Raw genomic sequence first — 56,969 nt, forward strand, 5'->3', positions numbered from 1 at the left:
TCGGCGGCCATAGCGAGAGGGAAACGCCCGGTCACATTCCGAACCCGGAAGCTAAGACTCTCAGCGCCGATGGTACTGCAAGGGGGACCTTGTGGGAGAGTAGGACACCGCCGGACTTAACTTAGAAAAACCAAGAAAGCCACCCTTCGGGGTGGCTTTCTTGCGTTAACCATCGGGATGCGGACATCCGGTGTTCTCGTGCCGTCCATGAACCCGTAGTCTCGTGTGCACGGCCCGAGCCAGATGGGCTCCGCCGGCGAGGAGAACACCATGGCAGATAAGTCACCGAAGAAGACCACCTCGAAGACCGTTGCGTCGAAGTCTCTCAAGGAGAAGCGCGCGGAGAAGAAGACCAAGGCTGCAGGCAAGGCTCGCGACTGATCTTCGCTCCGAGACCCGAGCCGCCGAGACGTCGGACCATCGCAGGATGGACGATCGTCTCGGCGGCTTGTCGGGTTTAAGGGGGTTTCTCCTGACCCTCTCGTTGCCGCGCTTCGAGCGAGCAGAGCGCTGTCGGCTGAATAGACTGGACGGGTGATCGACCCCCAACTTCTTCGCGATAGTCCTGACCTGATCCGTGCGTCCCAAGCCGCCAGGGGGGCATCCGTCGAACTGGTTGACGTGGCCCTCGCCGCCGACGCCAGTAGGCGCAGCGCGATCTCCGAGTCGGAGAATCTGCGCGCGACGCAGAAGGTGCTCGGCAAGGCGGTGGCGCAGGCCACGGGCGAAGACAAGCAGCACCTGCTCGCCGAGGCCCAGAAGTTGGCGGTCGAGGTCAAGGGCCTTGCTCAGCGTGCGGCGGATGCGGAGGCCGAGTTCTCGGCCGCGATGAGCGGCATCCAAAACCCCATCATCGACGGCGTGCCCGCCGGTGGCGAGGAGAACTTCGTCACCCTGCGAGAGGTCGGCCAGAAGCCCGTCTTCGACTTCGAGCCCCGCGATCACCTAGAGCTCGGCGAGAAGCTGCGCGCCATCGACATGACCCGCGGTGCCAAGGTCTCGGGTAGTCGTTTCTACTTCTTGCGTGGTGTCGGTGCGCGCCTCGAGATCGCGTTGATGAACCTCGCCCTCGACAAGGCACTGTCAGAAGACTTCGAGCCGCTGATCACGCCCACGCTGGTGCGCCCGGAGATCATGGCCGGCACCGGATTCCTCGGTGCCCACTCCGACGAGATCTACTACCTCCCCGCAGACGATCTGTATCTCACCGGCACCAGCGAGGTGGCCCTGGCCGGCTTCCACTCCGACGAGATCCTCGACCTGTCCGACGGACCGCTGCGCTACGCCGGCTGGTCGACCTGCTACCGCCGCGAGGCCGGCTCGGGCGGCAAAGACACCCGAGGCATTCTTCGGGTGCACCAGTTCAACAAGCTCGAGATGTTCAGCTACGTGCTGCCGGAGGATGCCGAGGCGGAGCACGAGCGCCTCGTCTCGTTCCAGGAGTCGATGCTGCAGGCCTGTGAGCTGAGTTACCGGGTGATCGACGTGGCCGCCGGCGACCTCGGCTCGAGCGCCGCGCGCAAGTTCGACATCGAGGCGTGGGTGCCCACCCAGGGAACGTATCGGGAGCTCACCTCGACGAGCAACTGCACGACGTATCAGGCGCGCCGGCTCGACATCCGTTATCGCGGGGAGTCGGGCAAGACCACGCCGGTTGCGACCCTGAATGGAACGCTGGCGACGACGCGCTGGTTGGTTGCCATCCTCGAGACCCACCAGCAGGCCGACGGCTCGGTGCGTGTTCCGGTTGCTCTCCAGCCCTATCTCGGCGGTCTCGAAATTCTCGAGCCTGTCGCATGAGCGACCGGCTCCTGATCGCCCTCGACGTCGACGGCACCGTCATGCGCGAAGACGGCGTGATCACGCCCGAGGTGATCGCGGCGGTTCATCACGCCCGCGATCTCGGTCACGAGGTGATGCTCGCGACCGGACGCTCGGTCTCGATGACGCTCCCGGTGCTCGATCGGCTTGGCATCGAGCCGACCTACGTGGTCTGCGCGAACGGCGCCATCACTCTGCAGCGTGACCCAGGTGCGACGACCGGCTACTCCCAGGCCTACGTGGAGACCTTTTCCCCGCGCGAGGTGCTGACTACCATCAGCCAACATCTGACCGACGGACGCTATGCGGTCGAAGACGCCGATGGTCGCTTCCGATACGCGGGCGGCGATTTTCCCGAGGCGGGTATCGAAGCCATCGGGGAGCGAGTCGACTTCGAGGACCTGCTCGACCGGGAGGCGACCCGCGTCGTGGTGCTGTCGCCCGGTCACGACCTTGACGATTTTCTCGCGGTCGTCGAGAAGATGGGGTTGCACAAGGTCAGCTACAACGTGGGCTGGACCGCCTGGCTCGACATCGCGCCCGACGGCGTGAACAAGGCCACGGCACTCGAGCGCGTGCGGGAGCTGCTGGGCTTCGCCCGGACGGATGTCGTGGCGATGGGCGACGGACGCAACGACATCGACATGCTCGAGTGGGCATCCGCGGAGGGGCGCGGTATCGCGATGGGGCAGGCGCCGCTCGAGGTGCTCGACGCGTCGAACGAGACCACCGGCACGGACATCGCCGGTGGCGCGGCGCAGGTGCTCGCCGCGTTGTAACCGGCTGTGGTGGTTGAGCGGCTACGCCTGCCATCTCCGATAGAATCGCCACTGTTCCATGGAGGGCTGTCCGAGCGGCCGATGGAGCCAGTCTTGAAAACTGGTGGGCAGAAATGTCTCGTGGGTTCGAATCCCACGCCCTCCGCAGTAGTTGGTGGCCTGCAGTAGCGAGTCGAGCGCAGGCGGCTAGTTGAGTGCCGGCAGGTCCGCCGGAATCACGCCTGATCCATAGAGATCGGTGGCGAGGTTCTGCAGCGCGAGGAGGGTTGCGCGCTGGATGAACGGCCCGTACGAGATGCGCGCGATGCCGAGATCTTCATACTCGGCGGCCGAGAGCGCACCGGGCAGGCCGATAACGCTGACGGTGTTGCGCCCGAGCTCGGAGACGACGCGCTGCACCGACTCGCGGTCGGTGAGCCCGGGGATGAAGACGAGCGCTGCGCCCTGGTCGAGGAAGGCCCGGCCGCGCGCGATCGCCTCGGTGACGCGCTCATCCAGGGGTCCGGCACCGCGGGCGATAGCGTCCGTGCGCGCGTTCAGCTGAAACGGCACGCCCTCTGCCTCGGCGGCCGCGATGATCGCGCTCACCCGGGCTACCGACTCGTCGAATGGCTTTAGCCGGTCTTCGACGTTCGCACCGACGACGCCGATGGCGATCGCCCGGCGGACGGTCTCGCCCGGCGCCTCATAACCGTCATCGAGATCGGCGGTGACCGGCAGCTCCGTGGCCTTGACGATGAGTTCGATCGCGTCCAGTGAGTCCTGCAGTGGCATGGTGCCGTCGGCATAGCCGTGGCTCGCGGCGATGGAGTGTCCGGCGGTGGCGATGGCCTTGGTGTCCGGCAGGTCGGTGATCACCTTGGTGGAGATCGCGTCCCAGACGTTGACGACGCGGAGGATTTCGGGCGCCTGGTGAAGAGCGCGGAGGACCTCGGCTTTTTCGACGGTAGTCATGCCATAACGCTAGCCCTGGTCGAGGGGAATCCGACAGCTCTTGAGCCTCAACCCCGGGTTCGAGGGCTACCGGGCAATCCCCACAGAGCCCGGATGACCGGCGCACCATTCGCCTCGACCCACTCATCGACCACCGTGGCGACCTCATCGATGCGGCTCGCCACGAAGTAGAGACCGCGGCTCGGCACGCTCGCGCCCAGTTCGACGAGCAGCGGGCGCAACGTCAGCTCCACCGCCAAAGAGTGGGTGAGATCTCCTCCGGTCATCACCGGCACGGCGACGACGCCGTTCAATCCGTTGGTCGGGTAGCGATCGAGGAAGGCCTTGAGCAGGCCGGTATAGGCGGCCTTGTAGGTGGGAGAGGCGACGATAACCAGATCGCTCGTCGCCACGCGCTGGGTCAGGGCTGACACCTCGACCGACGACCAGTCGAAGATCTCGCCGGTGTAGTGCGCAAGATCGATCTCGGTGGCCTCGAACTGCTGCTCGCGCAGCAGCGCCTCGGTGAGAGTGCGCGCGAGGAGCAGGGTCTTGGAGTCGGCCTTGGGGTTGCCGACCAACACGGTCACGGTGAGCATCCGGATCCTCCGATCGGTGACGTCATCACCAGTCTGGGTGATCGGTGGCCACCGGTGATCACCGTGGCGGAGTGTGACGGTGGATTGCGGACGGGGGAGGCGTCTTCCGCGTCAACTCGCGCAGCCGCGACCGTGGCCCTCATGGTGACGGCGTCTAGATTTCGGGGGTGCTGCGGCGTGCATTAGCCTCCCCGAGGAGTGTCTGCAGAGCTGACAAGGGGGCGGGCGATGGGAGCACGAGCCGATCGGCGCGAAGCCGTCACCGGCTACGCCTTCGTGCTACCCAGTTTTGTCGGTTTTCTCGCCTTTCTCGCCGTTCCGATTGCCGTCGTCATCTGGCTGAGCTTTCAGCATTGGGACCTGATCACCCCGGCCCGGTTCGTCGGTCTGCAGAACTGGTTCTCGGTCTTCGCCGACGGGCGCTTCGCTCGCTCGCTCGGTATCACGGCCATCTTCGTCGCTGTCGCCGTGCCGCTGCAGACCTGTTTCGGCCTGCTCGTCGGCGTGCTGCTCAGCCGGAGGGTGCGAGGAAGCGGACTGTTTCGGGTCGCGTTCCTCATCCCGTGGATCTCTGCGCCCATCACCCTCGGTATCGTCTGGAAGTGGATCTTCGCCCCCACCGACGGTCTGCTGAACGCTCTGATCGGCCATCGGGTGGAGTGGCTCGCCAGCCCCCAGCTCGTGCTCGGAACAATCATCTTCGTCGCCGTCTGGTCGAACGTGGGCTACGTGTCGCTGTTCTTCGCGGCGGGCCTCGGCGCGATACCGGAGGAGGTGATCGAGGCAGCGCGCATCGACGGAGCGGGCGGCTGGCAGGCCTTCTGGCGCATCCAGTTGCCGCTACTGCGCCCGACCACCTTCTTCGTGGTGGTGACCGGCCTGATCAGCGCGTTTCAGATCTTCGACACCGTCTACGCGCTCGCCCCCAACGGCGGTCCACAGGGAGCGGCGGATGTCGTTTCCGGCCGGATCTACCACGAGGCCTTCCAGTCGTTCGAGTTCGGTCATGCCTCGGTGATGGCCCTCGTGCTGATGGTCATCCTGGTGATCGCGACAGTCGCCTCGGGCCTGTATTTCAGTAAGCGGACGGTGCACGAGCTGTCATGAGACGACCCTTCCGCCTCGCCGATACGGTCACCTACGTTGTGCTCATCGCCGGTCTGCTGATCACGCTGGCGCCCTTCGTGCAGAGCCTGCTCACGGCCCTGAAGACACCCGAGCAGTTTGCGTCAAGCCCGGTGACGGCGCTGCCGAACCCGGTGACCCTGCAGAACTTCGGAGACCTGCTCGCGCGCTACGGCTTTCTGCGCGCAGCGCTCGTCACACTCGCGGTCGTCGTCACGATCGTGGTGGTGCAGGTCAGCTGCTCCGTGCTCGCCGCATACGCCTTCGCGCGCCTGCGCTTCCCCGGGCGCGACCTGCTGTTCTGGGCCTACCTCGGCACGCTCATGGTGCCGGCCATCGTGACGACGATTCCGCTATACACACTGTTTGCGGGGGCGGGTCTGCGCGACACGTTCTGGGGAATCATCGCCCCGTCTCTGCTCGGCTCGCCGTATGCGGTCTTCCTGCTCCGCCAGCACTTCTTGGCGATTCCGCAGGACCTGCTGAGTGCCGCGACACTGGATGGCGCCGGCGCCCTGCGCACGCTATGGAGCGTGGCCGTGCCGGTGAGCCGGCCCATCATCGCCACCCTGGTCGTGATCACCGCGGTCAGCCACTGGAACAACTTCCTCTGGCCGCTCATCATCACCTCGGGCGGCGACTGGCAGGTGCTCACCGTGGCCACCGCCTCCTTGCAGACCCAGTACAACGGCAACTGGACGCTCGTGATGGCCGCCGCCGTCATCTCGCTCACGCCGCTGCTCGCTCTCTTCCTCGTCTTCCAACGCCAGATCGTGAGATCGCTCGCGATCCGCGGCATCAACTGACAGCCCACCCACCAGCAGGAGAACCCCCCAAATGCGACAGCAATCACGAACACTCGCCCGCGTCCTTGCCGGCGTCGCGGGTCTCGCCGCGCTCGCTGTGGGGGTCAGCGGATGCTCGAGCTCCAGCAGCGCTGACGGCTCGGGCGAGAAGACCACTGTCTCGTTCCGCATCTGGAGTGACGACGCCGTGGCGGCAGCCTACGAGAAGTCCTTCGACTCCTTCACCAAGGCCAACCCCGACATCACCGTGAAGGTGAATCAGATCCCGTGGGCGAACTACTGGGACAAGCTCCGCACCGATCTCTCGTCGGGCGGCGGCGACGACATCTTCTGGACCAACGCCTACAACTTCGCGCCGTACGCCGACAACGCGAAGCTCGTCAACGTGTCGTCGACGCTGAAGAACGAGGTCGTGGCCTGGGAACCCTCGGCCGTGAAGCAGTACACCCGCAAGGGATCGCTCTGGGGTGTGCCGCAGCTGATCGACGGCGGCAAGGTGCTCTACTTCAACAAGGATCTGGTGGAGAAGGCGGGGGTCGACCTTGACGACCTGACCTGGGATCCCGAGCATTCGAACAACGACACTTTCCTGCCCGCGCTGAAGAAGCTCACCATCGACTCGGCCGGACGCACGGCCGACCAGGCGGGCTTCGACGGCTCGAACCTCGCCCAGTACGGCTTCAACGCCTCGAACGACTTCGACGCGATCGTCGGCAATTTCGTCGGGTCGAACGGTGGTCTGTACCAGTCCGGTGGCAAGTACACCTTCGCCAGCAACGCCAAGGCCGAGCAGGCCATCGAATACGTGGTGAACCTGGTCGACAAGTACCACGTCGCCCCGTCTGCGGCAGACACCAACGGCAACGGGGACTTCGCCCGCGACCAGTTTCTGCAGGGCAAGCTCGCCGTCTTCGAGTCGGGCTCGTACAACCTCGCGCTGATCCAGAAGTCGGCGAAGTTCGGCTGGGGGATCGCGCCGATCCCCGCGGGACCGGCAGGCCGCATCCCGGTGACCAACAGCATCATCGCCGCCGGCAATGCCGCCAGCACGCACGCGGATGCCACCCAAAAAGTGCTGCGCTGGATCGGCAGCGAGAAGGGCAGCCTCGCCCTCGGCGCCAGCGGTTCGCTGATCCCCGCGGTCACCGCAGCGCAGGGGTCGTACTTCGACTACTGGAAGAAGCAGGGGGTCGACGCGAAGCCGATCGTCGACGGCGTCGCCGACGGCACGCTGAAGAACGACATCATCCCGAACGCCACGGCCACCTCGGCCGACCTGACCTCGGCTCTCAACGAGATCTTCGCCGGGCGGACCACCGGGTCGATCGCCGCGGCGCTGAAGGCGGCGCAGACCGCCGCCAACGCCGGGCTGACCGAGTAACGCCAGCGGTAGCCACCCCCGGCGGCACAATGACGAACGCCCCTCCCGTCCGCGCGAGCGGAGGGGAGGGGCGTTGACGCCGATGGAATCCGCGTGCTTATGACGTCTGAATATTCGCGGCAGCGACACCGAGCACGATCGACAGAATGATGCCGAGCACGATCAGCACTGCACCGATGACGATTCCCGCCACCGCCGGCGTGTTCTTGTACCCGGCCTTCTTGGACTGGCTGAGGGCGACCGCGCTGATGATCAGGCCGATGAGGTTGAAGAAGATCGCCAGCACGAGGCCGACGATGCCGAGGGTCTTACCCGGGAAGTCGGTTCCCGCTGGTGCTGCTATTGGACTGGTACTGGGCGTGGTCATGAATTCCCCCTTGAGCGAGTGCGGCGATTCCGCTCTCCGGACATGTATAGCGTCGCGCCGACACGGCTGACAACCCCCTCCACTGGTTCATGACTGCTACGTCCCGTTACGGTCACCGAGCAATCGCGAGCCGGAGCGACGATGCTGGACTGATGACGATCGCCCCGGGCTTCTCTCTCGCGGAGGTACGCGCTGGTCGCTCCTCCGTGAAGTGGACCCGCTACGCGCCCGATGTCATCCCGCTTTCCGTGGCCGAGATGGACTACCAGATCGCTCCGGAAATCGCCCAGACCCTGATCGAACGCGTGCGCGCCTCCGACTTCGGATACATCGACGCCCCAGGGCCGCTCTCCGGCGCCTTCGCCACCTTCGCCGACGCTCGGTGGGGCTGGCAGGTCGATCCCGACCGGGTTCGGGTGACCACGGATGTGAGCACGGCCATCGTCGAGACGCTGCGCTATGGCATCCCGCCTGACGGCCGCGTCGTGATCAACCCGCCGGTGTATACGGCCTTCTACGAGCTCATCGATGAGGCACGCGCGAACCGCGTCGAAGTGCCGCTGATTCACCAGGATGCCGCCTGGTCGCTCGACCTGGCAGCCCTCGAGCGGGCCTTCGCCGATGGAGCCGATGCGTATCTGCTCTGTCACCCGCACAACCCGCTCGGTCTGGTGTTCGACGAGCGGGTCCTGGGCGAGATCGCACGGCTCGCGGCGACGTACGACGTGCTTGTTGTCAGCGACGAGGTGCACGCGCCGCTGACCCATCCTGGCGTCGACTTCATCCCGTTTCTCGATGTCGCGGCGGTGCATGGTGCGCGCGCCGTCTGCGTGACCTCGGCCAGCAAGGGATGGAACCTCGCCGGGGTGAAGTGCGCCCTCATGGTGGCAGGCGATGCGCGCACCCTGGCGTTGCTCGACAGCTTTCCCGAGGAGGTCACCTGTCGCACCAGCATCCTCGGACTTCACGCCAACGTCGCCGCCTTCGCCACGACCGGTTGGCTCGACGAGACCCTCGACGCGGTCGTCGCCAACGACCGGCTGCTCGCCGAGCTTCTCGCCGAACTCCTCCCCGCAGCCGTGTACCACCGACCCTCGGCCAGCTATCTGGCCTGGGTCGACCTCCGTGCCTTCGATCTGGGTGAAGACCCGGCGGCCGTGCTCATCGAGACGGCCAGGGTGGCCCTCAATTCTGGCCACAAGTACGGGGCCGCCTACGACGGGTTCGTGCGGATCAACCTGGCCTGCGATCCCGAGATTCTGCGCGAGGCGATCCAGCGGATCGCCGCCAGCATCGCCTGACCCGCGTCAGTCGCGTCCGTCCCGTCAGCTCCGATCGGGGACGACCAGCACGGGGCAGTTGGCACGATCGGCGCACTGGCTGCTCACCGATCCGAGCAGCAGGCCCTGAAAGCCGCCGCGCCCACGCGTGCCCAGCACCAACATGAGGGCGCCAACGGATGACCGCAGCAGAACCTCCTGCGCCCCACCGAAGATTCCGTGTGCCGTGACGTCAACCGAAGGGTGCCGCTCGAGAGCCGGGCGGAGCTGGAGCTCCAGGTCGGCGGAGACCCGCGCGGAGATCTCGGCAAAGGAGGAAACGTATCCCTTGTCCCACACCGATCCCGTCGGCGCCGTGTCGATCGTCCAGGATCGGATGACGGACACTGGAGCGTCGAGATCCTCGGCCAGCCCGAGCGCGATACCGAGCGCGACGTCGGCGTGATGCGAGCCGTCGTGCCCGACGACGATGGTGCCGGCGGCGATCGCCGGAGACGGATCGGCAGGCCCAGCGGGCACCGCGCCAATCACCTGTCGGCCCGAGTCGGGAACCACCAGGACGGGTATTGCGGAGCGGTGGAGACACTCATTGCTCACCGAGCCGAGTAGGAGCCCGGTGAAGCCGCCGCGACCACGCGAGCCGACCACGAGCATCCGTGCATCTGCTGCCGCCGCGCACAAGACGTCGGCCGGTCGCCCAGGGCGAGCCTCGTACTCGAAGACGAGGTCGGGGTGGGTCGACACGACGGAAGCAGTGTCGCTCTCTAGCTCGGCGCGGAAACGCGCGGCAAGCTCCTGGTCGGCCGACGGATAGCCCAGGAGTTCCGTCACCGTGGCCGGGTAGTCATCGATAACGAAGGTTCGAATGATCTCCACGGGCGACCGGAGACGCTCGGCCAGATCGAGCCCGACACTCAGCGCCCGGTCCGCTCCGGACGATCCATCGTGACCGATGAGAACGGATGTCGACGCTTCAGTGCGAGCCATGGGACCGACCATCGCATACCTGACTGTCGTGCACCAGGGCGGCCAGGATTTAAACATTTCTCAGCACCCCGAATTCGCCGATTGTCAAGGCCCCTTCGGGCCGTAGACAGACCTGTAGACGGGTGTTAGAACTTTTCCTAGCAGCCAAGAATGCCCGATTCTCCGCCGCTGACAACGGAGCCAGACTCAACGGAGACAGGGAGCCCATCGTGGCCAGAGTCAAGAATGTGCGCATCGGCGTGATCGTGGTTTCACTCGGCGTTGCGTTGGCTGTGATCGCCCTGCCGTCGGCTGCGACGGCCGCAACGGTGGCTGACGGCCCGATCAATCTCGGCTCGGCAACGCCCTTCGGCGTGCTGGCGGGCAGTGCGGTGACCAATACCGGCCCGACCATAGTGAACGGCGAGCTGGGCGTCAGCCCGGGCACGGCGATATCGGGGTTCCCGCCCGGGACCAGCGGCATCGTGCATCCGACCGATTCCGTGGCCCAGCAAGCGAAGGCCGACCTGTTGACCGCATACAACGTCGCAGCCAGTCTCACCCCCACGACGCAGGGGCTGGGTGACCTGGCCGGATTGTCGCTCACGCCCGGCGTGTATTCGGGCGGCGAGCTGTCGCTGAACGGAACGCTCACGCTGGCCGGCACCGCGACATCCGTCTGGGTGTTCCAGGCGGCGAGTACGCTCATCACCGGCTCGGCAAGTCATGTCGTGCTCACCGGTGGGGCTTCCGCGTGCAACGTGTTCTGGAAGGTCGGCAGCTCAGCAACCCTGGCGAGCGCGACCGACTTCGTCGGCACGGTCATGGCCCAGCAGTCGATCACGGCCGTGACCGGCGCGACCGTGCAGGGGCGGCTGCTCGCCAGTACCGGGGCGGTGACGCTCGACACGAACGTGATCACCACACCGACCGCGTGCGCCGACGCCACCGGCACCCTCATCTCCAGCAGCGACAGCCCGGAGGTCACCTCTGCGGCACCGACCGACGCCACCGTCGGTACCCCGTACTCGTTCACGCTCGTCTCTTCCGGCACCCCGGCGCCGAGCTACGTGATCAGCTCGGGCGCGCTGCCGGCCGGCCTCAGCCTCGACTCGGCGACCGGTGTGATCAGCGGCACCCCGACGACCGCGGGCACGGCGACCTTCACCGTCACTGCTTCGAACGAAGTGGGATCGCCACAGAATTCGATCTACTCGATTGCGACGGCGGCTGCCGCTGCGGCTGCCGCTCCGGCTCCGGCTCCCTCGCCGGTCGTGCTCGACGTACCGGCCGCAACTCTGCCGAACACCGGCACGAACGCCCTGCCGCTCGTTGCCGTCGGTGCGGTGCTGTTCGTCGTCGGATCGGTCATGATCACCCGTCGCCGGGCCCACCGCCACTAGACACAGGCAGAGCGACTCGGGAATGAAATCCGTTGAGAATTGTTATCAATAGTAACAGAAAGGAACCCCATGAAGGTTCGTAACTCCCTCGGTTCTATGAAGTCGGCTCCCGGTTCGCAGATTGTCCGCCGTCGCGGCCGCACGTTCGTGATCAACAAGCTCAACCCGCGCTTCAAGGCCCGCCAGGGCTGATCTAGTCGCAGAAAGAGCGCTCCAGATGGGGCGCTCTTTCTCGTTAACGAGGGTGCTGGCTACCGAAAGCGCCGCAGCCTCAGGCTGTTGGTGACCACGAACACCGACGACAGCGCCATCGCGGCTCCCGCGACCAGCGGGCCGAGCAGCCCGAGCATCGCTAGCGGAATCGCCGCGACGTTGTAGGCGAAGGCCCAGAACAAATTGCCACGGATGACACCGAGCGTGCGCCGTGACAGTCGAACCGCGTCGGCGACGACCAGGAGGTCGCCGCTTACGACGGTGATGTCGCTCGCCGCTATCGCCGCGTCAGTGCCGCCACCCATCGCAATGCCGAGGTCTGCCGCGGCCAGGGCAGCCGCATCGTTGACCCCGTCGCCGACCATCGCCACCACGTGGCCGGCCGCCTGCAGCCCCTGGATCAGCTCCAGCTTTCCCTGGGGGGTCACCGCCGCGTGGAATTCCGCGATCCCGACCTCTGCTGCCACGGCCGATGTCGCGCCGTCGTTGTCGCCAGAGAGCAGCACGGGGCGCAGGCCCAGGGCGCGGAACGCGGTGACTGCTTGCGCGCTGGTCGGCTTGAGGGTATCGCGCACCTCGATGCTGCCGAGGGGGAGCCCGTCACGGCTGACGGCGACGATCGTCGCCGCGCTGTCCACGGCCTCGATTCCGACCCACTCCGGCCGCCCTGCGCGCACGATGCTCCCATCGACGGTCGCCTCCACCCCGTGACCGGGATGCGCGCGGAAGCCCGAGACGACGGCAACCGAGGCCGCGGTGTGCGCCACGATCGCCCGCCCGACCGGATGCTCGGAACCGCGCTCCACGGCAGCGGCGGCGATGAGCAACTCGCGTTCGCTGACGCCGGGGGAGGGATGAACGGCTGCCACAGACATCCGCCCGCTCGTCACCGTGCCGGTCTTGTCGAGCACGATGGTATCGACCACGCGGGTCTGTTCGAGAACTTCCGGCCCGCGGATGATGATGCCGAGCTGCGAGCCGCGCCCGGTGCCGACGAGCAGCGCGGTCGGGGTCGCCAGCCCCAGAGCGCAGGGGCACGCGATGATCAGCGTCGCCACCCCGGCCGTGAAAGCCGCTTCGAGAGAGCCATCGAACAGGAGCCAGCCGACGAACGCGACAAGCGCGAGCCCGATCACGACGGGCACGAAGATCGCCGAGATGCGGTCGGCCAAGCGCTGAGCCTCGGCCTTGCCGCCCTGGGCGGCCTCGACCAGCCGGCCCAGGCGGGCGAGCTCGGTGTCGGCCCCGACACGGGTGACCTCGACCGTGAGCACTCCGCTCGCGTTCACGGTCGCGCCCACGACGCGGTCGCCGACGGTGACCTCCACCGGCACGGACTCTCCGGTGAGCATGCTCTGATCGACGGCAGAGCTGCCGTCGACGACGAGCCCGTCCGCGGCGATCTTTTCACCCGGTCGCACGATGATCACGTCCCCCGGAACGAGGGATGCCGCCGGCACGCCGACCTCGACCCCGTTTCGCAGCAGCGTGGCATTCTTCGCGCCCAACTCGAGGAGCGCCGCGAGCGCCGCCCCCGACTGTTTCTTCGCACGGGTCTCGATGTACCGGCCGCCGAGGATAAAGACAGTGACGGCCGCGGCGACCTCGAAGTAGAGATGCGTGCCCGCGCCCATCCCGACGGACCCGCCGAAGGTCACACCGTAGAGCGACCACAGGTAGGCGGCCAGAACGCCGACACTCACCAGCGTGTCCATCGTGGCGGCACCGTGGCGCAGGTTCAGCGCGGCGGCACGGTGGAACGGCCAGGCGCCCCAGACGACCACCGGGGTGGTGAGCGCCAGGGTCACCCACTGCCAACCGGGAAACTGCAGCGAGGGGATCATCGAGAGCAGCACGACGGGCACCGCGAGGGAGGCGGAGATGATGAGCCGGCGACGCAGGCCGTCTGGCACCGGCGTCCGATCCGCGACCGGCAACTCGGCGGTGTAGCCCGCGGCCTCCACGGTGGCGATGAGGAGCGCAGTATCGACGCCCGGGGCGCGCACCTGCGCTTTCTCGGTGGCGTAGTTCACCGTGGCAGTGACCCCGTCGAGGCGGTTGAGTTTGCGCTCGATGCGATTGGCGCAGGAGGCGCAGGTCATTCCCCCGATATCGAGAGAAAGGGTATCTAGGGAGACGAGCGCGAGCTCGGCCCGGGGAGTGTCAGTCACACCGAGACGAGGTCGTAGCCGGCCTCGGCGACGGCGGCGCGGACATCCGTTTCATCGATCGGAGTGCTGCTGGTCACCGTGACGGTCGAGGCGCCGCCCACGGCGAGCTTGATCGTGACGGCATCGACGCCGTCGACCGCGATCAGTTCTTCGGTGACGCTGGTGACGCAGTGGTTGCAGGTCATTCCGGTGACGAAGTAGTCGGTGCTGATGCTCATTGATGTCTCCCTAGGAACGGACGAGGCGGGCGATGGCCGCCGAGGCTTCGCGGATCTTCTCGTCGGCGACCGGGCCGCCCTCGGCGGCCGCCTCCGCGACGCAATGGCTGAGATGGTCGTCGAGCAGCGACAGGGCGACCGTCTCCAGCGCCTTGGTGGCGGCCGAGATCTGGGTGAGCACGTCGATGCAGTATGTGTCTTCTTCGACCATGCGCTGGATGCCCCGAACCTGGCCCTCCGCGCGCCGCAGCCGCTTCAGGATCTGATCCTTGTTGTCGACGTAACCGACCATGATGTCCCCTTTTTAATACCCTCTCGGGGTATCCACTGTACTCGACGACGGGGAGTGCACGGCAGAATCGAGAGATGTCTGAGATCACCGAAACAGTCGTCACCTTCTCTGTAGGCGACGTCGCCTCGACCGGTCGCATCGTGCACATCGCCGACGGAACGGCCGGGCAGAAGATCGTCGTGCTCGACACGACGGCTGCCCATCCGGTCGACTCGGCCTGGCCCGATCAGGGCGCCGACCGCGGGTCGCTCACGGTCGACGGCAGCACGCTTGCCCTGCTCGATGTCGTGGTCTGCGCGACCGATGGCTCTGGCTTTTTCGCGGGTTCGGACATCCCGGTCAAGAAGGGCGCAGAAGGGTGGACCTTCGTCGTCGGCCATGTAACGGAGACGGATGCCGCGCTCACTCTGGGCACGGAGGTCGCCGTCGAGATCGACCCGGCCTACCGCCGCGCGCTCTCGGCCGGCCACACCGCCTGTCACCTCGCCTCGCTGGCGCTCAACGTCGCTCTGGCCGACGACTGGACCAAGGCGGTCGCCGCCGATGGTCGCGGGGTGGCCAACTTCGATGGAGAGGCGATCGCCAGCTCCCGCATCGAGGAGTTCGGCTCGACCGACGTGTACCGCCTCGGCAAGTCGCTGAAGAAGCGCGGTTTCGACAAGGCCCGCCTGCTGGCGGAGACGGATGCCGTGGCCGCCGCGGTGAACGCGCAGCTGGCCGAGTGGGTCGGCTCCGGTGTCGCCGTCGACATCCGTCGCGAGGGGGACACCCTGATCGCGCGACGCTTCTGGGAGTCTGCACTGCCCGGCGGCGCGGCATCCATCCCGTGCGGCGGCACGCACGTGCGCTCGCTCTCCGAGCTCGCGGCGATCAGCGTCACGCTCGATGCGAGCGAGGATGGCACCGAGCTCACCATGCGCACCACGGCAGTAGCGTCCTGATCTCGAAGGGTCGGGTTCGAGCCGGTCTCTGGTGAGGATCGCCACCGCTCTTTTGGCGGTACAGGTTGTGTACATGTACCATCACGATCATGGACACCGCCTCGTCTGCAACTGAGGTACAGGCCCGTGCAAACCTCAAACGCCACGACGTCGCCGCGGAGCTGCGGCGGGCGATCGTCTCCGGCACCTACGTCTCCGGCGCGCTGCTCCCGGGCGAGAACGAACTCGCCCAGCACTTCTCCGTCAGCCGCGGCACGATCCGCCGGGCACTGGGCCGACTCGCCGCGGACGCCCTGATCGAGACCCGAACCGGCATCGGCTCCTTCGTTATCTTCGACGGGGTCGCTCTCGGTCAAACGCCCAGCTGGGGTCAGGAGCTCGCGGCTTCGGGACTCGAGACGACCACCGAAATCGTCTCGATCGAGCTGGTGACGGATGCTGCCCTCGCCGCGGCGATGAACACCACAGACGAGCGCTTCCTGTCCCTCGTCCGCCGCCGTCGCCTCACGGACGGCACCGCGGTCACGCTGGAGCGCAGCCGTGTGCCCGCGGTCGGCCCGCTCGGAGCCGCACCGACCGACGGACTCATCGACGACTCCCTCACCGCCACGATGGCCGCGGCCGGGCTGTTTCCCCACCACGGCGACCAGTGGATCTCCACCGCGGCGCTCGATCCTGACGACGCTGCTCTGCTCGACCGCTCCGCCGGTGACCTCTTTCTGAAGAGCGCACGCGTGGTGCGCGACGCCGAGGATCGGTTCGTCGAGAACGTCGTGAGCTGGCTGCACCCCGAACATTTCCGCCTGCACACCACCTTCGGAGGACACCGATGACCACCCTCGTCCAGATCGAACACGCGCTCGCCGCGTTCACCGGACTCGCGATCGGCGACGCTCTCGGCATGCCGACCCAATCGATGTCGCGACGGGAGATCGTCGAGGACTATGGCGACATCCGTGGTTTCGTTTCCGCGGGGCCACGCCAGCGGATCGCCGCCGGCATGGCGGCCGGCTCGATCACCGACGACACCGAGCAGGCGATCCTGCTCGGTGAGCTCCTGGTCGACGGCGCAGGCGTCATCGATGTCACCGTGTTCGCCGAGCGCCTGATGAGCTGGGAGGCGAAAATGGCCGCCCGCGGCTCCCTCGACCTCCTCGGTCCCTCCACCAAAGCCGCCCTCGAGCGCCTCGCCGGCGGATCGTCGCCCGCCGAGTCGGGCAGATTCGGTTCGACCAACGGCGCCGCCATGCGCATCACGCCGGTCGGCATCGCGTTCGACGCGTCGAACCTGAGCGCTTTCGTCGACGCGGTCGCCGCCACCAGTGAAGTCACCCACAACACCTCGCTCGGCATCGCCAGCGCGGCCGCCATCGGCGCGGCCGTGAGCGCGGGCGTCGGTGGAGCCAGCGTGCACGAAGCGATCGAGGTCGCCATCGCGGCCGCCGACGAGGGCGCGACCCGCGGCTTCTGGGTGGCCGGCGGCACGATCGCGGCGCGTCTGCGCTGGGCGATCCCGTACCTCAACGAGACCGCGGCCTCGAAGCGGTCGGATGTCCTCACCGACGTGATCGGAACATCCGTGGCATCGCAAGAATCCGTCGTCGCGGCCCTCGCCCTCGTCGCCGTGGCGGAGAGCCCCTGGGATGCGGTCTGCCTCGCGGCCGGACTCGGTGGCGACACCGACACCGTCGCGGCGATGGCCGGCGCTGTCCTCGGGTCGGTAAGCGGGGCATCTGCCTGGCCGGCCGATGCGGTCGAGCAGGTCGCCGCCGTCAACGATCTCGATCTCGCCCCGCTGGTCGATCGCCTGCTCGCGCTGCGCGACTGATCGCCCTATTCATCCAACGACTATCTATCCAACGACGCAGTCTGGAGTCCCCATGTCCACCACCGCGATGCCCACCACCGCGAGAACGCTGAGCGCCGTCGAACAGCGCGGCATCGAGCCGGTTCCCGAGGGCGAGCGCAATGGCAATCCGTTGCAGCTGTTCTGGGTCTGGTTCGCTGCGAACATCTCGATCCTCGGACTGCCGCTCGGTGCTACCCTGATCGCGTTCCAGTTGCTCAACGTCTGGCAGGCGCTGATCGTCGCGCTGATCGGCACGGCCGGATCGTTCGCGCTGGTCGGCGTCGTGTCCATCGCCGGGCGTCGCGGCGGAGCCCCGAGCATGACCCTGTCGCGAGCGGTCTTCGGCCAGCGCGGCAACATCGGGCCGACCATCGTGTCCCTGCTCTCCCGGCTCGGCTGGGAGACGGTGAACACGACCACCGGCGCCTTCGTTCTTCTGTCGCTGTTCGCGCTGCTGTTCGGCACGGCGAGTCAGGCCAAGTCGGTGCCGATCCTCACCCTGGTCGCGATTGCGATCTTCGAGATCTGCACGCTGCTGGTTTCTGGGCTCGGACACGCGGCCATCCTGGTGATCCAGAAATGGGCCACCTGGATCTTCGGGGCACTCAACGTCTTCGTCGCGATCTTCCTGGTCGCCAACGTCGACTGGAACGCGGTCGCCGCCACGCCGGCCGGCCCGATCAGCGCGGTGATCATCGGCATCGGGGTGATCGCCGCCGGCACCGGCATCGGCTGGGCCAACGCCGGAGCAGACATGGCACGGTACCAGCGCACGTCGGTGAAAGCGGCACGACTGGTGGCGTCCAGCGCGGCGGGCGCGGGCATCCCTCTCGTTCTGCTCATCGGGCTGGGTGCGCTGCTCACCACTGGCGACTCGTCGCTGGCCTCCGCGTCCGACCCCGTGGCCGCCATCCGCGATCTGCTTCCGCCCTGGATGGCGGTGCCGTACCTGATCGCCGCGTTCGGTGGTTTGCTGCTCTCTAACCACCTCTCGGTCTACTCGGCCGGGCTCACCACCCTGACCCTCGGGCTGCGGGTCAAGCGCGTCTACGCGGTGGGGGTGGATGTCGTGGTCACCTTCGCCGGATCGATCTACTTCATGCTCGTCGCGGGCAACTTCTACGGGCCGTTCATCTCCTTCATCTCGATCCTCGCCGTGCCGATCACCGCGTGGCTCGGGGTCTTCCTGGTCGACATGATCACGCGGCGCAGCTACGACGCCGATGCCCTGATGGACACCGGCCGTACCAGTCGCTACTGGTACCGGGGCGGCATCGAGTGGCGCGCCTTCGGCAGCTGGGCGATCGCCATCATCATCGGTTTCTCGTTCGCCACGGTCGGTTCGGGCGAGGACGTCTGGTATCGCGGATGGCTGGCGGGCACCTGGCTCGGCCAGAACGGCCTGGCCTGGATCGTCACGATCGTGGTGAGCGGCGGACTGTACTTCCTCTCCGGTGGCGCTCGGGTGTCGAACGAGATCACCGTGGCGCACAAGGAGTCGGCTCATGTCTGATTCGCGGCTCATCTTCACCGGCAACGTGATCGTCGACCTGGTCATGGCGATTGATCGCGTGCCCGAACCCGGCGGCGACACCATCGCCTCGTCGAGCACCCTCACGGCGGGCGGCGGCTATAACGTGATCGTCGCAACACAGCGCGATGGTGTGCCGGTGGTCTTCGCCGGCCAATACGGCACCGGACCGTTCGGGGATGTCGTGCGCACCGCCCTGCGCGACAGCGGCGTCGAGGTGGTGCAGCCCGGTCTCGACTCGATGGACAGCGGCTACTGCGTGGCCCTCGTCGACGCGACCACCGAGCGCACGTTCGTCACCGCGGTCGGAGCTGAGGGGCAGCTCGATCGCGAGCACCTCGACCGGGTCGCCGTCTCGGCCGACGACATCGTCTACGTCTCGGGCTACAGCCTCGCGCATCCGGTCAACGGAGCCGCGTTGCCCGGGTGGCTGGAAGAATTGCCGGCCGAGGCCCGGGTGATGCTCGACCCGTCACCGCTGATCGCGGAGCTCGACCCGCAGCTCTTCACTCGTGTGCTCGCCCGCACCGACATCCTCTCGCTCAACGCCCGCGAGGCCGCGTTGGCGACGGGAACCGATGACCCGGCCGAGTCGCTGCGTCTGCTCGCGTCGAGCATCCGTCGCGGCGGCCTGGTCATGGTCCGCACCGGAGGTGACGGATGCTGGTTGCTGGGCAGCGGCGTCACCGAACCCACCCGAGTGCCCGGTTTCGTCGTCGAGGCTGTAGACACCAACGGTGCGGGAGACGCCCACAGCGGTGTCTTCGTGGCAGCTCTTGCCCGAGGCGAGGAGCCGCTCGCGGCCGCGAGTCGCGCAAACGCCGCTGCGGCGCTCGCGGTGCAGAAGCACGGCCCGGCGACCGCCCCGACTTCCGCCGAGATCGACGCGTTCCTGGAGTCGCGCGGATAGAAGCTTCCTCACTGTTCTCCGGCGGGACGCGATTCGTCGATCTCGCGGATGAGAGTGAGTGCGTCGTATGGCCCGTGGTGTCGTCGGCCGCCGATGAAAAATGTCGGCGTGGAATGCACATCCATCAGGTCGGCGTCGATCTGATCGTCACGTACCCGGTTGGCCACTGCGGCCGAGCGCATGTCCTTCTCGAACCGGTCTGCGTCGAGACCGAGTTCGTTTGCATACGACAGTAGATCGTCGAGTTCCAGAGCGTCTTGGTGGGCGAACATCAGAGGGGCGAACTGGAAGAACTCTCCCTGCAGTGCTGCTGCCTCACTGGCCCTCGCCGCGAGCAGGGCGTGTTGGTGAACGGTAACGAGTGGGAGGTGTCGCCACACGTATTGAAGTTCGTCACCGAAGTGGGCCCGCACCTCGTCGATCGACCCGGTGGCGCGCAGACAGAACGGGCATTCGAAGTCACCGTATTCGACCAGCACGAGCGGGGCATCCGTCAGTCCCCTGATGTGGTCGCGGGTGGGATCGACCGGTCTGGCCAGCACCTGGGTCATCTGGGATGGCGGCTGGAGGCGATCGGCGATGCGGAAGATCGCCCAGCCGAGCAGCAGCGCGATCAGAGAGGCCGCGAGTACTCCCACGCGCGCCTCGTCTTGAAGGCGACGGTCGGGGATAGCGAGGTCGATGATGAACAGGGAGATGGTGAAGCCGATGCCGGAGAGCGCTGCTCCGCCGGCCAGCCGACCGAAGGTGATGCCAGGCGCGAGGCTACCGAGTCTCAAGGCCTTCATGGCCGCGGTCGCTCCGGCGATGCCGACCAGTTTGCCGATGACCAGCCCCGCGACGATTCCCCAGGTGAGCGGCGAGCCCACCGCCGCGGCAACCGTGTCGCCATCTAATTGCACCCCGGCATTGGCCAGCGCGAAAATCGGCAGGATGAGAAAGCTGGTGTACGGCGAGTACAACACCCCTAGCCGTTCATTCACGGACACAGACCCGAGGAGTCCCCGAACGGCGGCCTGGGCGTACGCGGGGTTGGGGGACTGTCGATACGCCCGGCCCAGGGCTGCTGCCCGCTCCACATCCATTCGCCGGGGGGAGTACACCGGGATGAGAAGGGCAATGGCCACGCCCCCGAGGGTGGGCTGCACCCCCGAGGCGTAGAAAGCGAGCCAGACGATCACCGAAATCACCACGTAGGCGGGGCCTTGGCCGAGCGGTAGGTACTTGACCGCCCACACCACCACAAGTCCGAGCACCGCGATGACGAGCGGCACGATATTCACGTGATCCGTATAGAACAAAGCGATGACCGCGAGCGCTCCGATGTCGTCGACCACCGCAAGCGCCAACAGAAAGGTGCGCAAATGGCCGGGCAGCTGCGGTCCGACGATGGCGAGGGCTCCGAGCAGGAACGCCGTGTCGCTCGAGATCACGACGCCCCAGGCGTGAGTGGTGCCGCCGGTGTGGTTGATCGCGAGAAAGATCAGCGCCGGCACGAGCAACCCGGCGACGGCCGCAACCACCGGGACGACCGCACGGGAACGGATACTCAGCTCTCCGAGCGTGAATTCCCGCTTGACCTCGAGCCCGACCACGAAGAAGAACAGCGTCATCAAGCCCTCGTTCACCAGGGAACGGAAGTCGAGGTCGAGCGTCACTCCGCTGATGCGAAGAGCGATCGTCGAGCGCCAGAATTCGTCGTAGGAATTGCTCCCTGGCCAGTTCGCCCAGATCAGTGCCGCAACGGTGGCGAGCAGCAGCAGCGCGGCCGCGGCCTTCTCGCTGTCGCTGAACCCGCGACGCTGATGTAGCACTGCGCGAAGCCGAGGGAAACGCGGCGGACGATCGCCCTCAGTCTGCTGGGCTGCGGGGGCCGCTGTCGTCATGGAGATGTCGCTTTCCTCGAAGGTAGAACCGACTCGGTGTACGCCTAATCTAGAGGCCGCACGCGCCGAACGTCGGGGGTAGAACGGTTACACTCGTCGCTTGGCCTCGGGCTGTCGTGCCCGAGCGTCGCCTACACTTCCACGAAAGCGATCCTCCGTGTCTGACCTCCCGCCCCGCGGCCGCGCCGCCGCGCTCCCCGTGCTCGTACGTCACGGGCGGCTGCCGAAGGCTAACCTCGCGGTGACCATCGTCAAGATCCTGGCCGCCGCTCTGGCCGTCGTGCTGGTGAGCGGAGCATCCGTCGCGGCCATCACGCTCGGCCAGTTTCAGGGACAGATCAAGAAGGTCCACCTGGTGGGCGAGACCCAGGGCCCGCCGCCCAGCCTCGGAGCGTTCGACGGCGGCTTCAACATACTGATCGTCGGCAGCGACACCCGCGAGGGTCAGGGCGCCCAGTTCGGCAAGGATGACAGCACTCTCAACGACGTGACGATGCTCGTGCACGTCTCGGAGGACCAGACCAACGCGGTGGCGGTGAGCATCCCCCGCGACATGGTTGTGCCGATCCCGTCGTGCCCACGCGCGGACGGAAAGGGAAGCTACTCGGCGATGTCTGCGATGCCGATCAACAACACCCTCGCCTATGGCGGCCTGCCCTGCACCGTCTTGACGGTGCAGAAGCTCACCGGGCTGAACATCCCCTTTGCCGCACTCATCACCTTTCAAGGCGTGATCCAGATGTCGGATGCCGTCGGTGGCGTGCCGGTATGCGTCAACGGACCGCTGCAAGACCCATATACGGGTATCGATCTGCCGAAGGCCGGCACATACACCCTGCAGGGCGGAGACGCACTGGCCTTCCTGCGCAGCCGGCACGGCGTGGGCGACGGTAGCGATCTCGGCCGCATCAGTTCACAGCAGGTCTACCTCTCCTCCCTCGTGCGCACGGTGAAAAGCAATAGCACGCTCACCGATTTCGGCAAGCTGTACGCGATCGCGCAGGCAGCAACCAAGAACATGACCCTCTCGGACAGCCTGTCCAATGTGAACACCATGGTGTCGATGGCTCTGGTACTCAAGGGCATTCCACTCGATCACATCACCTTCGTGCAGTACCCGAGCACGACGGGGGTCGGCGGGATCTACTCGGGAAAGGTTGCACCCCTCACCGGGCCCGCTACCGCGCTCTTTGCCAAGATTGCGGACGACAAGCCTTTCACCCTCGACTCCGGAACGGGCCGCGGTTCCGTGACCGATCCCACAGCGCCCACCGCTCCCGCTACACCCTCGGCCGCGGCAACAGCAACGGCAACACCACCTGATTCGGCTGCTCCGCTGTCAGGAGTGCTCGGTCAGACCGCCGCTGACTACACCTGTTCGAAGGTGAATAAGTAGTCGGCCAGGCGAGATCCGGGGAGTGAACGCGCTTCGCGAGTTTTGCTATGCTGGTGAGGTTGCTTGGAGCTGTCGCATAGTTCGGCCTAGTGCACCACCCTGCTAAGGTGGAGTACCCGTAAGGGTACCGTGGGTTCAAATCCCACCGGCTCCGCACAAGAAATACCTGGTCAGAGGCGAATTCTATTTGTCGACTATTTGTCCTTCTCTGCTCCTATTCGAGATCTCAGGAATGCCCCGAGGGTCCTGTGAGGGTCCCGATGCGATCTCATTGAGGCGGCGTAGCGCTTCGATCGTTTGCCGTTCGCCCATAACGTGCGCGTAGACCTTGAGCACCGTCCGAGGGTCATCGCCCAGCCACTCCGCGACCTGATTGATCGGGATGCCCGCGCGCAGCCACTGGGAGGCGCAATAGTGCCGCAGCATGTGTGGGCGCTTGCGCGGCGCTGTGACCGACCACTTGATGAAGTGCCGGTAGAGGTTCATGCTCAGTTGCCGCCCTGCTGGACTCGTGAAGAGGTAGTGTTCGGGCCGCTTGCCTGCTGCCGCCTCGCGTGCGATTTCGCGCGCCCGGTCGGTGAGCGGCACGGCGCGTTCGCCGTTGCTGGTCTTGGGTGCCTTCTCTTCATAGCCTTGCGATTGCGCGCGTCGTACCCACGCTGCGGGGAATGGCACGTCCTGGAGGTCAGACACCCGCAGCGCACGAGTCTCCGACCAACGCAACCCCGTTAGAGACGTCCACTCCGTGATCGCGGCGTAATGGTTGGAGGAGGTGCGTTGTTCTTCAAGGGTTGCGGCGAGGCTCTCGGCCGTGAACCATTCGTCGGCCGGCTTCTGGCTCGCACCCGGCGGCAGCTCGACGCCGCGCACGGGATGCGATGCGACGTACTTCTCACGCATCGCGTAGGTGAAGAGGGCGCTGAGCGACGTGCGTAATCTGGCGACCGTGGACCGCTCTTTAATCTTGAGCTGGTCGGTGAGGAAGCTCAATACGTCGGCCTCGCTCACCGAACCGATGGGGCGCGCCCTGAGCTTCGGCGGGAGTGCAGCCAGGTTGTCGCGGTCGGTGCGCTGCGAGTGGGCGGTGACTTGGGATGTGCGCGCGTCAAGGAACTTGCCGACAACCTCCCCTAATGGTGTCCTTGCCTTCTTCGGCGGCAGGAACGTACCGAGTTGGAGGGCGCGAATCTGCTCGCGTTCCCAAGTCTCGGCGTCGCCCTTGAGCCGGAATGTTTGTTGGGCGACGACCTCGCCGCCACTCTTGATCCGCGCCTTCCAGCGCACCGAGCCATCCCTGAGGGTGCGCCGCTCGATCACCTGCTGCCCCGGGGGTGAGCGAGCGCCTCGATGGCTGCCGCGGGATAGAGGCGGCGACTGCCCGCAGAGACTGGCTCCACTGGAGAACGCCCCGCCTTCACCAGTCGCCCCAGCGTGGACGGGTGCACCCGCAGTGCTGCTGCGGCCTCCGCCTCGGTGAAGAAAAGCCGCTCTTGCCGAGGCGGGTCATCCGCCTTGTGGTCGTCCATTGCGCATCGTCTCCCATCCAACGCATGTATATGCTCTTACACGCGATTAGAGCACAAATTGCGTGTATGTGCAAGACCACGCTCATGGTGAGTTCCCCGATACAATTCGAGCGTGAGCAACTCGAACCCGCCGTCTGCGAATCAGAGCGACGACGGTCTGATTCGACCGGAGGATCTACCGGGCGGTTGGTACCTTCCCACGAGGTTCCCTGGTGAGCGCAGCGACGACGCGAGCGCCCAGATCGACGAGATTCTGGGATACGACGACTGGGCTGCTACCGGCTCCCGCGCTGAAGTCGTACCCGAATCCGAGCAGAACGAGACCGTCGACGGCTGCTGGCGCTATATCGAGCACGCTGCAACCCACACGCGCGTCTTCATTCGGCTGCAACGTCAGACCTACGCAGTGCCGGAGGAGGTGCGCATCACGGGAGTCGTCTATCTACCGTGGCGGCCGGGCGATCCCATCACCAGCAAGCTGTTGCGCGAGTTGCCGACGGCTCAGATCGAAGCTGCAATCAGCAAGCGCCTGTTCGCTATGAACCGCGAGCACACCATCACCGGGGGAAAGATCGTTCTGCCGAGCGGAAGGAAGATCGAGGAACGCGACTTGCTCAAGCCACTCGGGGGCACCGCGAAGCAGGACGCCGAATTCTACGAGCGCGTCGCGCTCCAGCATGGGTGCCTCACACAGCGGGGCGACAAGAACCCCAGCGCGACCATCGCGCAAATCAACGGCGTCGCCCTCACCACCGCACAGGGCTGGGTAGCCAAAGCCCGAGCTCGGGGGCTGCTTCCTCCGGGACGCCGCGGACGTGCCGGCTAGCGTTCCGGGTCGACAACATTCGTGTTCCTGCTTCGCGAGGGTCGGGTCACGGGACGTGGAAGATTGGGCCGCGTCTGTGCCATTTCGCGTGCTTGTTGCCAAGGTCTGTTGCCGCCAGAGAAAGAATGCGGTCGGAAGCACCGAGGTATGACAAGAGCGCAAGGGCCAACATGATCCGGTTGGCGCGTCGCGTCGCGCGCAGCAGCGCATCATCCGTCCAGATTCCCGATTTTCCAGAACCGTGGGCGATGGCATTTCGAATTTCCATGAAGGCGGGAACCCACGTGTCAGCCTCAAGGAACGCGTTGCCAAGGACGATCGGACCCAGCCGACGGACCATCTCGTCGATCTTGGCGCGAAGAGGTGTCGCGTTCAAAGTGCCTTTTACCGCCTGAAGCAACGCTGTCTTTACAACTGGATCGATTGCGGTCGAGTCGATAGCGTCCGCGGCGGCGATCACATCTGCCTTACTGAATCGTCGGGGCAACCTCCTAGACAAGCTGAGCAGGCGGTCCAGAGCAGCAGCGCTCACCGCCAGATCCGCCTCAACCAAACTCGGTGGCGCATAATTCAATGCGGCAGCGATCTCGGTGACGGGTCGCAATTTCTTCCGTGCTTCCCACCAGCGTGCGACCCCTATGGCAGCGCCTGGTCCCGTCAGAGAGATGAACGGCCGACTTTCACGGTGGACGGGCGGCATTGCGCGCGGGAAGCGGACGCGGCCGTGGACAACGGCGACCTCTCCGGAGCAGGTCTTTACGTTCAGGGCACCACGTCCGCTCGGCTCGTCCACAAGGAAGGTGAGAAGGTCCTGAAACGCAGCGAGATGTGTATCAAATTCGTCGAGCGGGGCGCATTCGGCGGAGCTGATCGTCATCGACGTGCCATCGACCGCGATGACGAGAGTCATTGGGCGTGCATGATCCAAGGTAGGGATCGTGAGCGGCCCAACCGCGGTCGGTGCGATCCCTTTCTTCAGCGGTGTGCAAGCGATCGCGAGGTGTTCAAACGTGGCTGATACCTCGGCGACAAGTTCAGGTATATCGTCGACGCCAACCCAGATCTGGTCGACCTGAAAGTCCGTTGGTCCCATCGCTTGACCGCTCAGGACCGCTTGCACTCCGTTCAGTTCTGTTCGCAGCTTCACTCCGGGACTGACGGAGTTGTATGGGAAGCCGCTTGCCTTGCGAAGCATCAGACGATCTTCGACCACGATAGTCTCGGCCAGCTCAGCGTTCGTTCGACCCTCGATGATGATCGTGAGGCTCGGTACCGGCCATGGGAAGTCTGAGGCAAACAGCGTCATGCGGCTTGTTCTACAGTTCCACGGCTACAACCGTGTCAAACAACCCGACCCGCCGCAGCCCCTCGTGCGACTCGATGCCGGTGTACGACAGGGAGGCATCCTCATACCGTCGGAAGGCGAATACGGCCTGGTTCATTTGTGAGGAGTTGAAGACACCGAGGGAGACGAGCATGTCGAAGTCTTCGACGGTAAGTCCCGTGACGGTCTTGAACAGTCCGGGCTCTAACTTGGTGATGACATCCTTGAGGGTGTTTTCGCGATAGTCAGTCAGGTACATGAATGCGGGGATGCGGGTCGCGAACTTGATTAGGTTCTGCTGGATCTGTTTCCGTTTGGACTTGTACTCCTTCTCTTCCTCGGAGAGCTGCTTCTTTTCTTTCGGAGTGAGTTCGTCGCCCTTGGTCTTCTTGATTTTCTTCACCGCCTCGGACTTGTTGATGACTGTCTCGAAGACGTCATTGCCGAGTGCGCGGAAACCCTCGATGTTCATGACCGCGGCCATCGCTGCGTCCGACGCCATGATTTTCTTCAGCGTGACGTTGTCGACGTTGACTAGGATCGCCGACTCCCATTTGCGTGCGAGGAGGGTTCCCGTAGTGCCTGTCATGGCGTAGTCGAGGACGCCACCCGCATCGATCGACCGCATGTCGGCACCGTTGTAGGCAAGGATCGGCAGAAAGTTGACGAGGTCCTCAACGGCCTTCTCAGGGTTCGGCTCCTCGGGAGATAGTCCGACACCATAATCGACCACCTGTCGCAACGCCCTGGTTGGGGCAAAGTCGAAGACGAAGCAGACTGGCTTCAGCACCTCCTCGGCATTCGGATCATCGCCGTTCGGGTTCTTGATAGACCATGGCGACTGCACGCGGAATGCAGCCTGGAAGTAGGTTTCCGGCGACTTGAGATTGCGGAGCATCAGGATTGACGACCACTGCGCCACGGTTACCCCGGTCGTCAACTTTCCGCAGGATAGCGTGATCGTTTTCGTGTCTACCCCATTGCCGATCGCTTGTCGCACGGGCGGGAGCGCCTCAAGTCCAATACCAGCGCCGGGGCCAGCGACGTTGAGCACCCTGTACTGGCCCCAGTAGGGCACGTTCTGCTTCTCCCCGAGGATATTCACCATTGCGTGGCAGGCGGCGACGTTCGGCAAGAACCAAAACGAGTGCTGGAGGTATGGGAGCAGCCGCGCATCGGAGTACGGGAATGGCGGCCGCGTGCCGCCCTTTAGGGCATCGATCTGTGTGGGGAGATGCTGGCCGCGGATGATGTCGAGCCACTTCTGTACGTCATCTTTGTGCTTGAAGGAGGCGTTCGAGCCGACGCCGATCGCGGCGAAGAAAGTATTGAGGTCGAATTCATCGAACTCACCTGCGCTTGCGACTTTCACAAGTTCGTCCGGCATTTGATAGGTGAACAGCCGCATTTCGGGGAGCGCCCCATACGGGTTGAGCTTGTCTGGGTGCTGCCTCACATATTTGGCCTTGGCCCGCTGCTCGTCGGTATAGGTCCAGTTGAAGATCTGCTCCTCGATAAACTCCCCGGTCGCTAGCGCCTTGAACGGCGTGCCGGAGAGGTAGAGGTAGGCGCGGGTCGTGATCGGCAGAAAATCATTCTCATCGCTGCCCAGTTCGTCGAGCTCCTCGTCGAACGTCTCCAGCGCCTCGCCATACTCTCCGGCGAGTTCTTTCTTCGCTTCCTTCTCGTCCTCGCCCTCGAAGAGCTCCTTGGCGCTATCGCGCCACGCGCCGAAGTGGTACTCGTCGAAGATGACGAGGTCCCAGCTGATTGCGTGAATCCACTCGTTCTTTGCCTTCATGAGCCCGGTCGCCTTGTCGCGACCGAGCAGGTCCTGAAACGAACCGAAGTAAACGAGCGGCTTCTTATTGTCTACGGTTTTCGGATCGATGCCGGAGGACTTGGAGACGTATTGCCAACCATCGAAATCCTTGTGCGAGAGCAGATCAGTCGCCCAGGCGTCTTCGACCGCTGGCTTGAAGGTTACGACGAGTACCCGTGTCGCACCGAGCGACTTCGCGAGCTGGTAGCTGGTGAAGGTTTTACCGAAGCGCATCTTCGCGTTCCAGAGGAAGCGCGGCACCCCGTGCATGTCCTCCTTCCAGATCGAGTGAAAGTAGTCGTGGGTCTTCTCCACCGCGCGCATTTGCTCCGGACGCATCGGAAACGTCTCGTGGTGCGTGCCAGCGACAGCCTGCCCGGTGCGCAACTCGGTGATTGCCGTCCGTACATCGGCTACGGAGCATTCCATCCACTCCAGCGTCGGATTCGCGAAACCCTTTGCCTTCAGCCGTGCCCGCACGTCGAAGTCGCGAAGGAATACGCCATCCTCACGCAGAGCCGACTCATCGACCTCGATCGTGTAGTTAGTGACCGCTGCGGTCTTCACCTGCTGTGCTACCCGTGTCTTCACCCCTTGCGTCGTCTGCCCGACCTTCAACCAGCCTTCGTGCTGATCATCGTGGATTGCGTACGCATAAATACGGAGCTGCCCCTCGGGGCGCTCCGGCATCAACTCATTGAGAGACTTACTCATCGAGCGCTTCGTTCACGCCGGAGTCATCGTGCGCGGCGACCTGAGACTCGATGAATGCGATCTCGTCTGCTGTTAGGCCGTAGCGCATGTAGAGTTTCGCATCCGTCCAGTCTTCAGTGAGGGGAAGGTCAGGCACGAACGAGTAAACATCTCGGTTCGCGTGCTGCGTTGACTTCCTGAGGGAGACAAGGAATCTCAGGAATCGTGTCCGAATGTACTTCGAGTATCTCGTAGCCTCGTCCTCAGACTTGAACCGGCCGGCTACGAGGTAGGTTTCGGTGGAAGCTGTTCCTGGTCCGGCAATGATCGGTTTGCTGAGGAACTTCGTCTCGACGGCGGCGCTCGTGCCCTGCACCGCTGTCATCAAGACCTTCCACTCGTCGACCCACTCGGGGTTCTGCGGGATCTCGCTTCGATCGACGTAGCTGATCTTCTGGGACCCATAAAGCTGGACAGCGTCCTTGATACCTGCGGGCGAAGACTTGCCGTGGAAGAACGTTCTCAGGCCGAACGGTTTGCCAGGGGAGACCCGCTGATCGAGGGTTGACTCCTGCTTTGCTGTTACTTTGTCGAGGATTGACACTGCCTCGTTCCGGCGAACCAGCACATCGTAGGTGTCAAGACGACGAGCGGTAGCGGCGCCGAGTGGCTTGCCATCCCACATTGTTTGGATCGTACATGGGCCGTCATAGTCCCGTTCCCACAGGAAGTACGAGATGCCGCCGCGGATCTTCACCCCAGGGAATCCGTCGTAGAGCTTCGGAAAATCGACGAGGCACTTCAGCTGATGCGATGTCAGCATTCTCTCGCGAAATTTGTCGAGTCCTCGGCCCCCCGAAAACCAGCGCGAGGGTGTGACCATCACAAGGTACTTCGGGTCAAGCGCTATCGCGTTCTCGACGAAGAACTGGTAGATCGGTGTGGCTGAGTTATTGTGCCCACCGTCGTCCAGTTGGTACGGGGGGTTCCCAATGATGACGTCGAAGTGCATGTCGGCTCCAAACAGTTGCGCGATTCGCGCCTTGATGTCTGTGGTGTGGATGAAAGCGTAGGCGTGGGACTCGAGTTCGTCACCTCGTGAGTACTCGGCCTCGTTCGCCCCGCAAAATTTGCAACGCCCCGTACCGACGATCTCGACGATGATCTCGCCGCCCTTGGTTGGGTCAACCTGCCGCTCGCGTTTCCGTCCGCTCCACGTGTGCTCGGTGCGCGCGAACCAGACGTTGCCGTCCTCGGAAGTGAATGACTTTGCGATTGAGTGCTGGCCGTTCGCCCGCTTCGAGCAGTAGAGACTGCGCCGGGCAAGCATCGAGGTGAGTTGCGTGATCCCGATGCCGAAGACCTGCTTCGTCAGAATGTGGTCGACGCGCTCCTGCAGGTCCGGGATCGTGGTTGCAAGTCCATCGGCCAACCGCGAGGTGATCTCTCGGAGGAACACCCCCGACTTCGTGAACGGGTCGAGGAATGTCAGAGTTGGATCGGCCCAGATGCTCGCGCCGTCGTGTGACTCGGCCCACGCGATTTCCAGCATGTCGAGCATCTGGTTTGCGAACTCTGGCGGCGTGAATACTTCGTCGTTCGACAGATTCGCGATGCAGGTGAGCACGTCCGGATTTCGACTTCGGAGTGTGACGGTCGCCTGGTTCATGATGCGATCTCCTCGACAGTCATAGCCGGAAACTCCTTCGTCGGCGTGAAGATCTCGCTCTCCTCCAGGTGATCCCAGAGCGTGCCTTGGAACGAAGCGCGCTGAGTGAGATTGTCGTATCGGAAGTCGCGGCGCTGGAATCTGCCCCTGCCGAGGTAGCCCCATTCAGGGAACACGATGGGTTCGCCTTCGGCGGTTGTCATGCTGAGGGCGTCGCCCTGAATGATGTTCGCTGCGAGGACGCGCTCCGCCGCCCGGTGCCAGTCATCACTCGGCTTCGCATTGAGGTAGCCAGTGAATACCTCGATGAGGCTCTCGCGACACTCGACGGTGTTGTCCGCGAGCAGCTCGATCCCATAGATGCACATCAACGCGAGGAGCGCCTGGTGTCGCCGCTCGAAATCCGATTTCCCATATCGCGCTTCGACGGTGGCAAGCTTGCGCCGGAGAACTGGTACGAGGAAGTTGCCTGAACCACATGCGGGCTCCAGCACGCGCGAATCGATGCGCTCGGACTCAGCTTTGACGAGATCGAGCATGTTGTCGACCATCCAGTTGGGCGTAAATACCTCGCCATGGTCTGCGACGCGCTGCTTCGACTTGACGAGGCGCGCGGAGGATTGGTTGGTCGTCATCGATCGAACCCCCTCTTGTCTACATGGCTCTCCAATTGTAGTGACGGGCTCGGACACCGCTGGAGGCCGGGTTGCATGTGTCGACGCTGGATCGCGTAGACAGAACGACGACGCTGGCACTGTCAACGTTCCTCCATTGATGCAGTTCGGCCGCCTTGTTCTCACATCGTTCCGACTGCGTAACGATGTGCCTACTCGGTTAACCTGCTGATCCCCCCCTAATTGAATGTACGTATGCTACCGTAGGTAGTTGCCAATACATTAGCAAGAACACGAGGTGCCGAGTGCATGGTGGCGTGATCCTTTTCCGGGGCTCGGGCGCGGATGCCCGCCGTTACCTGGAGTCCGACCGCTCCCGCGCCGATGACTATTACCTGGAGGCCGGGACCGCGCTGGCGGAGTTCTCGGCCGTGAACGGCGCTGGGGAGGTGATCTGCGAGGTCGGGCTGACGCCGGACGAGTATGCCGCCTGGGTGGACTGGACGAATCCGCTCACCGGCGAGTCGATGGGTAAGCCCCGACTGGCGGGCGAGGGCAAGCAGGGCAGCCCGCGATTCATGGAGATGGTCGTGAACACGCCCAAGTCCCTGTCGATCGCCGCCGCCCTGCACCCCGAAGTGTCGGCGGCGCTGGACACGGCGCAGAAGGACGCGGTGGCCGAGATCCGGCGCTGGCTCGGACAGCACAGCGTCACCCGCGTCGGCCCGCGCGGGAAGCAGGAGGTCGTGCCGGTACAGCAGCTCGAAACCGTCTCTGTCGTCCACCACACCTCTCGGGCCGGCGACCCGCACCGGCACATCCACTTCCAGATCGGCACCCGTGTATGGGCAGCTGGTGCCTGGCGGGGGCTGGACACCGGGGCGCTGTTCCGGCAGCAGGGCGCGATTCGCGCGCTCGGCACCGCCGTCATCGCCGCGCACCCCCAACTCGCCCAGGTGCTCGACGCCCACGGGCTCACCCTCGATCCCGTCACCGGCGAGGTCGCCGAACTGGAACCCTACAACGCGGTAATGTCCAAGCGGTCGGCGCAGGTGCAGCGCAACCTCGCCAGGTTCGAGGCCGACTGGCAGGCCAAGCATCCCGGGCAGGAGCCCGGCCCGGTCGTCCGGAGACGGCTGGAGGCGATGGCCTGGGATCACGAACGGCCCGCCAAGAAGCCGGCCACCCTCGGCGACGAGGCCGGGTGGTTGCGCGAACTGCAGGAAGCCGGCTACACCCCGGACCTCCCGCGTGCCACCGTGCAGCCGGCGCGCACCTTGGACGAGCTGCGCGTGCAACAGGTCGCATCGCGGGCACTCGACCGTTGCGCGGCCGGGGCATCGACCTGGACCCGCCACACGGTGCAGGAGAACGTCACGCGCATCATCACCGAGGCGGGTGTGCGCGCTACCCCGGAGGCGCTGCGCGACCTCGTTGCGATCACCACGAGGCTTGCGGTCGAGGATTGCTTGTCGGTGCTGCCGCCCGACACGGTGCAACCCGACCATGTGGCGCACCTGACCTCGCTGCACGTCGTCGCCGCCGAGACGAACCTGCGCGACCGGCTGATCGCGCGTGCAACCGCCGGCGCGCGCTGGGTGCCCAACGTGACCCGCCTCGCCCAGCGGGACGGGCTGGACCCCGAGCAGGCGCAGGCGGCCGCCGCGGTCGCCGGGACCGACCCGCTCGTGGTGGTCGAAGGCGCGGCCGGCGCGGGCAAGACCACCATGCTCGGGGCCGCGATCGAATCCGCCGCCGCGCAGGGCCGCGCAACCCGGATCGTGACGCCGACGAAGAAGGCCGCGGACGTCGCCACGCAGGAACTCGGCGTGCCGACCGACAGTGTGGCGAAGCTCGTCCACGAGCACGGCTTTCGGTGGAACCCGGAGGGCGTTTGGACCCGCCTCAACCCCGGCGACACCGACCCCGGCACGGGCGCGACCTACACTGGCCCTTCCGCGAAGGCGTGGCTGACCCGCGGGGAGCGGATCGTGGTGGACGAGGCGGGCATGCTCGACCAGGACACCGCCCTGGCGCTGCTGACAGTTGCGGATGAGCGCGGCACAACTCTCGCCCTCGTCGGGGACCGGGCGCAGCTCCCCGCGGTCGGGCGCGGCGGCGTACTCGACATCGCCGCGCAGCTCTCGTCGCGCGTGTTCGACATGACGACCGTGCATCGCTTCGCGGACCCGGAGTACGCGGACCTTACGGTGCAGATGCGCCGGGGCGAGCATCCGGCGTTGCTGTTCGACCGGCTGCACGCCCTCGGCCTCGTTCGGTTGCACGAGAGTACCGAGGCCGTGCAGGAGATGATCGCCCACGATGCACGCGGCGGGGACGCGATCACGACCGCGACCAACGACGAGGCGCGTGAGCTGAACGAGCGCATCCGCGCCGAACGGGTGCGGGCCGGCTTGGTCGACGACGCTCGCACAACTTCGGGGAGCGATGGGCTGAGCATCGGCCGGGGCGACGTGATCCAGACTCGACAGAACGACGCCGACGTGCAGGTGGCGAACCGGCAGACCTGGATTGTGCAGGCAGTCGGGACGGACGGGAGGGTGTGGGCGAAGGAGAAGGGCAGCGAGCGGAAACAGCCGCGCACCGTGCGCCTGCCGGCCGAGTACGTCGCCGAGCACACCCACCTCGCCTACGCGACCACCGCCTACGGCGTGCAGGGTGCCACTGTTCCCGCGTCGCATACGGTCCTGTCGGACTCGCTGGACGCCTCCGGCGTCTACGTCGGCATGACCCGCGGCCAGGACACCAACCGGCTCCACGTCGTCGCCGCGGATGTGGACGACGCGCGCGAGCAGTTCGTCCTCGCGCTCGAGCGCGAACGTGCCGACCGGGGGCTGGTCACCGCGACCCAGGCGGCGCGGCAGGCCGTCGCCGGGCTTACGACCGACGGGCCGGTGCGCCTCGTGAACGCCGAACGCGTCGGACTCGCGGAGCAGATCGACCGCGCTGAGCGCATAACTGCCCGGTGGAAGCAGGTAGCAGCGACGCTGAGCCGTCAGTCGAAGGAGCAGCGGGCGGAGGTCGAGCAGCGGCAGGCGACGGTCACCGCGGCAGAGACCACCGTCACACAGGCACGAGCAGAGGTCGCCGACCCACTGATCGAGCAGGCCACCGCCGACGCCACCGCCCGCCTCTCCGCACGAGAGCGGATGTGGGAGGCATCCGCCGCTCAGCGCACCGCAAGTGGGCTCGGCAAGCGTCGTGCCGTCCGTGCCGTGACCGCCGCCGTAGACGAACACCGCACTATCGAGAGGGCTGGACGGGCGCGCTGGAGCACCCTACCCGAGACGGCGGCAGGGGTCGAGCCATGGGCCGCATCAGTGGCACAGCGCGAGGCCGACGCTGACCCGCGTGTCATCGCGGCTCAGGAGCGGGCACATGAGGCTCGACAGAAACAGCAGCAGCTCATCGCGCGACAGATACAGGAGCGCGCGAACCTCCGCCGACAGGTATTCGGCGACCGCAAGCAGAACGATGCCCGAGCGCAGACCGCCCGGTGGCAGGAACGCGCAGACGCCGCCCGCCGTGACCTCGTCGCGATCGAGGCTCTGCCTGTTGTCGAGGCTGCGGAACTCATCCGCGATCGTGCCGAGCGAGAGCAAGCCCAGCGTGAGGCCGCCGAGCGCGCTCTTGCTGAACGGAAGGCACATGCCGCGCAACGCGATGACTTCACGCGCCGCACGCCCAGCCACGGGCACACACCGCGGGGCCGAGGCCTGAGCCTGTAGCGACGGCTGGCGCTACGCGAGATCGATGCGGAACGATCGCCACAGGGTGGGAGTGGTGATGAGGAGGAAAACCGCGAACATGGTCTGATTGACGACCCCGAACAAGGGATTGCCTCCGATCGTGAGGAAGACGGTCCAGTGCACCGCGATGTCGGCGAGGATCACGACCAGAGCCACAACGACGCCCGCTCGCTTTCGGAACAGCAAGAGCAGCACCGTCAGCGGATGGAGGATGGTCAGCGAGACCCAGAACACGCGCAGGCCGGCAGGGAACTACCCGTAGGTGTCGAGGCCCCTCCGATCAGATCGAGAACGTGCGTCGCTGTCCCAATCAGGAAACCAGCAATCCAGACGACCTGGGATCGCTCGGCTGACACGATCCGAACCCAGGCGAGTCATGACGCAAGGCTAGGCGACGGCCCCCGAAGAACCTTCGCGCTCGATGCGGCGTCGGGGGAGACGTACGGTTGCCGTTCGACTGCCGCTGGCCGAGAGTGTCGAGTTCGTGAGCGATCGGGCTGTCCGTAGACTCCGGATTGTGGGTTCAGACCGCGAAGACGTCACGACATGGGAGTTCCTGCGTGTCGAAACTCGTGGCGCATCGGAGAAGGTGTGGCTCTCTGCACCAGGTGGTTCATCAACGGGTCCTGAGACACATTGGCTGTTCAAACCGGCCACCGTACAGAGCAACGGCAATCGGCAAGTGGGCGACTGGGCTGAAGCTGTTGCGGCGGCCATTGCGGAAGACCTGAGTGTTCCGGCCGCTGAGGCCCGGCTTGCCGTGCGCGACGGGATCGAAGGCGTCATCACGCGAAACGTGCGGCCAGCTGAGTACGACATGGACACGGGTCGCCTCGCGATGCTGGATCGGATCGACGTCGACCTCCGCGACTCCCTGCGGGATCGATCCGCGTCTATAGGTCACTCGCTCGATAACATCCGTCGCACCCTGGATGGGTACGTGGCGCCACCGCAGGCAACTTCGTGGGCTGCGTGTACAGCGTTTGACGTGTTCGTTGGGTATCTGATGCTTGACGCATTGATCGGGAACGGCGACCGCCACGAGCAGAACTGGTCCGTACTCCGGGCCCGATCCAGCCAAGGCCCTGCCGACGCTCTGGCCCCCGCGTATGATATGGAAGCGAGTTTAGGTTTTCAGTTGACGGACGTCGCGAGGTCCGCCAGGCTCCGCGATCCTGTCGCGCTTGAGTCGTTCGCGTCGAAGGGCCTGGCGCGCCGATTCGATGGGGACTTGAAGACCCCGCTGGTTGATCTTGCAGCACGAGCCGAGCAGGACTGCACGAATGCGGGAAGAGCGCGACTCGCAGGACTGTTGGAGTCAGTAGCGCAAGCTGATTTCGAGGCGTTGCTTGGCCGCCATGGCGGAGTGTCGGAGGTCACGCGTAGCTTCGCAGGTGCAGTGTTAGAGATCAATGGAAGGAGGATCCAAGATGCCATCCGTGCTTGAAGCGCCGGTTGCTGACGTCGTGACCGAGACCGAGTTGCTCGTCATCTGGCAGCAGCCCAGCACACGAGCGATGGTTCCCGTCGGGATCCTTACATTCGATGGCGAGACCTACGCGTTCAACTACCTTCCCAACGTCGCTCACGTCGCAGAGTTCAGGCCATTGCTTGGCTTCCGTGACCTCGCGGAGACCTACAAGAGCGATGAACTGTTCCCGTTGTTCCGCGAGCGAGTGCTGGACCCAACTCGTCCAGATTTCGTCCGTGTACTCGACGAGTTGAGCCTCGATCCCGCGGCGACTCCATGGGAGCAGCTCGTTCGTTCAGGGGGATCTTCGGAGGGGGACACGCTCCAGGTCACGCCTTTCCCTCGCGAGAGTGCGGAGGGCTGGACTTGCACCGCGTTGGTCGCAGGGGTCCGGTATCTCGCCAAGAAGACCGTCGAGACGACTGATGGCTGGACGCGTCAATACTCAGACGTCGAACTCGAAGCTCTCTTGGGTGGGCTTGCGCCCGGCCAATCACTCCGAGTCATCGCCGAGGTTGGGAACGACTACAATGCTGATGCTCAACTGTTCTTTACGGAGCACGACGAGCCTGTTGGGTACCTGCCTGACTGGCTCGCGAAGCTCACGGCTCCATGCCTTCACGATGGAACAAGCGTCCGAGTTGTTGTTGACCGTGTCAACGGAGTGAATGCGGGTTGGCATCTCCGGGTGCTCGTGACTCTCCATGTCGGGGAGTCCTTCGCGGACCTCCAAAGTCGGCTCGAGGTCGCCACTCGCTCTTACTGATCCGCCCGCCCCGAGGGTCCTGTGGGGGTCCCAGCGTCTGAAGACATCTCTGAATCCAGCGTGTTCCGTGTGCAGGAGCCCAAGTTTTCTGCATCATCTGCATACGTCGTAGGCCCTGCTAAGGTTGAGAGGGGTTTATACTCCTCCGTGGGTTCAAATCCCACCGGCTCCGCACTTCTAAAATGCCCCGGAATTATAGAGATTCCGGGGCATTTTCGCGTTCAGGCGCTGAGGTACGGATAGTCGCCAGATCGCCCCTGGAAGGTGAGGATCGCGTCGTTGCGGATGCGGCCATCCTGGATCTCGATCGCCCGATCGATGGTCTCGGACTGCGCCCACGATGCTGGCCCCTCCATCACCGTGCGCAGGAAGGGCATCAGCGCCTCGCTGATCTCCCACGTGGTGGAGTTCCAGAGCAACGACGGGCTGTGGTCGACCGCGTAGTAGTTGGTCGAATCGCCGACCGTGAACATCGGGTCGGCGAACGAGGTCGGGCGGGCCCAACTGAATCCCATCCCCTCATCGATCGACACGTCGACAATGAGACTGCCGGGGCGGAACTCGTCAAGATCTTCGGTACGCAGATAGGTGAGCGGGGCATTCGGGTCCTGCAGTGTGCAGTTCACGACGATGTCGTTCTCGGCGAGGTACGGCGCAAGCCTCACCGGCCCGTCCTCGGTGTTGACAGTGCTCTCGAACGGGGCCTCGTCGCTGTGCTCGAACTGGATGATGTCCACCGAGGGAATGGGGGAGCCGACGGCCGCGATCCCGCGGTTGGTCAGCGCCCGCACATCATGGATTCCGTGCGCGTTCAGGGCCGTGACGGCACCGCGCGCGGTCGCACCGAATCCGATTACTACAGCGCTGAGCCTGCGGCCGTAGTCGCCGGTCGAGCCGCAGAGTTGCAGAGCGTGAAGCACCGAACAGTATCCGGCCAATTCATTGTTCTTGTGGAAGACGTGAAGGCCGAATCCGCCGTCAGTCTGCCAATGATTCATGGCCTCCCAGGCGATCAGGGTGAGACGTTTGTCGATGGCGAGCTGGGTGATCCGTCGATCCTGCACGCAGTGCGGCCAGCCCCACAGCACCTGACCCTCGCGCAGATCCTCAAGGTCGGAGGCCTGCGGCTTCGGCAGTAACACGATGTCCGTCAGCGCAATGATCTCGTCCCGGTCGGCCATCGCCCCGACCAGCGGTTCGAGCTCCGCGTCGTGGATGCCGAATCGCAGGCCGTAGCCACGTTCGAGGATCATCCTCGCTCGCAGATCCCCATCGATCCGGTCGAGGTGAGCGGGGTGGATCGGGAGGCGTCGTTCGTCGGGCTTGCGGGAGGTCGCCATCACTCCGAGGGACAGCAACTCTGGCACGGAATCGGTTTCACTCATACTGCACCCTAGGTGACGGGCGAGTTCTCGTCGGTTTTGGGCCCAGCGTCAAGCCCCTGGGGAAATCTGGGGCTTCGCGTACCGTGCGACTCATGACGGCAGTGGATTGGACGCGGATGCCCGTGAGCCTGCTCGGCGGGAGGCCCGGGCATCCAGATCCGCTCGTTACGTCATTGCTGGACCACCCGGTCACCGACCCAGCCTCCGCCCTGGCCTGGGCGCGCACCGTCGACGCCGTGCCCGGTTCGGGCGAGACACGTCAGCTCTGGGAGGCGCTCGCGACGGCCGCGGCCATCGACCTCGGGGCCGCGCGGGCGATGGAGCCGCACCTCGACGCGATCGCGATTTTGGCACAGGCCGAGCACGGGGTACCGGCCGGCGAGGAAACCTGGGGCGTCTACGCCGCCGAGGGCGGCGAGCCCCTACGCGCGCACAAGCAAGGGGATTCGTGGATCGTCACCGGCACCAAGCAGTGGTGTTCGCTAGCGGGATCCCTCGACCTGGCGCTGGTCTCCGCCACCAGAGATGACGACCGGCGCGGGCTCTTCGCCGTGGCGCTCCGCGGGCCCGGCGTACAGGTCGAGGAGGGTTCCTGGCACGCACGTGGACTCGCCGAGATCCCCAGCGGGCCGGTGCACTTCACCGACGTCTCGGCCACCCCGATCGGCGAGCCCGGCTGGTACCTCGAGCGGCCGGGCTTCTCCTGGGGCGGCATGGCGGTCGCCGCCTGCTGGTATGGCGGCGCGGTCGGCCTCGCTCGAAGCGTGTTTTCCGCAGCGTCGTCAGGAAAGCCGTTTTTGCTCATGCATCTGGGTGCGATCGACGAGCTGCTCGAGTCCGGTCGACGCGCGCTCGCCGAGGGTGCAGCGCTCGTGGATTCGGGCGAGGCATCCGGTGCTCGTGGTCGTCTGCTGACCAAGCGAGTCCGCGCGACCGTGGCGCGCGCGGTCGAAGAGACGCTGACGCGGGTCGGCCACGCGCTCGGCCCCGCGCCGCTCGCCCTCGATAAGGCGCACTCCAAACGGGTCGCCGACCTCGAGCTCTACGTGCGCCAACATCACGCCGAGAAAGACCAGGCTGCGCTCGGCGAAACCCTGCTGCGATCGGATGCGCCGCCGTGGTGACCTTCGACGCGGCATCCGTCGGCACCCCTGTAGAGGTTTGGGACGCCGACGGTCGGCTCGCCCACCTGCCTCGCCTGTCGCTCGAGGGCATCGAACGACTGGTGGTTTTCGCCGCCCACCCCGACGATGAGACGCTGGGCGCCGGCGGCCTCATGGCCGAGGCGCATCGCCGCCGAATTCCCGTCGATGTCATCGTGGTGACGGATGGCGGGGCCGCAGGAGACGCGACCGAGCGTTCCCGAGAGCTGCGCGCCGCTGTCACCTCGCTCGCCCCGCAGGCCCGCATCCGCGAGCTCGGTTTCGCCGACGGACAGACTCGGGAGTATCGCGCGGAACTCCTCGTCGCTGTGCGCCGCATCCTTGCCTCGGTGCCGCGACAGCATAGCCTCATCGCCGCGCCGTGGCGCAACGACGGACACCGCGATCACCGGATCGTCGGCGAGGTCGTCGCCGAGGTCGCGGTCGGCTTCCGGCTGATCGAATACCCGATCTGGATGTGGCACTGGGCGACCCCCGCCGATCCCGCCGTGCCCTGGGAGCGGTTCGCCTCCCTCACCCTTCCGCGTGACGGGCGCAAGCCGCGGGCCATCGCCGCGTTCGTGTCCCAGCTGACCGGACCCGCGCCGATGCTGCGCGCCGACTTCCTCGACCACTTTCGCCGACCCCTGGAGATCTTCGTGACATCCGACGCCCTCGCCGTGGACTACTTCGATGAGCTGTACGCACGGCACGACGATCCGTGGGGGTTCACCGACCGCTGGTACGAGCAGCGCAAGCGGGCGATCACCCTCGCGGCGCTGCCAAACCAGAGCTATGGACGCGCGCTGGAGATCGGCGGGTCGATCGGGGTGCTGACCGCCGAGCTCGCGCCGCGCTGCGAGAGCCTGCTGTCGATCGACATCTCGCAGACGGCGGTCGATCGGGCTCGCGAGCGTCTCGCCGACCAGCCCCATGTGACGATCGAGCGGGCGGATGCGGGCGCAGCTCTGCCCGACGGACCGTTCGACCTGATCGTGCTCAGCGAGGTCGGCTACTACCTCGAGCCAGACGGGCTCGAGCGTCTGCTCGACCGGATCGAGGCCGCGCTGGCGCTCGACGGAACCGTACTGCTCTGCCACTGGCGGCATCCGGTGGCCGACTATCCGATGACCGGCGACGCCGTGCATGCCGCGGTTGCCGCGCGCGGGCTGGCGAACCTGGTGCACCACGTCGAAGCCGACTTCGTGCTCGATGTGGTGAGTCGTGACGGCCGTTCCGTCGCCGAGCGAACGGGGCTGGCGTGACCCGGCTTGCGGTGGTGATCCCTGCCCGCGACGAGGGCGAGTTCGTCGAGCGCTGTTTGCGCTCGGTGCTGGCCGCGAGGGATGCCACGGCGCGCGACATCCCGATCGTATTGGTGGCCGACAGCTGTGGCGATGCCACCGCAGTTCTCGCGCGGAGCATGCAGGGCGTTACGGTGATCGAGCTGGACGCGGCCAACGTGGGTGCTGCCCGCGCGGCCGGCGTCACCCGCGCACTCGAGCTGCTGGACGCCGCGCCCGAGCAGTGCTGGATCGCCAACACCGACGCCGACAGTGTGGTGCCGCGCAACTGGATCGTGGAACAGCTTGCGATCGCCGAGGAGGGCTTCGACCTGATGATCGGCACCGTGCGGCCCGACTTCGCCGACCTGTCCACCGATCAGATCGCTCACTGGCGGCGCACCCATCGACGCGGCAGCCCGAACGGACATGTGCACGGCGCGAACCTGGGCGTGCGGGCGAGCGCGTATCTGCGTGCCGGCGGATTTGCTTCCCTCTCTGAGCACGAGGACAACGACTTGGTGGGACGCATCACCGGCCGGGCGCTGCCCACCGACGGGTGCGAGGTGCTCACCTCCGGGCGTTCCATCGGTCGCACGCCCGGCGGGTATGCGCGCTTTCTTCATGGAGGAATCGTTGCCTGAGGCGCTGTCGACCGAGCGGATCGACGGCTACGTCGACCTTCGTTCCTACGGCGCGATCGGTGACGGGCGCACGGTCGCCCTGATCGCTCTGGACGGGGCGATCGACTGGATGCCGGTGCCGTCGCTCGGCTCGATCCCGGTGTTCGCGCGCCTGCTCGATGGGGAAGACGGCGGCGCCATCGAGCTCGCCCCGAGTGATCCGTTCACCGTGACCCGGCGCTACCTGCCCGGCAGCAACGTGCTCGAGACCACGTTCACCACCGCGACCGGCAGGGCGAGGATTACCGACGCCCTCGTCACCGGCGTCGCCGGACGCCTGCCGTGGCTGGAGTTGGCCCGGCGCGTCGATGGTCTCGAAGGCTCGGTGCACTTCCGCTGGCGGGTGGCCCCCGGCACCCGGTTCGCGCGGTCGAGTCCCTGGGTGGAGCAGACCACGCACGGCAAGGTCATCCGCATCGATGGCGTCACCATCGCGGTGAAGGGATCCGACCACGGGCCGCGTGGGGGAGGGCCACGCGGGCTGCAGGGGTCGTTCACGACGTCCGCCGAATCGCGCCATCTGCTCATCGTCGCGGGCACGGCAGACGAGCCGCTGCATCTGCCCGACGCCGCGAGCACAGACCGCACGATCGATCGCACCATTCAGAACTGGCAGCTCTGGTCGAGCGAGTTCAGCTATGACGGCCCCTGGGCCGACGCGGTGCAGCGCAGCGCCCTGGCATTGAAGCTGCTCATCTACAGTCCGACCGGTTCCATCGCGGCAGCGGCCACGACATCCCTCCCCGAGTCGATGAGCGGCGGCAAGAACTGGGACTACCGCTACGCCTGGGTGCGCGATCTTGCCTACACGGTCAATGCGCTCATTCGCTTCGGGCTGCGCGAGGAGACGCACGCGGCGGTCTCGTGGCTGCTCACCACGATCAAGGAGCATGGCCCGGAGCTTCACATCTTCTACACGCTCGACGGCGATACGCCGCCCGAGGTGGAGTTGCTCGACGCCCCGGGCTGGCGCGGCGTCGGCCCCGTCGCGATCGGCAATCCGGCCAAGTCCCAGCTGCAGCTCGGTATCTATGGAGACCTGTTCGTCACCATGCGGCGCTACGTCGAGGCGGGCAACCTGCTCGATGCGGAGACCGGTCGGCTGCTCGCATCCGTCGCCGATCGGGCCAGCGACGCCTGGCGGCAACGGGACTCCGGCATGTGGGAGCTCGAGGAACTGCGGCACTACACCTCGTCGAAGATGGGCTGTTGGATGGCGCTCGACAGCGCGGTCGCCCTGTGCGAGCTCGGCCAGATTCCGGGAAACTCCGAGCGCTGGAAGTCGGAGCGCGACGCCATCCGCGACTGGATCGAGAAGCACTGCTGGTCGGAGAAGCGGCAGGCCTGGGTGGCCTGGCCGGGCGCGGAAGAGCTCGACGCCTCGGTGCTGCTGCACGCGCCGAGTGGCTTCGATCGCGGAAAACGGATGTCGACCACCATCGACGCGCTGCGCGAGGAGCTCGGCCGCGGCCCGTTGCTCTACCGCTACACCGGAGCAGAGCGCGAGGAGGGCACGTTCGTCGCGTGCGCGTTCTGGATGGCCTCGGCTCTCGCCTGCGTCGGCCGGCAAGAGGAGGCGACAGAGCTCTTGGACGGGCTGGTCGCTCTCGGCAACGACGTGGGGCTCTACTCGGAGATGATGGACGCAGACGACCACAGCTTCCTCGGCAACCTACCGCAGGGGCTCAGTCATCTCGCCCTCATCACCGCGGCGATCACGATCGAGGAGCTCTCGCGCTGAAGACGCGCGACTCGCGCCCCCGAGTGTCGGTGTCGAAACTGAAGACCGAGCCGGAGAGCGGATGCGTCTCGAGCTGCTCCTCCGTCAGATTCTCGCGGGCGCTCGCCACGAACAGTGTGGTCGATTGTTTGACCGTCGCGCAGTTACGCGAAGGAGGGCCTGCTCGTGAACGGCGTCTCTCCCGCGTTCATCCACACGCCGATGACCGACGCAATGATGGAGAAGCGCGAAGTACTCGGGTTCGGTGGCGACGATCTGACGGTGGTTTTTAAGCACCCGTTTTCGCTGGTATAGTCGTCAGGTTGGTTCTTGCAGCCAGCGAAAATGCGCCCGTAGCTCAGCGGATAGAGCAATTGACTACGGATCAATAGGTCGGGGGTTCAAATCCCTCCGGGCGCACAGAAAAGCACTGGTCAGATCATGTTCGGATCAGAGTAAACGACTCCTGCGCCGTCGTGCCAACATGTGACCACGCCTTTTGGTGGGAGATGCGGTTTCGGTGACGAGATAGTGGCCTGGTGACGTCTGGTCATTCGGCCTACCGGCCGGCCGCGCAGTGATGAGGCATGCCAGTTCCGAACGCGCGTGATCGCTTGCCGACCTCTGACGCGTTGCTGGCGTTCGTCGTCCGTGACGCCTTCCGGCTCTCTCATAGGCGGTGAGACCGCCAATGAGCATCTCCGCCGGCCCTGCAGCGTGACTCGGGGCGGCCTACCTCGGCCTGCTCCCGTCGGCAGCGGGTTTCGTCCTCTGGAGATACTCAGCCGCCACGCTGGCCGCCCTCTTCGGTGTGAACACGAAGATCCCGAGCGGCATCTGGCTCGGCTCAGGGAGGCGAACACAGCCGAGGGCTACGTCCAGTGGCGGATGGCCATGCTGGGAGACATCCGTCGAGGTGAAGATGCCTACCTCAGCGAGGGGGTTCAACGTGTGCTCGGGCGCCCACCAACCAGCTTCGAGGAATGGGCTGCACGCGAGGCATCCATTCTGGAGGTGTCCGTATGAACGGCACTGACCTCACCCACGTGGTCGTCGTCGCACTGGTCACTGCGAGCTGGCTGGCATTGTGGGTTCTCGCGGTTGCCAGCATTATGCGCCGGCCCACGGTCGCCCGGATCGAACGAGGTGTCTGGGTGACGCTCGTGATCATCTTTCCGTTCATCGGCCCCCTGGCTTGGTTCGCCTGGGGCCGGTCGCGGCAACGCCAGAAGTTGTCATAAGCGAGTGCGTCTCATCCAAGCTGGTGCCACATTTCACGCACACCCGGAGAACACAGAGGTCAGGCCGATGGCCGCGCACCATGTTCGGAAGCGAGTCGCGTGGTCAGCTCTCGTTCGGTCGGCGGCTCGGCCTCCATCTGAGCGCAAGGATGAGTGCTGCGGCGGGGACTAGGTGAAGTGGGATCAAGGACAGCGCGGCTGGCAGCGAGGCTACTCCGAGTCGTTCCGGTGCTTGGCTCGGGTCGATGGCCAGGAGAATTGGGGCGGCCAGGCTGACGAGGGCGACCGCGGTCGCGATAAACGCGAACCAGCGATCGGGACGACGTGTGGTTGTGCCATTGATGATCGCGTACACCAGCGTGCCTGCTGCCATCAGGATGATCGTCAGGAACGCTACGGGTCCGGGCGTCAGGGCCAGGAACGTAGGTGACGCGTTGACGGCGACTGCCGCGACTGCCGCCACGATGACATTGATCGCTGCGGCGATGGCGCTTGCTGCAGCGCCACGAAGCCAGATTGCCTTGGTTGCCAATGGGGTCTGATTCATTTCGTCCTTCTCTTCGGTCGGGGTTGTGGCAGTGAGGTTGCCACAGCGGTTTCGGATTGCCTACACCAGGCAGAGACCGGGTCCCACTCTGAGATGGTGCGGGTTTCCCGACGTGACACTCCTGACTGTTTCGGAAACCGAATGAAGTAAATATGTCGGGTTCCGAAGTACCTGTCAAGTACACTCATAAAATGGTCACGCCGGACGAGGAGCGAAACGCCGTCTACGCGACTGACCTGCGACCCGACGAGCTGAGTTTCGCGCTTCGTGAACTGAGCGAGAGATTTCGAGCCCACGACCGCGAACTCGCATCCCGGATGAATCTCAAGCCATCCGAGTACTACGCAATTGAGCACATTCTTGATGCCCGCGGATCCCTCGGCCCCGCCGAACTCGCTTCACGACTCGGGCTCGCGGCCGCGACAACTTCCGAGCTCTTGGATCGCCTGCAACAACTCGGCCATGTGGAGCGGCACAGAGACAGCGGCGACGGACGCCGAGTGCGACTCACCCCGACTGAATCTGCTATCAGTGCGGTCATCGCCGTTATATCCCCTGCAGTTCATGCGATGGACCAGGTCGCTTCGCAATACACGGCCGAGGAGCGAGCGGTGATCCTTCGCTTTCTCCAGCAAACGAGTGCAGCTCTGACCTCCGAGCCGGAATAGCGGCCCGGAGAACCTCGGCGGGGGGCGTTCTCGACGCCGGTTTCGGCACCCCAGACGTCAACCGTGAAGCGGGACGATGGCCTTGGGCGTAGACGGTCGGGACGGCCAGGGCGTCTCCGGGCGCACCACGTAAGGCAATCAGGTATCGGCGAACCGCCCGGCTGGTAGTTAGACCGATCGCCCGGTCCCTCGCAAGGCGGGCATTCTCGAGATCTTTCCGAGCCTCGGCAAGCCTCGCTCGGCAGATCCAGTAGGGCTGATGGTCGCCGGGCAGCGTGCGGCCCATAGCAGTGCCGTGTCGAGATCGGGAAAGTCCTGCCCCGCAGCCGCACGGTCGTCGAGACAGCGGGAGGTTGACGCCCGGCGCCCGCACTCAGGAGCAATTGGTTTCAGCGCTGTCGGTAGTAGACGATCGCTCCGTAGCTGGCCTGCACCGCAAGAGCTGCGATCGCTATGACGAAGGCGGCAGTCGTCGACATCGCGGGCTGTGCGACGGCCACTGCGACGAGGCCGGCACCCACCACGAACTTGAGCGCCGGGCTGAGTCGAGGGTGGGTCGGTTCGTTGTCGTTTCGGTCGAGCGTCAGCTCCAGCAGACCGAAAGCGATGAGGGCTGCCCCCAGCCCTCCGAAGAGAAACGCCGATACCGGGCCAGGCAGGGGCAGCGTCTCGTCTCCGGCGATCCCCGCCGCGATACCGGCACCGACGACCACGATGGACGCCATGGCAGCGATGTGGAGGTAGACCCAGAGCAGCGCGACCGTGAACACCGGCCGAGTGGGTCGCCGGGCGATGAAATCGAAGTAGAGCCACCACAGGCCGAACCCGATCGCGAGGCCGAGCGCTGCCTCGAGCAGGGTGGTAGCGGATAGCCCCGACTCGGCGTTTGACTCAGCGGCCCCGCGGATGACTCCGGCGATCGTCTCTCCGAGAAGGATCATGGTGAACAGTCCGAACCGCTCCGGGAACTTGTCACGGCTAATTGGCGGCAGATCGGCCTGGAATCTCTGAGTGACCGCCGGTGAGGCGATGTCGGCCACGACGGCCGCGGCCCACAGCAGCAGCCGCCACTGCTCGTCCACCACGAAACTGATCAGTATCAGGATGCCCGCGACCGCGAACCCCGCAGCGAATGACCAGGCCGCCCGTCGAAAGCGGGGAACATGAATAGCCGCGCGCAGCCACAGCGCGATGTTGAGAGCCCGGGCGGCGAGGTAGGCGATGGCGAATCCGAGATAGTTGTGCCCGAGCCCGTCTTCGCCCCACACAGCGAGACCGGCAACGGCCAGGATCGCGAGAAATACGAACAGGCGATTCTCGAGCCCCGCAGACTCGAACCGCTCGGTGTAGTAGGTGAAGCCGTTCCATACCCAAAACACCGCGACGAACTGCAGCAGAAACGTGAGCAGCCCCACACTCTCGATGTGCTGCTCGAGATCGTGGGCGAGCACGGCGATAATCACCACGAAGACGAGATCGAAGAACAGCTCGACCCATCCGACGGGTCGATGTCGGGTGCCGTCATCGCGAAGTTCGGGACGCTGCCACGGGCGACCCACGGGTGCGGAGGTCATGCGGCTATCGTGCCAGATGTGTTCGGCGGCCGGGAGAATCTCGTCGTTCCGCCCGACCAGGCTGACTCAACTCGCTTCCCTCAGTCAGCGCGGCGCAGTGGAGTGCGAAAGGATGACCTTCCCCGTCGCCTCATCGACGGGAGCCGAGGTGTGTTCGTGCGTGATCAGCCAGGCGCCATTGCGCCGAGCCAGGGTCCAAGTGATGCGATTAGTCATCTGACGAAGGCGCTCGCCGGATGTCGACTCGGCCGAGTACTGAACCAGGCCGTTCAACGCCGCGAGATCCCCGCCGACGGCGATCTCGATGTCCTCGAAGTCGACGATGACCCGCTCGTCGCCCAGGGAGCCGAACCAGCCCGCGATGCTCTCACGCCACGTCGCCGCACCCGTGATCAGCCAGCTGCCCCAGAGGTCGAAGACCCGCACATCGTCGGCGTAGCTCGTCATGAACAGGTCGACATCCTTGGCATAGGCCGCGGCGCTGTACGTGGTGAGAAGGGCGGTGACGTCACTGTTCTGATCCGACATGGTGGCTCCGTTGCTTCGGTGCGATGTGGGAGGTGCGGTGCGAGGCTCTGACTGCGACCACGGTAGCCCGCCGCGGCATCCGTCGATAGAGCGGGTGTCGGGCGCACCCCTCGTGGCGGCCGCGGGCCGGCTGCTAGCCTCATCGCGTGACGCACCAGCTCACGCGCGACCACGCCCGCCGCATCGCGGTTCGAGCACAGCTGCTCGACGCCGCTCGCCCGGGTGATGTGGTAGAGGTGGCGGAGGAGCTCGGGGCAATCAAGATCGACCCGACCGCGGTCATCGCCCCGGCCGAGCACAGCATCCTGTGGTCTCGCATCGGGCAGGGCTACGACCCCATCCAGCTCACGAAGGCCGTCGAGTCCGACCGCCTACTGTTCGAATTCGACGGAGCGTTTCGCCCGATCAGCCTGCTGCCGCTGATGCTCCCGGCCATGCGGCAGTGGCCACGGCGGGAGAGCAGCCGTGAATGGATGACCGCGAACCACCGTTTCCGTGGTGAGGTGCTGGCCAGGCTGCGCGCCGAAGGGCCCCTGTTCGCGTCCGAGATCCCCGACACGGCCGAGCTGGCCCGGCCCCCGGACGGCTGGTTCGGTCCCAACCAGACCGTGCACATGCTCGACTTTCTGCAGCGCCAGGGGGAGGTCGCCATCGTCGGTCGGGAAGGACGGCATCGGCGCTGGGATCTGGCCGAGCGCGTCTACCCGCCGGACCTCCCCGAGTACGACATCGACGAGGCCCAACGACTGCTGGGCGAGCGCAGGATGCACGCCGCGGGCATCGCCAAACAGAAGTCGCCTGGACTCCCGTGGGGGATGCGGGCGAACCGGCCGTCATCGATGGGAACACTCGCAAGTATCGGGTCGATCCGGAGGCGCTTGCCGCTCTGGACCGTGACGACGGCGGCCGGGTGGTCTTCCTCAGCCCGTACGATGGCATGCTCTTCGATCGCCCCCGACTGCGCGAGATCTTCGAGTTCGAGTACGTGCTCGAGCAGTACAAGCCGAAGCCGCAGCGAAGGTACGGATTCTTCGCCTATCCGATTCTGATGGGCGATCGCTTTGTGGGGATGCTGGATGCCGAGGTGGACCGCGACCAAACCGCGCTGACCGTGAACGCTGTGCACCAGTTCTTTCCCTTCGACCCGGAAGAAGACGAGATGGTGCGCGCCGAACTCATCGACCTGGCGCAGTGGCTGGGCGTCGAGCTGCGGGCGTGGTGATCTCGGGCAGTTCCTGCTGCGCGAGTCGATCGATGGGGCAACCGGGGAATGAGTAGACAGATTCGATGCGGCCGAAAAAGAGGCCATTGCGCTCGAAGCTGTGAGAATGCTTCAATGGGCGTCGGGCCCGCTGAAAGGTCGGGCCGACCGCTCTGCCGTTGATTACCCGCTACCCGGCACAGCCCTCGTTCTCCGGCTGGATGCTTCCGAATCCGGTCCGGTGAGTCCCTTCGTGCTGCCGTTTTCACCCGAAGCAGGCACGACCGGACATTCATTGACGGACGCCCCATCCGGCGGCGTTCCGTGCTGCGCTTTTCCCACCCCCGAAGGAAAAAATGTCACGTCGTCTCACCATCAAAATCGCCTCGCTCGTCGGGTCGGTCGCTCTCCTCGGCGGTGCTGCCCTGGTCGCGTCCGGTGCCACCGGCGCCTATTTCAGCGACACCAAGGCCGGCAACGTCAGCGGCACTGTCGGCAACGTCCATGTCGCGCCGTCCGGTGGCAGCGGAGCCACCGGTACCGATCTCGCTTTCTCCAACCTGCTGCCGGGCGAGAAGCAGACCGTGAGCCTCAACTTCCAGAACTCGGGCTCCACCGCCGAGGACATCTACATCGTCTTCGACAACGCCACCGCGCTCAGTGCACTGAACAACCTCGGCACCTACGGCGAGGCGCATCTCTCCGCCAACGGTGTCGCGCTGTTCGACTCCGCGAACCTCAAGGACAGCGCCGGTAGCTGCGGGCCGTTCAGCCCGTCTGGATGCTGGCCGCTCAAGTCGCAGTACCTGCTCGCCAACAACGTGAACCCCGGCGACGTCGGGTCGTTCTCGTTCAGCTTCAACTACGCCAGCAAGCTGCAGGGTCAGGCGCCTCAGTACAGCGCCGCGGCGCCGTGGAACAGCTTCCCCGTCGCGGGGCAGACGACGACGGTCTCCGGTCAGAGCGGCAATGGCCTGCCCTACAAAATCGTCGCAACCCAGCACGGCGTCACTCCGGGCCAGTAACGCCGGATCAGCAGTAACCACCCGGAGATGTCGGGCCGATCGGATAGTCGGGCCGACGTCTCCGGGTGTTCCGCTCCCCAAGGATTCCTATGAAGCGCTGGAAAGCAGTGACTCTCGCCGCGACCGCCCTGCTGGCGCTCGCGGCCTTCGCCGTGATCGCGTCCGGTGTGTTGCCGTACCGCCTCTATATCGTGCACACCGGGTCGATGTCGCCCACCATCACCTCCCGCAGCGCGGTGCTCGTGCGCACCGGCGAATACCGGGTCGGTCAGGTCATCACGTTCACCGTCGCCGACGAGGTCATCACCCACCGTCTGAAAAGCATCGACTCCGCCGGCCGGATGACGACGAAGGGTGACGGCAACGGTACCGACGACCCGTGGACACTCACCAAGAACGACATCATCGGCGGTGTCATCGCTTCCCCGCCCGACCTCGGCTACTGGCTGATGTATCTCAAGAACCCGCTTGGGCTGCTCTCCATCCTGGTTGGCGCCTTCGTCTTCTGGCAGCTCTGGTCGCTTGGCAACGGGGTGGGGGAGGCTCGACACCGGGCGCGCCGGAAGCGCCGGCACACCGCCTCCTCACTAGGCTGACGCCACCATGAGCGCATTCATCGTCTCGCCCGCCGTCGCCGCCGCACTGGAAGAGGGTCGACCCGTGGTCGCCCTCGAGTCGACGATCATCTCGCACGGGCTGCCGCGCCCGCGCAACTATCAGGCGGCGCTCGAGTTCGAGCAGATACTGACGGATGTCGGGGTCACGCCCGCCACGATCGCTGTGCTCGACGGGGTCCCGCGCATCGGTCTCGATGCGCACGGGGTGCGACGCATCGCCGAGGAGCACCTGACCAAGGCGAGCGTTCGCGACATTCCGATCCTTGCTGCGGCAGGGGCATCCGGCGCTACCACGGTCGCGGCGACCGCGCACCTGGCAGCGCTCGCCGGGGTGCGGGTCTTCGCCACCGGTGGGCTCGGGGGTATTCACCGCGGCGCGAGCACGAGTTTCGACGAGTCTGCTGATATCTCGACCCTCGCGGTCACCCCGGTCACCGTCGTGTGTGCCGGAGTGAAGTCGGTGCTCGACATCGAGGCGACCCTCGAGCGGCTGGAGACGCTGAGTGTGCCGGTGGTCGGCTACCGGTCGAAGGTCTTCCCCAGCTTCTGGCTCCGGGAGTCGGCGTTCACCCTCGACTGGACGGTCGACACCGCCGCCGAAATCGCCCGCATCATGAAGAGCCACGACGAGCTCGGTCACGGCCAGGGCATCGTCGTCGCCAACCCCATCCCTGCCGATCAGCAGTGGGATCCGACCGAGCATGACCGCGTTCTGGCCGAAGCGCTGGCCCTGGCCGACGAGGTCGGGGTCACGGGCAAGGCCGTCACCCCGTTCCTGCTGCTGAAGATCGTCGAACTCTCCGGCGGGCGCAGCCTCGAGGTCAACCTCAACCTGGCTCGCAATAACGTGCGCCTTGCCGGCGAGATCGCCACCGCCTGGGCGGAGGTCGACCGTGCCTGACGCAGCGCGCATCGTCGTCTTCGGCGACCTGATCGACGACATCGTGGTGGTTCCGCAGCACGCCATCCGCCCCGACACCGACACTGCCGCCTCCATTCGACACCGTGCGGGCGGCTCCGCCGCGAACGCCGCCGCCTGGATGGCCTCCCTCGGCGCGAGCGTCGACTTCGTCGGCATGGTGGGCGCGGGTGACGCGGCCGGTCACGCCGCCCAGCTGCCGGGCGTGCGTACCCACATCTCCGAGCATCCGGAGCTCCCTACCGGCACCATCGTCGTGCTCGTCGACGGCGACAGCCGCACCATGCTCACCGACACCGGTGCGAATGCGGCGATGACCGCCGACCTCGTCACGGACGAGCTGTTGGATGCTGCGCGCGCCGTGCACTTCACCGGCTACAGCCTGTTCGGCTCGCCCCACCGTGCCGAGTCCGTCGCGAGCCTCATTGAGCGCGCAACGGAGCGAGGAGTCGTCGTCTCCATCGACCCGGGTTCGGTCGGGTTCATCACCGATTTCGGCATCGATGAGTTTCTCGACGCCATCGCCGGCGCGACGGTGCTGTTTCCGAACCTCGAGGAGGGGCGGCTGCTCACCGGACTCGGCGACCCGCTCGCCATCGTGCTGAGCCTTGCCCAGCGCTTCGAGATCGTGGCGCTCACTCTCGACGCCGGGGGTGTGATCGTCGCGCGCCGCGGAGGTCCGGTCGAGCAGGTGCCGGCGGCCCCGGTCGAGATCGTCGACCCCACCGGCGCGGGGGACGCCTTCGCGGCGGGCTTTCTCACGGCGTGGTTGGCGTCTGGCGACCTGGCCGTGGCGGCGCACCTCGGTGTGCAAACGGGCGCCCTGGCGGTGCGCACGGTGGGCGGTCGCCCGCGGCCTGCCGCCGGTTGAGTAGCGCCCGAGGGACGAGGACGCGTAACGAAAAACCGTGCCCGTTCGCGGTTTCGATACGGCTGCTCCTTCGTCGCGGCCTACTCAACCAGAGAGACCTCGCGGCCTACTCAACCGGCGGGTAGTTGCGCGTTCTTTAGGTGGTCGTACGCCTCGAGGGCCTCGGCACGAGATTCTTTCAGGTCCACGATGGGGGAGGGGTAGTCATCCGTTCCGAGCTCCGGAATGTACCGTCGCTGGTACTCGCCGTGCCTGTCGAACTTGTCGGCCTGCAGCATCGGGTTGAACACGCGGAAGTATGGAGCGGCATCCGCCCCCGATCCGGCCACCCACTGCCAGTTTGCCGGGTTGTTCGCTTCGTCGGCATCGACCAGGCAGTCCCAGAACCAGGCCTCGCCGACCCGCCAATCGATCAGCAGGTTCTTGATCAGCAGTGAAGCGACGACCATGCGCACCCGATTGTGCATGTACCCGGTCTGCCAGAGCTCGCGCATCCCCGCGTCGACCAGAGGGATGCCCGTGCGGCCCTGCTGCCAGGCCTCCAGCACCTCCTGTCTCGGCTTCGACCACGGGAAGGCATCGAACTCGGGGCGGAAGTTGTCGGTCTGCAGCTGCGGGAAGTGGAACAGGATGTTGTAGTTGAACTCCCGCCAGCCCACCTCGCGCAGAAACTTCGGGGCGTTGCGCCGGGCGGCGGGAGAAAGCTGTCCGCGCTGCACCCGATCCCAGATCTGGAACGGGCTGATCTCCCCGAACCGCAGATAGGGCGAAAGCCGCGAGGTCGCGTCTTGTGATGGCTCGTCGCGACCGGCGGCGTAGTCCTCGAGACCGTCGCCGCAGAATTGCTCCAGGCGCTCGTGCGCGCCATGCTCGCCCGGAACCCAGGCCTCGGCGATGCCTCCCGCCCAGTCCGGATGCGTCGGCAGCAGCGCCCAGTCGGCCAGGTCGTCGGAGTCGACACCGGTCACGCCCTCCAAAGTCTGCGGGGTAGGCAGCGAGGCCCGCGGCTCGCCCTGCTCCAGACACGCCTTCCAGAATGGCGTGAACACCTTGAACGGGGTGCCGCTGCCGGTGGTCACCGTCCATGGCTCGTGCATCAGGTTCGCCTGGAAGCTCTGCGCCTCGAGTCCCGACTCGCGCAGCGACGTCTTGAGAGCGGCATCCACCTCGCGGGTGCCCCCGTAGCGGCGGTTCCAGAACACGGCGCCCGCACCGACCTCGTCGACCAGTTTCGGCAGTGCTTCGGCCGCCGCTCCGCGCCTCAGCACGAACGTGCCGCCCCGCTCGGCGATCGAATCGCCGAGTGCGGTGAGGCTGTGATGCAGCCACCAACGACTCGCGGCGCCGATCGGGCGGATGCCGCGGCTCTCCTCATCGAGCAGATACAGCACCACTATCGGCTCGCCACGGTCCACCGCCGCGCGTATGGCCGGATTGTCGGCCAACCGCAGATCGTCGCGGAGCCACACGATGCTCGGGCTGGAGCTAGTCGTCATGCCGAGCACACCACGTGCGGTCTCACTCCGCGCCAGGGGTGGACAGCCGCAGCTTGTCGCAGAGTTCGGTCAGCGTCCTCAGCTCGTCGTCGGTGAGGGCGGCGCCCACGCGGTCGTGGATCGAGCCCATGTGGCCGCGCGCGACAGAGCGAAACGAGGAGAAGCCCAGCTGGGTCATCCGCACGATGACGCCGCGGGCATCCGTCGGGTCGTCGATCTTCTCGACCAGTCCGCGCGCCACCAGCCGGTCGACCAGACGGCTGATGCTCGGCTGGGTGATGAGCAGATGCGAGCTGAGCGCGCGTATCCGCGTCTGGTGATCGGGCTGCCGGGATAGATTGAAGAGCACGTCGTACTCATTGAGCGAAAGCTGCCCGGTGGGAAACTCCGAGTTGAGATAGCGCATGACCGAGACCTGGGCGCGGAACAGTGCTTCCCAGGCCGTGACCGCGGTGTTTCTGTCACTCACGTGAGGCTCCTCTCCGTCAGCTTCAACTCTATTGATGCGCAGGCCCGCATTAAGACAGAAAGCGCAGATGGCAGTCGAATTCGGCATCTTCAGCGTCGGTGATCTGACCTCCGACCCGCTCGGCACGGTCCGGCGTAGCGAGCACAACCGGCTGCGTGACATCACCCGGATCGCGAAGAAAGCGGAAGAGGTCGGCTTCGACGTCTTCGCGATTGGCGAGCATCACAACCCGCCGTTCGTTCCGTCATCGCCCACCACGATCCTCGGCTACATCGCCGCGCAGACGTCGCGCATCACGCTCAGTACATCGACGACGCTGATTACCACCAACGACCCGGTGAAGATCGCCGAGGACTACGCCACCCTGCAACACCTCTCCGACGGCCGCGTCGACCTCATGCTCGGGCGCGGCAACACCGCCGAGGTCTATCCGTGGTTCGGCAAGGACCTGCGTGACGGCATCGCGCTCGCCGTGGAGAACTACGCCCTATTGCACCGTCTCTGGCGCGAGGAAGGCATCGACTGGAGCGGTCGGTTCCGCACCCCGCTCACCAATTTCACTGCGGTGCCGCGGCCGTACCTCGACACTCCGCCGTTCGTCTGGCACGGCAGCATCCGTTCTCCCGAGATCGCCGAACAGGCAGCGTTCTACGGCGACGGCTTCTTCGCCAACAACCTCTTCATGCACATGAGTCATTTCGAGCGGCTGGTGGGTTTCTACCGCGAGCGATTCGAGCACTATGGACACGGTTCAGCGGATGCCGCCATCGTCGGCGCGGGCGGCCAGGCTTTCGTGCGGGCCCGCTCGCAAGACGCGATCGAGGAGTACCGGCCATACTTCGCGAACACCTTCACCTATCAGGGGCAGGGAAACCTCGAAGAGGTGATGGCGAACACCTCTCTCACCGTGGGCAGCCCGCAGCAGGTCATCGACCGGTACCTGTCGATGAAGGAGTACTACGGCGAATACCAGCGGCAGCTGTTTCTGGTCGACGCCGGCGGGTTGCCGATCGAACTGGTGCTCGAGCAGCTGGAGTTGCTCGGCAGTGAGGTCATTCCGGTGCTGCGGCGCGAGTGGGAGAGCGCGCGTTCACTGAGTTGAGCCACGCCTGATCGGACGAATGTCCCGTTAAACAGGATTGAGGGTCGGTCTCAGAGGCTTGAGACCGACCCTCTCCCTTGCACCAAGAGTGTCCTGCAATCACATTCCGCAGAAGCTGCCACAGCAAACAACTTCTGCTCTTGAACTCTATAACGGTGAGGTAACGGAGCGCTAGTTATCAAACTGTGATTTTTCACGGAATTGCATAAATTTATCGTTTGTGTCCTCTGCCACTAAACTTGTCGTCTCGCCGACCTTAGTTGCACAGAACGTGAGTCGAGGTCGAGGTCGAAGCCCCGCGCGGCACTCGTACGCTGGGCAGGAGCTCGCGAACATGGCGGCAAGTCGGCGACTGCCTTGCTCCACTTGGCTAGCCTGTGCGGTCGATGGCTGAGCCGGATGCAACGCCAGGGGCTGCCTGAGCCGGTGCGTGGGATCTTGTCTTTTGGCAACGAAGTTGCCACGAAGAGCGTCGTCACGGCCCTCAGTGTGTGGAGTTGATCGATAGATGGCGGTGTTTTGTGATGGCTCCGTGTCGCTGGGATTCTGTTAATCGGTGAGGGCTCGCGACCTTCTATAGAACGTTGCTCGCGACATTCCGAGGTCCCGGGCGACTTGGGCAGCTGGGTCACCGCTATCGACCAGGCGGATGGCGCTACGGATCTGGCTGTCGGTGACGCGTTGCGGGCGTCCACCGAGATCCTTCCCAGCATCACGGCGCTTGCTAACAGAGTCGATGATTCGCTCGCGCTTGATATCGTGCTCCATCTGCGCGAGAGCGGCCATGATCGTGAAGAGCATCGATCCCATCGGCGTCGAGGTGTCCACATCGCCGCCGCCGAGGTTCAACACGCGAAGGCCGGCGCTGCGGTCGCGGAGCCCTTGGGCGAAATCGAGCATGTTCTGTGTCGACCGGCCGAGCCTGTCCAAAGTGGTGATGACGAGGGTGTCTCCCGCCTCGAGCGCGGTCAGGGCGCGATCGAATTGCGGGCGTGACGCACGAGCGCCGGAGACGCCCTGGTCGATGTAAAGATCATCGCGCCGAACGCCGGCGGCAAGCAGATCAGCTTCTTGCCGATCCGTCGATTGCGGGCGAGTCGATACGCGCGCGTAACCGATCAGTTTCGTCACAACGCTCCAGGTGTCTCGT

52 protein-coding genes, 4 tRNA genes, 1 rRNA gene and 1 pseudogene are annotated in these 56,969 nt (G+C 65.5%); 36 read left to right on the forward strand and 22 right to left on the reverse strand.

What is annotated here, in order from left to right; genetic code table 11:
- From rrf to IV501_RS14945, 4 genes are all read left to right on the forward strand, one after another.
- Window positions 1-116, forward strand: a 5S ribosomal RNA gene (gene rrf, locus IV501_RS14930).
- Window positions 117-534: 418 nt separating this feature from the next.
- The gene (serS, locus tag IV501_RS14935) at window positions 535-1,800 is read left to right on the forward strand and encodes a serine--tRNA ligase (protein WP_200557136.1); all 1,266 of its coding nucleotides are present in this window, start codon (window positions 535-537) and stop codon (window positions 1,798-1,800) included.
- Window positions 1,797-2,600, forward strand: coding sequence for an HAD-IIB family hydrolase (locus IV501_RS14940; protein ID WP_200557137.1), 804 nt, complete (start codon window positions 1,797-1,799; stop codon window positions 2,598-2,600). Before serS ends, IV501_RS14940 begins: the two co-directional genes overlap by 4 nt.
- Before the next feature lie 60 nt (window positions 2,601-2,660).
- Window positions 2,661-2,745 (forward strand) — tRNA-Ser (locus tag IV501_RS14945).
- A 41-nt stretch (window positions 2,746-2,786) separates the two neighbouring features.
- Here the strand turns inward: IV501_RS14945 and IV501_RS14950 are convergent.
- A complete protein-coding gene (locus tag IV501_RS14950; RefSeq protein WP_200557138.1) occupies window positions 2,787-3,554 on the reverse strand; it encodes an isocitrate lyase/PEP mutase family protein in 768 nt (255 codons plus the stop codon).
- A gap of 47 nt (window positions 3,555-3,601) precedes the next feature.
- Complete coding sequence (locus tag IV501_RS14955; protein WP_200557139.1) at window positions 3,602-4,132, reverse strand: NADPH-dependent FMN reductase; 531 nt, start codon at window positions 4,130-4,132, stop codon at window positions 3,602-3,604.
- A 228-nt stretch (window positions 4,133-4,360) separates the two neighbouring features.
- Between IV501_RS14955 and IV501_RS14960 the strand changes: the two genes are divergently transcribed.
- Genes IV501_RS14960 through IV501_RS14970 form a run of 3 tightly spaced genes read left to right on the forward strand, consistent with a single transcriptional unit; the run spans window position 4,361 to window position 7,444 of the window.
- Entirely contained in the window at window positions 4,361-5,239 is an 879-nt protein-coding gene (locus IV501_RS14960) for a carbohydrate ABC transporter permease (protein ID WP_200557140.1), read from the forward strand.
- Window positions 5,236-6,063: a carbohydrate ABC transporter permease gene (locus IV501_RS14965; RefSeq protein ID WP_200557141.1), complete on the forward strand. Its 828-nt coding sequence runs from the start codon at window positions 5,236-5,238 to the stop codon at window positions 6,061-6,063. Before IV501_RS14960 ends, IV501_RS14965 begins: the two co-directional genes overlap by 4 nt.
- 31 nt (window positions 6,064-6,094) lie before the next feature.
- The gene (locus tag IV501_RS14970; RefSeq protein WP_200557142.1) at window positions 6,095-7,444 is read left to right on the forward strand and encodes an ABC transporter substrate-binding protein; all 1,350 of its coding nucleotides are present in this window, start codon (window positions 6,095-6,097) and stop codon (window positions 7,442-7,444) included.
- Window positions 7,445-7,541: 97 nt separating this feature from the next.
- On the opposite strand, the gene IV501_RS14975 is transcribed toward IV501_RS14970, so the two are convergent.
- Window positions 7,542-7,811: a hypothetical protein gene (locus IV501_RS14975; RefSeq protein WP_200557143.1), complete on the reverse strand. Its 270-nt coding sequence runs from the start codon at window positions 7,809-7,811 to the stop codon at window positions 7,542-7,544.
- Window positions 7,812-7,963: 152 nt separating this feature from the next.
- On the opposite strand from IV501_RS14975, the gene IV501_RS14980 reads away from it, so the two are divergent.
- Complete coding sequence (locus IV501_RS14980) at window positions 7,964-9,112, forward strand: MalY/PatB family protein (protein ID WP_200557144.1); 1,149 nt, start codon at window positions 7,964-7,966, stop codon at window positions 9,110-9,112.
- A gap of 24 nt (window positions 9,113-9,136) precedes the next feature.
- Here IV501_RS14980 and IV501_RS14985 read toward each other — a convergent pair whose 3' ends face one another.
- A complete protein-coding gene (locus tag IV501_RS14985) occupies window positions 9,137-10,078 on the reverse strand; it encodes a universal stress protein (RefSeq protein WP_200557145.1) in 942 nt (313 codons plus the stop codon).
- A gap of 209 nt (window positions 10,079-10,287) precedes the next feature.
- Here IV501_RS14985 and IV501_RS14990 point away from each other — a divergent pair, with 209 nt between their 5' ends.
- Both IV501_RS14990 and ykgO read left to right on the forward strand, forming a co-directional pair.
- Window positions 10,288-11,460, forward strand: coding sequence for an ice-binding family protein (locus IV501_RS14990; RefSeq protein WP_200557146.1), 1,173 nt, complete (start codon window positions 10,288-10,290; stop codon window positions 11,458-11,460).
- Between the two features lie 69 nt (window positions 11,461-11,529).
- On the forward strand, window positions 11,530-11,652 hold the full coding sequence (gene ykgO / locus IV501_RS14995; RefSeq protein WP_200557147.1) for a type B 50S ribosomal protein L36: 123 nt from the start codon (window positions 11,530-11,532) through the stop codon (window positions 11,650-11,652).
- Window positions 11,653-11,711: 59 nt separating this feature from the next.
- Here ykgO and IV501_RS15000 read toward each other — a convergent pair whose 3' ends face one another.
- Genes IV501_RS15000 through IV501_RS15010 form a run of 3 tightly spaced genes read right to left on the reverse strand, consistent with a single transcriptional unit; the run spans window position 11,712 to window position 14,354 of the window.
- Complete coding sequence (locus IV501_RS15000; protein WP_307812336.1) at window positions 11,712-13,844, reverse strand: heavy metal translocating P-type ATPase; 2,133 nt, start codon at window positions 13,842-13,844, stop codon at window positions 11,712-11,714.
- Window positions 13,841-14,062, reverse strand: coding sequence for a heavy-metal-associated domain-containing protein (locus IV501_RS15005; RefSeq protein WP_200557148.1), 222 nt, complete (start codon window positions 14,060-14,062; stop codon window positions 13,841-13,843). Before IV501_RS15005 ends, IV501_RS15000 begins: the two co-directional genes overlap by 4 nt.
- A 10-nt stretch (window positions 14,063-14,072) precedes the next feature.
- Window positions 14,073-14,354, reverse strand: a complete 282-nt coding sequence (locus IV501_RS15010; RefSeq protein WP_200557149.1) for a metal-sensitive transcriptional regulator — start codon at window positions 14,352-14,354, stop codon at window positions 14,073-14,075.
- Between the two features lie 74 nt (window positions 14,355-14,428).
- On the opposite strand from IV501_RS15010, the gene IV501_RS15015 reads away from it, so the two are divergent.
- The 5 genes from IV501_RS15015 to IV501_RS15035 all read left to right on the forward strand — a co-directional run bounded on the left by IV501_RS15015 (window position 14,429) and on the right by IV501_RS15035 (window position 19,585).
- The gene (locus IV501_RS15015; RefSeq protein ID WP_200557150.1) at window positions 14,429-15,295 is read left to right on the forward strand and encodes an alanyl-tRNA editing protein; all 867 of its coding nucleotides are present in this window, start codon (window positions 14,429-14,431) and stop codon (window positions 15,293-15,295) included.
- Between the two features lie 89 nt (window positions 15,296-15,384).
- Window positions 15,385-16,128 carry a GntR family transcriptional regulator gene (locus tag IV501_RS15020; protein ID WP_200557151.1) on the forward strand — a complete coding sequence of 248 codons (744 nt, stop codon included), beginning with the start codon at window positions 15,385-15,387 and terminating at the stop codon, window positions 16,126-16,128.
- Window positions 16,125-17,123 (forward strand): ADP-ribosylglycohydrolase family protein, encoded by a 999-nt coding sequence (locus IV501_RS15025; protein ID WP_200557152.1) that lies wholly within the window; start codon window positions 16,125-16,127, stop codon window positions 17,121-17,123. The genes IV501_RS15020 and IV501_RS15025 overlap by 4 nt, the downstream gene beginning before the upstream one ends.
- A 52-nt stretch (window positions 17,124-17,175) precedes the next feature.
- Window positions 17,176-18,657 carry a purine-cytosine permease family protein gene (locus IV501_RS15030; protein ID WP_200557153.1) on the forward strand — a complete coding sequence of 494 codons (1,482 nt, stop codon included), beginning with the start codon at window positions 17,176-17,178 and terminating at the stop codon, window positions 18,655-18,657.
- Window positions 18,650-19,585: a PfkB family carbohydrate kinase gene (locus IV501_RS15035; protein WP_200557154.1), complete on the forward strand. Its 936-nt coding sequence runs from the start codon at window positions 18,650-18,652 to the stop codon at window positions 19,583-19,585. Before IV501_RS15030 ends, IV501_RS15035 begins: the two co-directional genes overlap by 8 nt.
- A gap of 8 nt (window positions 19,586-19,593) precedes the next feature.
- Here IV501_RS15035 and nhaA read toward each other — a convergent pair whose 3' ends face one another.
- On the reverse strand, window positions 19,594-21,399 hold the full coding sequence (nhaA, locus tag IV501_RS15040; RefSeq protein ID WP_307812337.1) for a Na+/H+ antiporter NhaA: 1,806 nt from the start codon (window positions 21,397-21,399) through the stop codon (window positions 19,594-19,596).
- A gap of 229 nt (window positions 21,400-21,628) precedes the next feature.
- On the opposite strand from nhaA, the gene IV501_RS15045 reads away from it, so the two are divergent.
- Together IV501_RS15045 and IV501_RS15050 are read left to right on the forward strand one after the other, a co-directional pair.
- Window positions 21,629-22,867, forward strand: coding sequence for an LCP family protein (locus IV501_RS15045; RefSeq protein ID WP_200557156.1), 1,239 nt, complete (start codon window positions 21,629-21,631; stop codon window positions 22,865-22,867).
- A gap of 65 nt (window positions 22,868-22,932) precedes the next feature.
- Window positions 22,933-23,021, forward strand: a tRNA-Ser gene (locus IV501_RS15050).
- Between the two features lie 29 nt (window positions 23,022-23,050).
- Here the strand turns inward: IV501_RS15050 and IV501_RS16630 are convergent.
- Window positions 23,051-24,184: a tyrosine-type recombinase/integrase gene (locus IV501_RS16630; RefSeq protein ID WP_200557157.1), complete on the reverse strand. Its 1,134-nt coding sequence runs from the start codon at window positions 24,182-24,184 to the stop codon at window positions 23,051-23,053.
- Window positions 24,181-24,393 carry a helix-turn-helix domain-containing protein gene (locus IV501_RS15060; RefSeq protein WP_200557158.1) on the reverse strand — a complete coding sequence of 71 codons (213 nt, stop codon included), beginning with the start codon at window positions 24,391-24,393 and terminating at the stop codon, window positions 24,181-24,183. The genes IV501_RS16630 and IV501_RS15060 overlap by 4 nt, the downstream gene beginning before the upstream one ends.
- A gap of 112 nt (window positions 24,394-24,505) precedes the next feature.
- Between IV501_RS15060 and IV501_RS15065 the strand changes: the two genes are divergently transcribed.
- Window positions 24,506-25,219 carry a hypothetical protein gene (locus tag IV501_RS15065; protein WP_200557159.1) on the forward strand — a complete coding sequence of 238 codons (714 nt, stop codon included), beginning with the start codon at window positions 24,506-24,508 and terminating at the stop codon, window positions 25,217-25,219.
- Between the two features lie 46 nt (window positions 25,220-25,265).
- Here the strand turns inward: IV501_RS15065 and IV501_RS15070 are convergent, their stop codons facing one another.
- Genes IV501_RS15070 through IV501_RS15085 form a run of 4 tightly spaced genes read right to left on the reverse strand, consistent with a single transcriptional unit; the run spans window position 25,266 to window position 31,362 of the window.
- On the reverse strand, window positions 25,266-26,525 hold the full coding sequence (locus tag IV501_RS15070; RefSeq protein ID WP_200557160.1) for a HEPN domain-containing protein: 1,260 nt from the start codon (window positions 26,523-26,525) through the stop codon (window positions 25,266-25,268).
- A gap of 10 nt (window positions 26,526-26,535) precedes the next feature.
- Complete coding sequence (locus IV501_RS15075; protein ID WP_234698670.1) at window positions 26,536-29,055, reverse strand: DEAD/DEAH box helicase family protein; 2,520 nt, start codon at window positions 29,053-29,055, stop codon at window positions 26,536-26,538.
- A gap of 16 nt (window positions 29,056-29,071) precedes the next feature.
- A complete protein-coding gene (locus IV501_RS15080; RefSeq protein WP_200557162.1) occupies window positions 29,072-30,727 on the reverse strand; it encodes an Eco57I restriction-modification methylase domain-containing protein in 1,656 nt (551 codons plus the stop codon).
- Window positions 30,724-31,362 carry an N-6 DNA methylase gene (locus IV501_RS15085; RefSeq protein WP_200557163.1) on the reverse strand — a complete coding sequence of 213 codons (639 nt, stop codon included), beginning with the start codon at window positions 31,360-31,362 and terminating at the stop codon, window positions 30,724-30,726. Before IV501_RS15085 ends, IV501_RS15080 begins: the two co-directional genes overlap by 4 nt.
- Window positions 31,363-31,658: 296 nt before the next feature.
- Between IV501_RS15085 and mobF the strand changes: the two genes are divergently transcribed.
- Entirely contained in the window at window positions 31,659-35,090 is a 3,432-nt protein-coding gene (gene mobF, locus IV501_RS15090) for a MobF family relaxase (RefSeq protein ID WP_307812339.1), read from the forward strand.
- Between the two features lie 12 nt (window positions 35,091-35,102).
- On the opposite strand, the gene IV501_RS15095 is transcribed toward mobF, so the two are convergent.
- The gene (locus tag IV501_RS15095) at window positions 35,103-35,345 is read right to left on the reverse strand and encodes a hypothetical protein (protein ID WP_200557165.1); all 243 of its coding nucleotides are present in this window, start codon (window positions 35,343-35,345) and stop codon (window positions 35,103-35,105) included.
- A 283-nt stretch (window positions 35,346-35,628) separates the two neighbouring features.
- Between IV501_RS15095 and IV501_RS15100 the strand changes: the two genes are divergently transcribed.
- From IV501_RS15100 to IV501_RS15110, 3 genes are all read left to right on the forward strand, one after another.
- Window positions 35,629-36,558 carry a HipA domain-containing protein gene (locus tag IV501_RS15100; RefSeq protein ID WP_200557166.1) on the forward strand — a complete coding sequence of 310 codons (930 nt, stop codon included), beginning with the start codon at window positions 35,629-35,631 and terminating at the stop codon, window positions 36,556-36,558.
- Window positions 36,542-37,348 (forward strand): hypothetical protein, encoded by an 807-nt coding sequence (locus IV501_RS15105; protein WP_200557167.1) that lies wholly within the window; start codon window positions 36,542-36,544, stop codon window positions 37,346-37,348. Before IV501_RS15100 ends, IV501_RS15105 begins: the two co-directional genes overlap by 17 nt.
- A gap of 74 nt (window positions 37,349-37,422) precedes the next feature.
- Window positions 37,423-37,520 (forward strand) — tRNA-OTHER (locus IV501_RS15110).
- A 49-nt stretch (window positions 37,521-37,569) separates the two neighbouring features.
- On the opposite strand, the gene IV501_RS15115 is transcribed toward IV501_RS15110, so the two are convergent.
- Window positions 37,570-38,733 (reverse strand): N(5)-(carboxyethyl)ornithine synthase, encoded by a 1,164-nt coding sequence (locus IV501_RS15115; RefSeq protein ID WP_200557168.1) that lies wholly within the window; start codon window positions 38,731-38,733, stop codon window positions 37,570-37,572.
- 92 nt (window positions 38,734-38,825) lie between these two features.
- Here IV501_RS15115 and IV501_RS15120 point away from each other — a divergent pair, with 92 nt between their 5' ends.
- The 7 genes from IV501_RS15120 (at window position 38,826) to IV501_RS15150 (ending at window position 44,802) form a co-directional block, all read left to right on the forward strand.
- Window positions 38,826-39,857, forward strand: a complete 1,032-nt coding sequence (locus tag IV501_RS15120) for an acyl-CoA dehydrogenase family protein (RefSeq protein ID WP_234698672.1) — start codon at window positions 38,826-38,828, stop codon at window positions 39,855-39,857.
- A complete protein-coding gene (locus IV501_RS15125) occupies window positions 39,851-41,140 on the forward strand; it encodes a bifunctional PIG-L family deacetylase/class I SAM-dependent methyltransferase (RefSeq protein WP_200557169.1) in 1,290 nt (429 codons plus the stop codon). Before IV501_RS15120 ends, IV501_RS15125 begins: the two co-directional genes overlap by 7 nt.
- A complete protein-coding gene (locus tag IV501_RS15130; RefSeq protein WP_200557170.1) occupies window positions 41,137-41,802 on the forward strand; it encodes a glycosyltransferase family 2 protein in 666 nt (221 codons plus the stop codon). The genes IV501_RS15125 and IV501_RS15130 overlap by 4 nt, the downstream gene beginning before the upstream one ends.
- A complete protein-coding gene (locus tag IV501_RS15135) occupies window positions 41,795-43,582 on the forward strand; it encodes a glycoside hydrolase family 15 protein (protein ID WP_234698673.1) in 1,788 nt (595 codons plus the stop codon). Before IV501_RS15130 ends, IV501_RS15135 begins: the two co-directional genes overlap by 8 nt.
- A 165-nt stretch (window positions 43,583-43,747) precedes the next feature.
- Complete coding sequence (locus tag IV501_RS16455) at window positions 43,748-43,876, forward strand: hypothetical protein (protein ID WP_267910470.1); 129 nt, start codon at window positions 43,748-43,750, stop codon at window positions 43,874-43,876.
- A gap of 32 nt (window positions 43,877-43,908) precedes the next feature.
- Window positions 43,909-43,981 (forward strand) — tRNA-Arg (locus tag IV501_RS15145).
- A 602-nt stretch (window positions 43,982-44,583) separates the two neighbouring features.
- Window positions 44,584-44,802, forward strand: a complete 219-nt coding sequence (locus tag IV501_RS15150; RefSeq protein ID WP_200557172.1) for a PLD nuclease N-terminal domain-containing protein — start codon at window positions 44,584-44,586, stop codon at window positions 44,800-44,802.
- A 103-nt stretch (window positions 44,803-44,905) separates the two neighbouring features.
- Here IV501_RS15150 and IV501_RS15155 read toward each other — a convergent pair whose 3' ends face one another.
- On the reverse strand, window positions 44,906-45,349 hold the full coding sequence (locus tag IV501_RS15155; protein WP_200557173.1) for a DUF6069 family protein: 444 nt from the start codon (window positions 45,347-45,349) through the stop codon (window positions 44,906-44,908).
- A gap of 191 nt (window positions 45,350-45,540) precedes the next feature.
- Here IV501_RS15155 and IV501_RS15160 point away from each other — a divergent pair, with 191 nt between their 5' ends.
- Complete coding sequence (locus tag IV501_RS15160) at window positions 45,541-46,017, forward strand: MarR family winged helix-turn-helix transcriptional regulator (protein WP_200557174.1); 477 nt, start codon at window positions 45,541-45,543, stop codon at window positions 46,015-46,017.
- Between the two features lie 389 nt (window positions 46,018-46,406).
- On the opposite strand, the gene IV501_RS15165 is transcribed toward IV501_RS15160, so the two are convergent.
- Both IV501_RS15165 and IV501_RS15170 read right to left on the reverse strand, forming a co-directional pair.
- A complete protein-coding gene (locus IV501_RS15165) occupies window positions 46,407-47,591 on the reverse strand; it encodes a low temperature requirement protein A (RefSeq protein WP_200557175.1) in 1,185 nt (394 codons plus the stop codon).
- A gap of 84 nt (window positions 47,592-47,675) precedes the next feature.
- The gene (locus IV501_RS15170; protein ID WP_200557176.1) at window positions 47,676-48,119 is read right to left on the reverse strand and encodes a YybH family protein; all 444 of its coding nucleotides are present in this window, start codon (window positions 48,117-48,119) and stop codon (window positions 47,676-47,678) included.
- A gap of 236 nt (window positions 48,120-48,355) precedes the next feature.
- Between IV501_RS15170 and IV501_RS15175 the strand changes: the two are divergent.
- From IV501_RS15175 to IV501_RS15195, 5 genes and pseudogenes are all read left to right on the forward strand, one after another.
- Window positions 48,356-49,341, forward strand: a pseudogene (locus IV501_RS15175) (DNA glycosylase AlkZ-like family protein).
- A gap of 335 nt (window positions 49,342-49,676) precedes the next feature.
- Window positions 49,677-50,345, forward strand: coding sequence for a hypothetical protein (locus IV501_RS15180; RefSeq protein ID WP_200557177.1), 669 nt, complete (start codon window positions 49,677-49,679; stop codon window positions 50,343-50,345).
- An 89-nt stretch (window positions 50,346-50,434) separates the two neighbouring features.
- A complete protein-coding gene (locus tag IV501_RS15185) occupies window positions 50,435-50,941 on the forward strand; it encodes a signal peptidase I (protein WP_200557178.1) in 507 nt (168 codons plus the stop codon).
- Window positions 50,942-50,948: 7 nt separating this feature from the next.
- Window positions 50,949-51,863, forward strand: a complete 915-nt coding sequence (locus tag IV501_RS15190; RefSeq protein WP_200557179.1) for a pseudouridine-5'-phosphate glycosidase — start codon at window positions 50,949-50,951, stop codon at window positions 51,861-51,863.
- Window positions 51,856-52,752, forward strand: coding sequence for a carbohydrate kinase family protein (locus tag IV501_RS15195; protein ID WP_200557180.1), 897 nt, complete (start codon window positions 51,856-51,858; stop codon window positions 52,750-52,752). Before IV501_RS15190 ends, IV501_RS15195 begins: the two co-directional genes overlap by 8 nt.
- Before the next feature lie 110 nt (window positions 52,753-52,862).
- Here the strand turns inward: IV501_RS15195 and IV501_RS15200 are convergent, their stop codons facing one another.
- A complete protein-coding gene (locus IV501_RS15200) occupies window positions 52,863-54,248 on the reverse strand; it encodes a cryptochrome/photolyase family protein (RefSeq protein WP_200557181.1) in 1,386 nt (461 codons plus the stop codon).
- 22 nt (window positions 54,249-54,270) lie between these two features.
- Window positions 54,271-54,717, reverse strand: a complete 447-nt coding sequence (locus tag IV501_RS15205) for a MarR family winged helix-turn-helix transcriptional regulator (RefSeq protein ID WP_307812340.1) — start codon at window positions 54,715-54,717, stop codon at window positions 54,271-54,273.
- A gap of 67 nt (window positions 54,718-54,784) precedes the next feature.
- Between IV501_RS15205 and IV501_RS15210 the strand changes: the two genes are divergently transcribed.
- On the forward strand, window positions 54,785-55,819 hold the full coding sequence (locus IV501_RS15210; RefSeq protein ID WP_200557183.1) for a CE1758 family FMN-dependent luciferase-like monooxygenase: 1,035 nt from the start codon (window positions 54,785-54,787) through the stop codon (window positions 55,817-55,819).
- A 549-nt stretch (window positions 55,820-56,368) separates the two neighbouring features.
- On the opposite strand, the gene IV501_RS15215 is transcribed toward IV501_RS15210, so the two are convergent.
- Window positions 56,369-56,950, reverse strand: coding sequence for a recombinase family protein (locus IV501_RS15215; RefSeq protein ID WP_200557184.1), 582 nt, complete (start codon window positions 56,948-56,950; stop codon window positions 56,369-56,371).
- Between the last annotated feature and the right edge of the window lie 19 nt (window positions 56,951-56,969).

Origin of the sequence: Lacisediminihabitans changchengi, assembly GCF_016634425.1 — a bacterium.
GTDB classification, from domain to species: Bacteria; Actinomycetota; Actinomycetes; order Actinomycetales; family Microbacteriaceae; genus Lacisediminihabitans; species Lacisediminihabitans changchengi.

Coding starts and splice junctions, on each gene's coding strand:
- IV501_RS14970 (WP_200557142.1), top strand. CDS start 6,095: ATGCGACAGCAATCACGAACACTCGCCCGCGTCCTTGCCGGCGTCGCG.
- IV501_RS15060 (WP_200557158.1), bottom strand. CDS start 24,393: ATGGACGACCACAAGGCGGATGACCCGCCTCGGCAAGAGCGGCTTTTC.
- IV501_RS15115 (WP_200557168.1), bottom strand. CDS start 38,733: ATGAGTGAAACCGATTCCGTGCCAGAGTTGCTGTCCCTCGGAGTGATG.
- IV501_RS14960 (WP_200557140.1), top strand. CDS start 4,361: ATGGGAGCACGAGCCGATCGGCGCGAAGCCGTCACCGGCTACGCCTTC.
- IV501_RS15170 (WP_200557176.1), bottom strand. CDS start 48,119: ATGTCGGATCAGAACAGTGACGTCACCGCCCTTCTCACCACGTACAGC.
- IV501_RS15070 (WP_200557160.1), bottom strand. CDS start 26,525: ATGACGCTGTTTGCCTCAGACTTCCCATGGCCGGTACCGAGCCTCACG.
- IV501_RS15030 (WP_200557153.1), top strand. CDS start 17,176: ATGTCCACCACCGCGATGCCCACCACCGCGAGAACGCTGAGCGCCGTC.
- IV501_RS15190 (WP_200557179.1), top strand. CDS start 50,949: ATGAGCGCATTCATCGTCTCGCCCGCCGTCGCCGCCGCACTGGAAGAG.
- IV501_RS15180 (WP_200557177.1), top strand. CDS start 49,677: ATGTCACGTCGTCTCACCATCAAAATCGCCTCGCTCGTCGGGTCGGTC.
- IV501_RS15025 (WP_200557152.1), top strand. CDS start 16,125: ATGACCACCCTCGTCCAGATCGAACACGCGCTCGCCGCGTTCACCGGA.
- IV501_RS15150 (WP_200557172.1), top strand. CDS start 44,584: ATGAACGGCACTGACCTCACCCACGTGGTCGTCGTCGCACTGGTCACT.
- IV501_RS15105 (WP_200557167.1), top strand. CDS start 36,542: ATGCCATCCGTGCTTGAAGCGCCGGTTGCTGACGTCGTGACCGAGACC.
- IV501_RS15155 (WP_200557173.1), bottom strand. CDS start 45,349: ATGAATCAGACCCCATTGGCAACCAAGGCAATCTGGCTTCGTGGCGCT.
- IV501_RS15080 (WP_200557162.1), bottom strand. CDS start 30,727: ATGAACCAGGCGACCGTCACACTCCGAAGTCGAAATCCGGACGTGCTC.
- IV501_RS15165 (WP_200557175.1), bottom strand. CDS start 47,591: ATGACCTCCGCACCCGTGGGTCGCCCGTGGCAGCGTCCCGAACTTCGC.
- IV501_RS14940 (WP_200557137.1), top strand. CDS start 1,797: ATGAGCGACCGGCTCCTGATCGCCCTCGACGTCGACGGCACCGTCATG.
- ykgO (WP_200557147.1), top strand. CDS start 11,530: ATGAAGGTTCGTAACTCCCTCGGTTCTATGAAGTCGGCTCCCGGTTCG.
- IV501_RS15005 (WP_200557148.1), bottom strand. CDS start 14,062: ATGAGCATCAGCACCGACTACTTCGTCACCGGAATGACCTGCAACCAC.
- IV501_RS15010 (WP_200557149.1), bottom strand. CDS start 14,354: ATGGTCGGTTACGTCGACAACAAGGATCAGATCCTGAAGCGGCTGCGG.
- IV501_RS14965 (WP_200557141.1), top strand. CDS start 5,236: ATGAGACGACCCTTCCGCCTCGCCGATACGGTCACCTACGTTGTGCTC.
- IV501_RS15085 (WP_200557163.1), bottom strand. CDS start 31,362: ATGACGACCAACCAATCCTCCGCGCGCCTCGTCAAGTCGAAGCAGCGC.
- IV501_RS14975 (WP_200557143.1), bottom strand. CDS start 7,811: ATGACCACGCCCAGTACCAGTCCAATAGCAGCACCAGCGGGAACCGAC.
- IV501_RS15075 (WP_234698670.1), bottom strand. CDS start 29,055: ATGCCGGAGCGCCCCGAGGGGCAGCTCCGTATTTATGCGTACGCAATC.
- IV501_RS14985 (WP_200557145.1), bottom strand. CDS start 10,078: ATGGCTCGCACTGAAGCGTCGACATCCGTTCTCATCGGTCACGATGGA.
- IV501_RS15200 (WP_200557181.1), bottom strand. CDS start 54,248: ATGACGACTAGCTCCAGCCCGAGCATCGTGTGGCTCCGCGACGATCTG.
- IV501_RS14955 (WP_200557139.1), bottom strand. CDS start 4,132: ATGCTCACCGTGACCGTGTTGGTCGGCAACCCCAAGGCCGACTCCAAG.
- IV501_RS15120 (WP_234698672.1), top strand. CDS start 38,826: ATGACGGCAGTGGATTGGACGCGGATGCCCGTGAGCCTGCTCGGCGGG.
- IV501_RS15035 (WP_200557154.1), top strand. CDS start 18,650: ATGTCTGATTCGCGGCTCATCTTCACCGGCAACGTGATCGTCGACCTG.
- IV501_RS14980 (WP_200557144.1), top strand. CDS start 7,964: ATGACGATCGCCCCGGGCTTCTCTCTCGCGGAGGTACGCGCTGGTCGC.
- IV501_RS15210 (WP_200557183.1), top strand. CDS start 54,785: ATGGCAGTCGAATTCGGCATCTTCAGCGTCGGTGATCTGACCTCCGAC.
- IV501_RS15185 (WP_200557178.1), top strand. CDS start 50,435: ATGAAGCGCTGGAAAGCAGTGACTCTCGCCGCGACCGCCCTGCTGGCG.
- IV501_RS14950 (WP_200557138.1), bottom strand. CDS start 3,554: ATGACTACCGTCGAAAAAGCCGAGGTCCTCCGCGCTCTTCACCAGGCG.
- IV501_RS15020 (WP_200557151.1), top strand. CDS start 15,385: ATGGACACCGCCTCGTCTGCAACTGAGGTACAGGCCCGTGCAAACCTC.
- IV501_RS15015 (WP_200557150.1), top strand. CDS start 14,429: ATGTCTGAGATCACCGAAACAGTCGTCACCTTCTCTGTAGGCGACGTC.
- IV501_RS15160 (WP_200557174.1), top strand. CDS start 45,541: ATGGTCACGCCGGACGAGGAGCGAAACGCCGTCTACGCGACTGACCTG.